The organism is Streptacidiphilus neutrinimicus, from assembly GCF_000787815.1.
Classification (GTDB): Bacteria; Actinomycetota; Actinomycetes; order Streptomycetales; family Streptomycetaceae; genus Streptacidiphilus; species Streptacidiphilus neutrinimicus.
Window position 1 is genome coordinate 66,671 of the sequence record NZ_BBPO01000007.1, and the last position, 57,060, is coordinate 123,730.

The 57,060-nt window shown below is 72.0% G+C and carries 49 protein-coding genes, 2 tRNA genes and 1 riboswitch; of the genes, 26 read left to right on the forward strand and 25 right to left on the reverse strand.

Translation table 11 applies throughout. The features are described 5' to 3' along the window. Positions 1–484: 484 nt before the first annotated feature. A complete protein-coding gene (locus tag TR48_RS07340; protein WP_052442466.1) occupies positions 485–988 on the reverse strand; it encodes an ATP-binding protein in 504 nt (167 codons plus the stop codon). Between the two features lie 127 nt (positions 989–1,115). Between TR48_RS07340 and TR48_RS40095 the strand changes: the two genes are divergently transcribed. After that, positions 1,116–1,937 (forward strand): GntR family transcriptional regulator, encoded by an 822-nt coding sequence (locus TR48_RS40095; protein ID WP_084728962.1) that lies wholly within the window; start codon positions 1,116–1,118, stop codon positions 1,935–1,937. 45 nt (positions 1,938–1,982) lie between these two features. Here the strand turns inward: TR48_RS40095 and TR48_RS07350 are convergent, their stop codons facing one another. Next, positions 1,983–2,234, reverse strand: coding sequence for a mycoredoxin (locus TR48_RS07350; RefSeq protein ID WP_042365098.1), 252 nt, complete (start codon positions 2,232–2,234; stop codon positions 1,983–1,985). A 173-nt stretch (positions 2,235–2,407) separates the two neighbouring features. Between TR48_RS07350 and TR48_RS07355 the strand changes: the two genes are divergently transcribed. The 4 genes from TR48_RS07355 (at position 2,408) to TR48_RS07370 (ending at position 6,162) form a co-directional block, all read left to right on the forward strand. Then, the gene (locus TR48_RS07355) at positions 2,408–4,753 is read left to right on the forward strand and encodes an ATP-dependent DNA helicase UvrD2 (RefSeq protein ID WP_084728964.1); all 2,346 of its coding nucleotides are present in this window, start codon (positions 2,408–2,410) and stop codon (positions 4,751–4,753) included. 202 nt (positions 4,754–4,955) lie between these two features. Then, complete coding sequence (locus tag TR48_RS07360; RefSeq protein ID WP_042365099.1) at positions 4,956–5,360, forward strand: hypothetical protein; 405 nt, start codon at positions 4,956–4,958, stop codon at positions 5,358–5,360. Between the two features lie 164 nt (positions 5,361–5,524). Beyond that, on the forward strand, positions 5,525–5,845 hold the full coding sequence (locus TR48_RS07365; RefSeq protein WP_042365194.1) for a WhiB family transcriptional regulator: 321 nt from the start codon (positions 5,525–5,527) through the stop codon (positions 5,843–5,845). 89 nt (positions 5,846–5,934) lie between these two features. After that, complete coding sequence (locus TR48_RS07370; RefSeq protein ID WP_439654452.1) at positions 5,935–6,162, forward strand: putative WhiB-interacting protein; 228 nt, start codon at positions 5,935–5,937, stop codon at positions 6,160–6,162. Between the two features lie 162 nt (positions 6,163–6,324). Here the strand turns inward: TR48_RS07370 and TR48_RS07375 are convergent, their stop codons facing one another. After that, entirely contained in the window at positions 6,325–7,668 is a 1,344-nt protein-coding gene (locus TR48_RS07375; protein ID WP_042365100.1) for an ABC1 kinase family protein, read from the reverse strand. Positions 7,669–7,755: 87 nt separating this feature from the next. Continuing rightward, positions 7,756–8,802 (reverse strand): ThiF family adenylyltransferase, encoded by a 1,047-nt coding sequence (locus tag TR48_RS07380; RefSeq protein WP_042365101.1) that lies wholly within the window; start codon positions 8,800–8,802, stop codon positions 7,756–7,758. A gap of 248 nt (positions 8,803–9,050) precedes the next feature. On the opposite strand from TR48_RS07380, the gene TR48_RS07385 reads away from it, so the two are divergent. Continuing rightward, positions 9,051–9,638, forward strand: a complete 588-nt coding sequence (locus tag TR48_RS07385; protein ID WP_042365102.1) for a M48 metallopeptidase family protein — start codon at positions 9,051–9,053, stop codon at positions 9,636–9,638. A 203-nt stretch (positions 9,639–9,841) separates the two neighbouring features. Here TR48_RS07385 and TR48_RS07390 read toward each other — a convergent pair whose 3' ends face one another. Continuing rightward, positions 9,842–10,426, reverse strand: coding sequence for an NUDIX hydrolase (locus tag TR48_RS07390; protein ID WP_236652049.1), 585 nt, complete (start codon positions 10,424–10,426; stop codon positions 9,842–9,844). Then, positions 10,423–12,156 (reverse strand): zinc-dependent metalloprotease, encoded by a 1,734-nt coding sequence (locus tag TR48_RS07395; protein ID WP_042365103.1) that lies wholly within the window; start codon positions 12,154–12,156, stop codon positions 10,423–10,425. The genes TR48_RS07390 and TR48_RS07395 overlap by 4 nt, the downstream gene beginning before the upstream one ends. A 197-nt stretch (positions 12,157–12,353) precedes the next feature. On the opposite strand from TR48_RS07395, the gene TR48_RS07400 reads away from it, so the two are divergent. The 4 genes from TR48_RS07400 to TR48_RS07415 all read left to right on the forward strand — a co-directional run bounded on the left by TR48_RS07400 (position 12,354) and on the right by TR48_RS07415 (position 15,481). Next, on the forward strand, positions 12,354–13,448 hold the full coding sequence (locus TR48_RS07400) for an NAD-dependent epimerase/dehydratase family protein (protein WP_042365104.1): 1,095 nt from the start codon (positions 12,354–12,356) through the stop codon (positions 13,446–13,448). Between the two features lie 127 nt (positions 13,449–13,575). Next, a complete protein-coding gene (locus tag TR48_RS07405; protein ID WP_236652050.1) occupies positions 13,576–14,019 on the forward strand; it encodes a molybdenum cofactor biosynthesis protein MoaE in 444 nt (147 codons plus the stop codon). Between the two features lie 142 nt (positions 14,020–14,161). Further along, entirely contained in the window at positions 14,162–14,347 is a 186-nt protein-coding gene (locus TR48_RS44250) for a hypothetical protein (RefSeq protein WP_042365106.1), read from the forward strand. A 42-nt stretch (positions 14,348–14,389) separates the two neighbouring features. Further along, on the forward strand, positions 14,390–15,481 hold the full coding sequence (locus TR48_RS07415; RefSeq protein ID WP_042365107.1) for a YlbL family protein: 1,092 nt from the start codon (positions 14,390–14,392) through the stop codon (positions 15,479–15,481). 131 nt (positions 15,482–15,612) lie between these two features. Here TR48_RS07415 and TR48_RS07420 read toward each other — a convergent pair whose 3' ends face one another. Further along, positions 15,613–16,152, reverse strand: a complete 540-nt coding sequence (locus tag TR48_RS07420) for a PPA1309 family protein (RefSeq protein WP_042365108.1) — start codon at positions 16,150–16,152, stop codon at positions 15,613–15,615. Between the two features lie 127 nt (positions 16,153–16,279). Between TR48_RS07420 and TR48_RS07425 the strand changes: the two genes are divergently transcribed. From TR48_RS07425 to TR48_RS07440, 4 genes are all read left to right on the forward strand, one after another. After that, positions 16,280–17,143 (forward strand): UPF0182 family protein, encoded by an 864-nt coding sequence (locus tag TR48_RS07425; protein ID WP_152627840.1) that lies wholly within the window; start codon positions 16,280–16,282, stop codon positions 17,141–17,143. A 40-nt stretch (positions 17,144–17,183) separates the two neighbouring features. Then, positions 17,184–17,257, forward strand: a tRNA-Met gene (locus TR48_RS07430). Between the two features lie 160 nt (positions 17,258–17,417). Further along, positions 17,418–17,491, forward strand: a tRNA-Met gene (locus TR48_RS07435). Between the two features lie 627 nt (positions 17,492–18,118). Further along, complete coding sequence (locus tag TR48_RS07440; protein ID WP_439654453.1) at positions 18,119–19,927, forward strand: tetratricopeptide repeat protein; 1,809 nt, start codon at positions 18,119–18,121, stop codon at positions 19,925–19,927. An 87-nt stretch (positions 19,928–20,014) separates the two neighbouring features. Here the strand turns inward: TR48_RS07440 and TR48_RS07445 are convergent, their stop codons facing one another. The 7 genes from TR48_RS07445 to TR48_RS07475 all read right to left on the reverse strand — a co-directional run bounded on the left by TR48_RS07445 (position 20,015) and on the right by TR48_RS07475 (position 26,174). Further along, positions 20,015–20,437 carry a Fur family transcriptional regulator gene (locus TR48_RS07445; protein ID WP_042365110.1) on the reverse strand — a complete coding sequence of 141 codons (423 nt, stop codon included), beginning with the start codon at positions 20,435–20,437 and terminating at the stop codon, positions 20,015–20,017. Positions 20,438–20,538: 101 nt separating this feature from the next. Beyond that, on the reverse strand, positions 20,539–21,240 hold the full coding sequence (locus TR48_RS07450; protein ID WP_042365111.1) for a DedA family protein: 702 nt from the start codon (positions 21,238–21,240) through the stop codon (positions 20,539–20,541). Between the two features lie 204 nt (positions 21,241–21,444). Continuing rightward, positions 21,445–22,239, reverse strand: coding sequence for a histidinol-phosphatase (hisN, locus tag TR48_RS07455; RefSeq protein WP_042365112.1), 795 nt, complete (start codon positions 22,237–22,239; stop codon positions 21,445–21,447). A gap of 214 nt (positions 22,240–22,453) precedes the next feature. Beyond that, a complete protein-coding gene (locus TR48_RS07460) occupies positions 22,454–22,777 on the reverse strand; it encodes a DMT family transporter (protein ID WP_042365113.1) in 324 nt (107 codons plus the stop codon). 168 nt (positions 22,778–22,945) lie between these two features. Further along, complete coding sequence (gene rsgA, locus TR48_RS07465) at positions 22,946–23,977, reverse strand: ribosome small subunit-dependent GTPase A (RefSeq protein WP_042365114.1); 1,032 nt, start codon at positions 23,975–23,977, stop codon at positions 22,946–22,948. A gap of 11 nt (positions 23,978–23,988) precedes the next feature. Then, positions 23,989–25,344, reverse strand: coding sequence for a 3-phosphoshikimate 1-carboxyvinyltransferase (gene aroA, locus TR48_RS07470; protein WP_042365115.1), 1,356 nt, complete (start codon positions 25,342–25,344; stop codon positions 23,989–23,991). Positions 25,345–25,463: 119 nt separating this feature from the next. Next, positions 25,464–26,174, reverse strand: a complete 711-nt coding sequence (locus TR48_RS07475; RefSeq protein ID WP_042365116.1) for a M50 family metallopeptidase — start codon at positions 26,172–26,174, stop codon at positions 25,464–25,466. Between the two features lie 182 nt (positions 26,175–26,356). On the opposite strand from TR48_RS07475, the gene TR48_RS07480 reads away from it, so the two are divergent. The 8 genes from TR48_RS07480 (at position 26,357) to def (ending at position 35,079) form a co-directional block, all read left to right on the forward strand. Continuing rightward, the gene (locus tag TR48_RS07480) at positions 26,357–27,985 is read left to right on the forward strand and encodes an FAD-binding oxidoreductase (RefSeq protein ID WP_042365117.1); all 1,629 of its coding nucleotides are present in this window, start codon (positions 26,357–26,359) and stop codon (positions 27,983–27,985) included. Positions 27,986–28,106: 121 nt separating this feature from the next. Further along, a complete protein-coding gene (locus tag TR48_RS07485; RefSeq protein WP_042365118.1) occupies positions 28,107–28,871 on the forward strand; it encodes an SOS response-associated peptidase in 765 nt (254 codons plus the stop codon). Between the two features lie 100 nt (positions 28,872–28,971). Then, entirely contained in the window at positions 28,972–29,745 is a 774-nt protein-coding gene (locus tag TR48_RS07490; RefSeq protein ID WP_439654447.1) for a sigma-70 family RNA polymerase sigma factor, read from the forward strand. Next, entirely contained in the window at positions 29,742–30,053 is a 312-nt protein-coding gene (gene rsrA, locus TR48_RS07495) for a mycothiol system anti-sigma-R factor (RefSeq protein WP_042365119.1), read from the forward strand. The genes TR48_RS07490 and rsrA overlap by 4 nt, the downstream gene beginning before the upstream one ends. Positions 30,054–30,341: 288 nt before the next feature. Continuing rightward, entirely contained in the window at positions 30,342–31,715 is a 1,374-nt protein-coding gene (locus TR48_RS07500; RefSeq protein ID WP_369405561.1) for an HD-GYP domain-containing protein, read from the forward strand. A gap of 407 nt (positions 31,716–32,122) precedes the next feature. Continuing rightward, positions 32,123–33,316 (forward strand): HD-GYP domain-containing protein, encoded by a 1,194-nt coding sequence (locus TR48_RS07505; protein ID WP_236652052.1) that lies wholly within the window; start codon positions 32,123–32,125, stop codon positions 33,314–33,316. Positions 33,317–33,465: 149 nt separating this feature from the next. After that, complete coding sequence (locus tag TR48_RS07510) at positions 33,466–34,428, forward strand: tetratricopeptide repeat protein (RefSeq protein WP_042365200.1); 963 nt, start codon at positions 33,466–33,468, stop codon at positions 34,426–34,428. Positions 34,429–34,479: 51 nt separating this feature from the next. Continuing rightward, entirely contained in the window at positions 34,480–35,079 is a 600-nt protein-coding gene (def, locus tag TR48_RS07515) for a peptide deformylase (protein WP_042365121.1), read from the forward strand. A gap of 61 nt (positions 35,080–35,140) precedes the next feature. On the opposite strand, the gene TR48_RS07520 is transcribed toward def, so the two are convergent. The 3 genes from TR48_RS07520 to TR48_RS07530 form a co-directional block, all read right to left on the reverse strand. Next, on the reverse strand, positions 35,141–36,172 hold the full coding sequence (locus TR48_RS07520; protein WP_042365122.1) for a ribonucleotide-diphosphate reductase subunit beta: 1,032 nt from the start codon (positions 36,170–36,172) through the stop codon (positions 35,141–35,143). Continuing rightward, entirely contained in the window at positions 36,172–38,538 is a 2,367-nt protein-coding gene (locus TR48_RS07525; RefSeq protein ID WP_084728968.1) for a ribonucleoside-diphosphate reductase subunit alpha, read from the reverse strand. The genes TR48_RS07520 and TR48_RS07525 overlap by 1 nt, the downstream gene beginning before the upstream one ends. Positions 38,539–38,682: 144 nt before the next feature. Next, positions 38,683–38,821: riboswitch (cobalamin riboswitch) on the reverse strand. Positions 38,822–38,913: 92 nt separating this feature from the next. Further along, positions 38,914–39,429 carry a GNAT family N-acetyltransferase gene (locus TR48_RS07530; RefSeq protein ID WP_042365123.1) on the reverse strand — a complete coding sequence of 172 codons (516 nt, stop codon included), beginning with the start codon at positions 39,427–39,429 and terminating at the stop codon, positions 38,914–38,916. A 146-nt stretch (positions 39,430–39,575) separates the two neighbouring features. Between TR48_RS07530 and TR48_RS07535 the strand changes: the two genes are divergently transcribed. Then, positions 39,576–40,178: a hypothetical protein gene (locus tag TR48_RS07535; protein ID WP_042365124.1), complete on the forward strand. Its 603-nt coding sequence runs from the start codon at positions 39,576–39,578 to the stop codon at positions 40,176–40,178. Positions 40,179–40,530: 352 nt separating this feature from the next. Here the strand turns inward: TR48_RS07535 and TR48_RS07540 are convergent, their stop codons facing one another. The 8 genes from TR48_RS07540 to TR48_RS07575 form a co-directional block, all read right to left on the reverse strand. Next, complete coding sequence (locus tag TR48_RS07540) at positions 40,531–41,298, reverse strand: histidine phosphatase family protein (RefSeq protein ID WP_201777096.1); 768 nt, start codon at positions 41,296–41,298, stop codon at positions 40,531–40,533. Positions 41,299–41,392: 94 nt separating this feature from the next. Continuing rightward, positions 41,393–43,042, reverse strand: coding sequence for a monocarboxylate uptake permease MctP (gene mctP / locus TR48_RS07545; RefSeq protein ID WP_042365125.1), 1,650 nt, complete (start codon positions 43,040–43,042; stop codon positions 41,393–41,395). Beyond that, positions 43,039–43,311 (reverse strand): DUF3311 domain-containing protein, encoded by a 273-nt coding sequence (locus TR48_RS07550; RefSeq protein ID WP_042365203.1) that lies wholly within the window; start codon positions 43,309–43,311, stop codon positions 43,039–43,041. The genes mctP and TR48_RS07550 overlap by 4 nt, the downstream gene beginning before the upstream one ends. Before the next feature lie 111 nt (positions 43,312–43,422). Next, on the reverse strand, positions 43,423–44,193 hold the full coding sequence (locus TR48_RS07555) for a GntR family transcriptional regulator (protein ID WP_042365126.1): 771 nt from the start codon (positions 44,191–44,193) through the stop codon (positions 43,423–43,425). 140 nt (positions 44,194–44,333) lie between these two features. Further along, positions 44,334–45,911 (reverse strand): glycoside hydrolase family 3 protein, encoded by a 1,578-nt coding sequence (locus TR48_RS07560; RefSeq protein ID WP_042365127.1) that lies wholly within the window; start codon positions 45,909–45,911, stop codon positions 44,334–44,336. A gap of 51 nt (positions 45,912–45,962) precedes the next feature. Continuing rightward, complete coding sequence (locus tag TR48_RS07565; protein ID WP_084728970.1) at positions 45,963–46,868, reverse strand: carbohydrate ABC transporter permease; 906 nt, start codon at positions 46,866–46,868, stop codon at positions 45,963–45,965. After that, positions 46,868–47,848, reverse strand: a complete 981-nt coding sequence (locus TR48_RS07570; RefSeq protein ID WP_042365128.1) for a carbohydrate ABC transporter permease — start codon at positions 47,846–47,848, stop codon at positions 46,868–46,870. The genes TR48_RS07565 and TR48_RS07570 overlap by 1 nt, the downstream gene beginning before the upstream one ends. 92 nt (positions 47,849–47,940) lie before the next feature. Continuing rightward, on the reverse strand, positions 47,941–49,266 hold the full coding sequence (locus TR48_RS07575) for an extracellular solute-binding protein (protein WP_042365129.1): 1,326 nt from the start codon (positions 49,264–49,266) through the stop codon (positions 47,941–47,943). Between the two features lie 434 nt (positions 49,267–49,700). Here TR48_RS07575 and TR48_RS07580 point away from each other — a divergent pair, with 434 nt between their 5' ends. The 3 genes from TR48_RS07580 (at position 49,701) to TR48_RS07590 (ending at position 56,901) form a co-directional block, all read left to right on the forward strand. Further along, entirely contained in the window at positions 49,701–50,990 is a 1,290-nt protein-coding gene (locus TR48_RS07580) for an extracellular solute-binding protein (protein ID WP_042365130.1), read from the forward strand. Positions 50,991–51,333: 343 nt separating this feature from the next. Continuing rightward, the gene (locus TR48_RS07585) at positions 51,334–52,794 is read left to right on the forward strand and encodes a sensor histidine kinase (RefSeq protein WP_042365131.1); all 1,461 of its coding nucleotides are present in this window, start codon (positions 51,334–51,336) and stop codon (positions 52,792–52,794) included. A 144-nt stretch (positions 52,795–52,938) separates the two neighbouring features. Continuing rightward, positions 52,939–56,901, forward strand: a complete 3,963-nt coding sequence (locus TR48_RS07590; protein WP_439654448.1) for a Pls/PosA family non-ribosomal peptide synthetase — start codon at positions 52,939–52,941, stop codon at positions 56,899–56,901. The last annotated feature ends 159 nt before the right edge of the window (positions 56,902–57,060 follow it).

Sequence of the window (57,060 nt, forward strand, 5' to 3'; positions counted from 1 at the left end):
GGGCCCCCCCGGGCGGGGGGGGCGCCGCCGTAACGTCGGGCCGACCCCGCAGCGTGGGTTGCCGCCGTAACGCCGGGCTGCGGCCGTCACCCGGGCTGCGGCCCTGGCGCTGGGCTGATCCCGGGGCGCCGGGCCGACCACGTGACGGCGGCCCGACGCCCAGCGCGCGCCCGATCCCGGCACGGGAGCGAGCGGTCCGGCGCGGGCGCCCTGGGCCCGCGGGCGGCGGCTCGTGCGCGCATGCCTCGGGCTGCTCGGCCCCGTGGCGCGGTCCGGCCCGCTCCCTGTGGCCGGGCCGCTGCTGACGCCGGGACAGCGTGGCGGCCGCGCTTCGGCCGCATGTTCGCGGGGCGCTGCCAGTCTGACGGTCCGGCCCGTTCCCCCAGCCCGCCCTGCATGCGGGAGCCGCCGCAGGTCGGCCCGCCCCGGGCTGCGCGGCCGCATGGGGCCGCTCTCGGTCAGAGGCGCGCGCCCGGGGCCGCGGTCACGCGCCAGCTTCGCTCGAAAGCGTGATGGCGGGGGTGACCCCTGCACTTGCACCGGTGGACGCCGCTGCGGGCTGTCCCGCGGTGTGCTCGGTCGCGGCGTCCTCCAGGCTCTTCGCGTCGAGGGCGAGCACGCAGGTGACCGTCTTGCCGGTGAGGCGGACCACCACGTCCCAGCTCTCGGCCAGCAGCCGGACGATCTGCAGGCCCCGGCCACCCAGCGCGTCCTCTCCGGCCTCGCGCGCCGACGGGAGCGTCGTGCCCTCGTCCGTCACCGAGACGCGCAGGCCCGAGTCGGTCAGAGCGAGCGTGAGGTCGACCGGGCCGCTCCCGTAGCGCATGGCATTGGTGACCAGTTCGGAGACGATCATCTCGGCGCTGTCGACGAGATCGGTCGCGCCCCATGCCGCCAATGCGGTGCGGGTGATCCGGCGGGCGTGCCGGACGTTGCGCGGGTGGGGCGGGAAGGAGGCGACAGCCGCCCAGGCTCTCCGGTCGTTCATCGTTCATGCCTCCAGGGCAGGATCATGAGGGCACGCAAGTAGTTGGGATAATCCGGATTGAGCCAGCCTTGACCGATGTTGGCTCGTTTCCCTGAGCCCGCGCAAGTGCAATGGCTACATTCTCGGGGTGAACATTTCCCGAGGGGCGGGCCAGGCCCCTAAATATCAGCGGCTGGCCGCGGACCTGCGGCGCCGGATCATGGACGGGGAGTGGCAGGGCGGCGTGCCGTTGCCGGTGGAAGGGGAGTTGGAGACCCAGTACGGGGTCGCTCGTAATACTGTCCGACTTGCTGTTGATGTTCTCGTCAATGAGGGACTTCTGGTCCGAGTCCAGGGAAAAGGGACCTATCTCAAGGACCACACCGTCGTCGATCATCACGCCTATCGTGCACCGACCGTCGCCGTTCCAGGAACCCCCCTTGGCGCTGCTTCCTCCGTATATGCGGAAGAAGCCCGGGCGGCCGGTCGGAAATTGACATCCGACTTTCAGATGCTGATCGTAAGAGCCACCACTGACATCACCGAACGCCTCCGGCTCGCCCCGGCGGAGGCCGTGGTGCTCCGGCGGGTGCTGCGCTATCTGGACGGCGAACCGTGGTCGGTCGAGGAGAGCCACTACCCCGTCCGGCTCGCCGCCGCGACCGCGCTCATGGATCCGGACCCGGTGCCCGGCGGCGACGAGGCCGCGCTCGCGGAGGCCGGTCACGCCGAGACGGGCTGTGTGGACGAGTTGTGCGCCCGAATGCCCAACCCCGACGAGGCCCGCTGGTTCCAGGCCGGGCCGGGCGTGCCGTTGCTTGTCCAGTTGCGCACCGGCCTCACGCAGTCAGGTCCGGTGCGGGTCACCGAGACCCGGTACTGCGCGGATCGGAACCGGTTGGTCTACACGCTCGGCTCCGCGGAGCCCGTCGCGTCCTCGGGTCGGGTTCCGGCGCAGACGCAGAGATGACCGGCCCCGGGCACACGCCCGGGGCCGGTCACCATGCGGTCGGGGTCAGGCCAGGGCGGCCTTGACCTGCGCGAGGGACGGGTTGGTCATCACCGTCTCCGCGCCGGTGGAGGAGAGCGCCAGCACGGTCGGCACCGTCTGGTTGCCGTTGTTGACCTTCTCGACGAAGGCGGCGGACGCCGGGTCCTGCTCGATGTTGATCTCGGTGTACTCGATGCCCTCACGGGTGAGCTGCGACTTCAGCCGCTGGCAGTACCCGCACCAGGTCGTGCTGTACATCGTGACTTTGGCGGACATCCGTATCGCTCCTCTTGGGTCGGGCCCGGCGTTTGCGTTGCCGGTAGGCCCAACGCGGCCGCACGGGGCGACATTCCCCGCGCCCCTCGTCCGGGCCGGTCCGTCGTATCAGGTGACCGGCCCTGTGGACAACGTGGCTCTGGTTGTCGCTGCGGCTTGAGAGGATGGGCGGCATGCAGGTAGAGCTCCCCGGCACGCTGCCGTCCTTCGCAGGTTCCCACGAGGCCGATCCGGGCGGGCGCCGCGACGCCGACGCCGTGCTCGCCGGGCTCGACCCGGAACAGCGCGCCGTCGCCACGGCGCTGCACGGGCCCGTCTGCGTCCTCGCGGGCGCGGGGACGGGCAAGACACGCGCCATCACCCACCGGATCGCCTACGGCGTGCGCAGCGGCGTGATGCAGCCGCAGCGGGTCCTCGCGGTGACGTTCACGGCGCGCGCGGCGGGGGAGATGCGCGGCCGGCTGCGCCAGCTCGGCGTGGAGGGCGTGCAGGCGCGCACCTTTCACGCGGCCGCGCTGCGCCAGCTCCAGTACTTCTGGCCGCGGGTGATCGGCGGCGAGCTGCCGCGTCTGCTGGAGCGCAAGGTGCAGCTGGTGGCCGAGGCCGCGGGCCGCTGCCGGATCCGCCTGGAGCGCACCGAGCTGCGCGATCTGACCGCCGAGATCGAGTGGGCCAAGGTCACCCAGACCGTGCCGGAGGACTACCCGGCGGCCGCGGCCAAGTCCGGCCGGGAGACGCCGCGGGACCCGGCCGAGATCCGGCAGGTCTACAAGGTCTACGAGGAGCTGAAGCGCGACCGGGGCGTGATCGACTTCGAGGATGTCCTGCTTCTCGCCGTCGGCGTGCTGGACGACCGGCCCGAGGTCGCCGAGCAGGTCCGGGCCCAGTACCAGCACTTCGTCGTCGACGAGTACCAGGACGTCTCGCCGCTCCAGCAGCGTCTGCTGGACCTGTGGCTCGGCCCGCGCTCGAGCCTGTGCGTGGTGGGGGACGCCAGCCAGACGATCTACTCGTTCACGGGCGCCACGCCGGAGTACCTGCTGGGCTTCCGCACGCGGCATCCCGACGCGACCGTGATCAAGCTCGTGCGGGACTACCGCTCCACCCCCCAGGTGGTGCACCTCGCCAACGGCCTGCTCGCACAGGCGCGCGGCCAGGCGGCCCAGCACCGCCTGGAGCTGGTCTCCCAGCGCGACACCGGCCCGGAGCCGGTCTACCTGGAGTACCCGGACGAGCCCGCCGAGGCCGAGGGCACGGCCAAGCGGATCCGGGCCCTGCTCGACTCGGGCGTCCGCGCCAGCGAGATCGCGGTGCTGTTCCGCGTCAACGCGCAGTCCGAGGTCTACGAGCAGGCCCTGGCCGACCAGGGCGTCCCCTACCAGCTCCGCGGCGCGGAGCGCTTCTTCGAGCGTCCCGAGGTCCGTGAGGCCGGCTTGCTGCTGCGCGGCGCCGCCCGTGCGGGCGGGGGCCCGGTCGACCCGCTGCTGGAGGAGACCCCCGAGCGGCTCGCCGACCAGGTGCGGGCCGTGCTGTCCACTCGGGGCTTCACCCCCCAGCCCCCGGCGGGGTCGGGAGCGGTGCGCGAGCGCTGGGAGTCGCTCGCCGCCTTGGTGCGCCTGTCCGAGGACTTCGAAGCGGCGCAGCACGCCGCACAGCAGCCGGCCAACCTCGCGGCCTACGTCGCCGAGCTGGACGCCCGTGCGGCGGCCCAGCACGCCCCGGCCGTCGAGGGCGTCACCCTCGCCTCGCTCCACTCGGCCAAGGGCCTTGAGTGGGACGCCGTCTTCCTGGTCGGTCTGACCGAGGGCATGATGCCGATCACCTACGCCAAAACGGACGAGCAGATCGAGGAGGAGCGGCGGCTGCTCTATGTCGGCGTCACCCGGGCTCGGGTGCACCTGGGATTGTCCTGGGCATTGGCCCGTTCCCCCGGCGGTCGCGCTTCGCGCAGCCCCTCCCGTTTTCTCGACGGCCTGCGGCCGGGCTCCGCGCTGCGCGCCACGGGCGGCGGCCGGGGCGGCGCGGGCGGTCAGGGCGGGCAGGGCGGGCGTGCCTCGCGGAGCCGCTCGCCGATCAAGTGCCGCGTCTGTGGCCGGGTGCTCACCGAGGCCGTCGAGCGGAAGCTGCGGCGCTGCGAGGACTGCCCCTCCACGCTCGACGAGGGTCTGTACGAGCGCCTGCGGGACTGGCGCGGTCGCACGGCCAAGGAGCAGGGCCTGCCGGGCTACTGCGTCTTCACCGACGCCACGCTCATCGCCATCGCCGAGCAGCAGCCGGGCTCGCTCCCGGACCTCGGCCAGATCTCCGGCGTGGGCCGGGCCAAGCTGGACAAGTACGGCGAGGCGGTGCTGTCCTTGTGCGCCGGGGCCGATCCGTCCGGGGTCGAGGCGAAGCTCGACGCGGGTGCGGGAACCCGGTCCGGGGGCGACGCCGAGCAGGGCGATCAGGGGGACATCTCGGACCTCTGGGGCGACCCGGCACCTGCGACGACGCCGGTCGAAGACTCGCCGGAAAAATAGTTTGCGCGCGCAGTGCGGACCCTACTAGCGTGCCGAGCACGGTCGAGGAAACGAGGCCGAGCCCACTCAGGCACTACCTGGAGCGGGCGTTACTGCTGTGTGCTGTACAGCCCTCGGGCTGTGCTGCAAGCTTGAAAGAAGTGACCATCTACGGGCCCGCGACGCCAGCGGACCCCGAGCGCGCCGAAGGGAGGCGGACATTGTGATCACCATGACGAAACTGGCTGGCCAGACGGTGACCGCCGCTGACTTCGGTATGCGCAGCGTTGCCCTGCCCTGTGTCAAGGCCAGTGGTCTGTCCCTCGCCGGTGCCCTTGTCGACGCCACCCGTGTGCGCGTCGCCACCGAAGGCGCTGTCGTGGATGCCACCACTGCCGCCCTGGCCGGCAATGGCTTCGGCGCGTGGGATGCCCGTCGTCTCGAGCGACCGCTGTCGGCACCCGTAGCGATCATGGCCGCCCCTGGCGGTTATGGCGACGCGGCGGGTGCCGGAAGCTCCGCGAAGCAGCAGTCCCAGCAGCACCAGCTCCACACGCAGAAGATCGCCGCAGCGGCGATGACGATCCGGGCCCTCCGCGGACCCGACCCTGGGATAGAACGAACCTGAGCCTGCATCAGGTCGGCTTTCCAGGGCCGCGGAACCCGAATCGGGATCCGCGGCCCTTCTGTTTGCCCACAGGCACGACAGAACCCAATCGAGCACACCGACTCAGACAGGAAGACGACGCGACCGTGTCACCGGTGACCACCCCGCACGCCCCGTCCGCATCCATGGCCGACCACTTCGACGACTCCCACCCTCCGGAGGTTTCTCTGATGCAGCTCACCGCGTTCGAGGAGGCCGACACGCTCGGCGTCCCGATCCCCTGCCGCTCCCTCGACCCCGAGGTCTTCTTCGCCGAGACCCCCGCGGACGTGGAGTACGCCAAGTCCCTCTGCGGCACCTGCCCTGTCAAGGACGCCTGCCTGACCGGCGCGCTCGAGCGCCGCGAGCCCTGGGGCGTCTGGGGTGGGGAGCTCTTCGTCCAGGGTGTCGTCGTGGCCCGGAAGCGGCCGCGTGGTCGCCCGCGCAAGTCCGAGGTCATGGCGTGACCGCCGAAAGCGCGCTGCGCAGCTCCATCCGCGAGATCGCCGATCCGGTGATCGATCCGAACCCTCTCGACGACAAGCAGGTCCCTCCGATGAACCGTCCCGCCGACGAACGTCCCCGCCCCGCGCTGCACACCGAGACTTCCCAGAACAGGACCCTCACCATGCAACTCATGCCCGAAGCCCTGGCCCGTGTCCACATGCAAGAGCGAATGCAGGAGGCCGAGCGCGAACGATTGCTGCGCGCCCTGCAGTTGAGGCGCCGCGCCGAGCGCGCCTCGCTGCGCGCCCGGCGCGCGCTCGCCGCCGTCGTCCTCTGAGCCGACGACACGTCAGCACGTCAGAGCCGAACAGCGGAACCGAACAGCGGAACCGAACCGGCGTCACCGTACGCAGATCCGTTTGAACAGTGATCGGGCCCGCCTCCCCTCGGGAGGCGGGCCCGAGGGCTTTCCGGCTGGCCGCAGCCGGTCCGGAGAGCCTCAGGCGAGGGCTTCCTCGTCGGCGAAGCCGGGCAGCCACGCGAGCAGCTCGTCACGGAAGGGGGCGGTGGCGTCCAACTGGCACAGCACCCCGATGGTGCTGAGCGTCACCCGGTGGATCAGCAGGTACGACGGGGGCAGGTTGAGCTGGCGCCCCAGCGCGTAGGCGGGCGAGCGGGGGTCCCCAACCCGCGCCGCCTGGGCCCGCATCCAACTGCGGGTGAACCGGAACTCGTCGACGGCCGCCGGCTCGATGATCGGCAACACGTAATCGAGCACTGCGTCCGCGTCCAGCTCGATGGTCGGCTTGACGAAGCCCTCCTGCCGCAGCATCTCCAGGACCCCGTTGGCATCGCCCTGCAGCGCCAGGCGCAGCGCCGTCCCTATCGGCAGCGGCAGCCCCTCGGGAAGTCGGTCGACGGTGCCGAAGTCGAGGACGCCCAACTGCCAGCCCTCCGCCGGGCCGTCGTCGACCAGCAGGCGGAAGTTGCCGGGGTGCGGATCCGCGTGGAGCAGCCCGGTGCGGGCCGGTCCCGCGAAGAGGAAACGGGCCAGCAGCCGGCCCGCCCGGTCCCGCTGCTCCTGTGTGCCGGAGGCGATGATCTCCGAGAGCGGGACGCCCTCCAGCCACTCGGTGACCAGGACCTGGTCGCCGTGGTGCACCACCGCCGGAACTCTGATCTCCGGGTCGTCGGCGAATTCCTCGGCGTGGATGTCCTGGGACTCGGCCTCCAGCGCGTAGTCGAGTTCCTCCGTGATGCGGTTGCGCAGCTCCGCGATCAGCGGCTTGACGTCCAGGCCCGGGATCAGCGGGCCGATCAGCCTGGCCACTCGGCTCAGCTGGGTGAGGTCCGAGAGCAGGGCGTCGCCCGCACCCGGATACTGGACCTTGACGGCCACCTCGCGTCCGTCGTGCCAGACCGCCCGGTGGACCTGGCCGATCGAAGCGGCCGCAGCCGGCTTGTCCTCGAAGGAGACGAACAGATCCGGCCAGTCGGGCCCGAGCCGCTCGGCCAGGGCGCTGTGCACGGAGGCGGCAGGCATCGGCGGCGCGGCCTCCTGGAGCTTGGTGAGGGCCGCCCGGTACGGGCCCGCCACCTCCTCCGGCAGGGCGGCCTCGAACACGGACAGCGCCTGTCCGAACTTCATGGCTCCGCCCTTGAGTTCGCCGAGCACCTTGAACAGTTGGTCGGCGGTGCGCTGCTGCAGCTCTGCCGCCACCTCGTCAGCGGGCCGGCCGCCGATGCGCTTGCCGAGGCCGAGAGTGGCGCGTCCGGCTATCCCCAGCGGCAGGGCAGCGAGTTTCGCCGTGCGGGTCACTGCCTTGCGTGGAAGATCGCTCACGGATGCCTCCCTGCTCCGTGGACGCGCTTCGGGCCGTGGGCCCGGGCGGATCCTCGTCCGGTGCGTGTGTGGTGCGTGCGGCTGAGCTCATTCTGCCCCGGGTTGCCAGCAGCAGCCGCAATCGGGGTGCGCCTCCAGCGACCGGCGGCGCATCGAGCCGTCGACCATGGAGATGTCGACCCACCCGCCCAGGCTAGGCGGTGCCGCACCGTCCAGGTAGATCAGCGCGTGCAGCGCCGCGGTGGACGCGACCGTGGCCGCCAGGGTGGCGTCGCAGGCGCCCGGCGCGGGCCGGCCGCTGCAGTGCTGAGCCAGGAGCAGCGGCCAGCTCGGGTCCTGCTCGGCGCGTCGGCAGGACAGGCAGCGCCCGCACGGGCTGTTGCCTGGCAGGACCAGCGGCCCCACCGAACCGGTCGTCTCCACCACACCCGCGTACAGGTGGGGGAGCCCGGCCTGCACCAGCGCCTGCCCGAGCTCCGGATCGGGCAGGCCGCGCGGCGCCACCACGACGAGATCGGGGAGCCCCTGGGCGGCGGCCGTCTCGTCGGGCCGCCAGGGCGCTGCGCGGCGGACGGCCGCCTTGGCCGCGTCGGTCCGCAGCCGGCCAGTGTCGTCGGGGCGCAGCCCCGCCGGCGAGGCGTCCTCGGGCCGTACTCGGCCCGCGTCGCGCACGCGGACCCTCCCCACCCCGGCTGCTGCGAGCAGCGAGGCGACCGCCGCCCCGACCCGCCCGGCCCCGCGCACCTCGACCCGGACCTCCCGGCGGGCGAGCAGAGCGGCTGGCGCCGCGCCGGGACCGGGCCGGGCGAGCGAGAGGGCGGCCAGATCCGGTGCCAGCCTCGCCCGCTCTTCGGGCGGAAGGGCCAGCAGCGGCCGGTGGGCGGCGCTGTCGTCGAGGGCGTCGCAGGCGAGCAGCTCCTCCAGCAGCTCGTCGACGCGCTCGGGGCCGATGCCCAGGCGAGCCGCCTCGCCCGGCAGCGCGGCCAGTTCCCTCGTGCCGTCCAGCAGGTCCAGGAACCGCACCTCGTCGGGCGCGGCCGCCACCGTGCCGCCGTGCCGGGAGTCGAGGCCGAACTGCAGCGTCTCCCGGTCGCGCCAGGCGCGGTGCAGAGCGGGCTTGAGACAGGGGCGCATCGACGTCTCCGTTCCGAGCGGGGGTCCTGCCGGATCTGACGCGCTCAGCATGCACCTGAGGCGGAAAACATGCGCAAAGTTATCCACAGGGCTGTGGATATGGTCTGATGATCGCTCAAATCCGCTGTGAGTTGGTCCGACTTTGGCGCGAATCCGCCCTATTCCCACCGTCGCGACGACCACCCGAAGGGAGAAATTCAGCCAATGGGTGGGGACTTTTGTCGGTCCCGGCAGGTAGCGTCTTCGACGTGGCTGCTGGACCGGAGCACCGTCCTGCTGCGCCGCGCAGGCCTGCTCTGGCAACAACCCAGAGCCGGTTGTCGGCGCAGAACGTCGAGGTGCGCAGAAGCGCCCGCCGCAGCCGCACGGTGTCCGCCTATCGCGAGGACGGGCGCACCGTCGTGCTGATCCCCGACCGCATGTCCGCGGCCGAGGAGAAGCGCTGGGTGGAGCGGATGCTGGATCGGCTCGACGCCCGGGAGAGTCGGCAGATCCGCGGTGACGACGAGCTGGCGGCGCGCGCCTGTGAGCTGTCCAGGAAGTACCTGGGTGGCCGGGCCAAGCCGCGGAGCGTCCGCTGGGTCACCAACCAGAACACCCGCTGGGGCTCCTGCACCCCGTCGGAGGGGACGATACGCCTCTCCCACCGGCTGCAGGGCATGCCCGAATACGTGGTCGACTACGTGCTGCTGCACGAGCTCGCCCACCTCCTGGAGCCGGACCACGGGAGCCGGTTCTGGGCCCTGCTGGAGGCGTATCCCCGCACCGAACGGGCGCGGGGCTACCTGGAGGGAGTCGTCGCCGCCCGGCTGCCTGCGCAGCGCGAGAGCCACTGAGGCCGCGCACATCGAGCAGTCAGGGCGCCTTCGGCGTCCCCGCCTCGTCCGCCCTCGCCCGGGCTCTGCGGGCCGGGCCTCTCAGCCCGGCCGCGTCAGGGCAGCCGGAGTCGGCACGGCCCGAGCGAGCTGCACGGCTCGAGTCAACGCGTCTCGAGTCGGGCCGGCCCACGTCACGTCAGCCCACGTCACGTCAGCCCGCATCAGCTCAGCGTGATCCTGGCCAGCTCCGTCAGCCGCCGGACGGAGGCGTCGGTGTCCGTCGGCAGCCCGTCCCACGGAAACCAGCGCAGGTCCAGGGACTCCTCGCTGATCTGGGCCACCGCGTCGGCCGGGGCGACGATCAGGTACTGGACGTCCAGGTGCGTGTTCTCGGGCTGGTCCTTGCCGGCGCAGCGCACCGCGTGGCGGTCCAGCTTGGCGGGCCCCTCCCCGACCAGGGCCAGGCCCTCGGAAATGCCGGACTCCTCCCGGGCCTCGCGCAGGGCGGCAGCGGCCAGGGTCGTGTCCTCCGGCTCGCAGTGACCGCCCAGCTGCAGCCAGCGGCCGACCTTGGGGTGCAGGGTCAGCAGCACCCGCCCATGCTCCGCGTCGACGACCAGGGCGCTCGCGGTGATGTGGGCGGGACGGCAGCTACGCCAGACCCCGTCGGCGCGGGCGTCGAGGTGGGCCAGGTAATCGTGCCGCAGGAGGTCCTGCTCGGGGTCGGGCGCCTCCCAGGAGCTCAGCGTCCTCACGGCGTCCGCGTGGAGCGCGGAGAGGGAGATCGTCTCGGTGCGCGAGATCACTGCTCGGTACCCGGCTTCCCCTCGTCCTCCTCGCCCGGCTTCCCTTCGTCGGACTCGCCGGCGGAGGTGCCTTCGGCCGAAGGCTTCTCTTCGCCGGAGTCGGCATCGGAGTCGGAGCGCGTGTCGGCCTCGGGGGCGCCGGGGCGTCGCCCGGCCGCCTCGTTGAGCATCTCGTCGAGCTTGGAGAAGTCGATCCCACCCTCGGCGAGGTCGGGGGCGGCGGCTCCATGTACGAAGCCGTCCGGGTCGTCCAGGTCTGCCGCGGTGGGGAGCATGTCCGGGTGACCCCACAGGGCGTCGCGGCCGTCGGTGCCGCGGGCGTCGGCCAGCGAGGCCCACAGGCGGGAGGCGTCACGGAGGCGGCGCGGGCGCAGCTCCAGGCCGACCAGTGTGGCGAAGGTCTGCTCGGCCGGGCCACCCGTCGCACGCCGGCGACGCAGGGTCTCGCGCAGGGCGGCGGCGTGCGGCAGGTGCGGGGAGGCGGCGGCGTGGACCACGGCGTCCACCCAGCCCTCGACGAGCGCGAGGGCCGTCTCCAGCCGGGCCAACGCGGCCTTCTGCTCAGGGGTGTCCTCGGGCTGGAACAGCCCGCCCCCGAGGGCCTCCTGCAGCGACTCGGGGTTCGTCGGGTCGACCTGACCGACCAGGTCCTCGAGGCGGGCGGTGTCGACCTTGATGCCGCGCGCGTAGGCCTCGACGGCGCCGAAGAGGTGCTGGCGCAGCCATGGCACGTGGGCGAAGAGGCGCTGGTGCGCGGCCTCGCGCAGGGCGAGGTACAGGCGGACCTCGTCGGCGGGCACGGAAAGCCCCTCGCCGAACAGCTCGATGTTCTGCGGCAGGAGCGCTGCCTTGCCGGCCGGGCCCAGCGGCAGGCCGACGTCACTGGAGCCGAGCACCTCGGCTGCCAGGGCGCCGAGCGCCTGGCCGATCTGGGTGCCGAACATGGCCCCGCCCATGCTGCGCATCACACCGAGCAGCGGGCCGGCCATGGCCTGCATCTCCTCGGGGACCACGCTGCCCATGGCGTTGCCGACCCGCTCGGCGACCGGGTCCACAAGCTGCTGCCAGGTCGGGAGGGTGGCCTCGATCCACTCCGCCCGGCTCCACGCGACCGCCGAGGCCGCGCCGGCGGGCAGCGCCGTCGCCGAGTCCAGCCAGAGCTCGGCGAGGCGCATCGACTCGGAGACGGCGGACCGCTCCGACTCCGCGACAGAGCGGTCCTTGGACCCCGCCTCCTCGCTGCCCTGCACGACCGCCTGGCGGGCGATGTTCTTGGCGAGCTCCCAGTTGACCGGCCCGCCGTCGAAGGAGAGCATCTGGCCCAGCTGCTGGAAGGCGGCGCCGAGGTCGTTGGGGTTCAAGCCGCCGAAGATGGCGGCGAAGGGGTTGTCACCGGCGTCGCCGGAGCCGCCCGTGCCGCCTGGCAGACCGGGAAAGCCGGGGAATCCGAATCCGAACGGGTTGCCGCCCTGGCCACCACCGCCTGAGCCGCCGCTTCCGGAGCCGCTGCCCCCCTGGCCGCCGCCGCTCCCCGAGCTGCCGCTGCCACCCCCGGAGCCGCTGCCGCCGCTCCCTGAGCCGCCGTCGCCGCCCTGGCCGCTGCCGCCGCCGCTGCCCTTGTCATTGTGGCTGCCTGAGCCGCCGTGGCTGCCGGAGCCGCCCTGCTTCCCCTCCATGCCCTCCTCGGGCTCCTCGGGGGGAAGGCCGAAGCCGAAGGGGATGTCGCTCACGAGTCGCCTCGATCTGATAGGCCGGCGCCGGAACACGGCGGGTGCCGGGTGCACCGCCATGCCCTGGCCTCGGGCAGGATGGACCGGTACGTGACACTTACGTACGCATCAAAACTAACCGTGGAGGATAGCCGGTGAGTTCCCCGCCTTCGGACGTTCGCTCTCGGCTGACCGGTGACCAGGTGGGTCCGGCGGGTATGGAGGAGGCCGAGGTGGGCCGACCCGAGTACACCGGACCGCCCCTGGTCGTGGCCGTCACCGGTGCGGCCTCTGGCATGGGCGAGCGCTTGGTGCGCCGCCTGGCCGAGGCCCAGGGCGTGCGGCGGGTGCTGGCGATCGACGAGCGTCGCGGCGAGGCCCGGGGCGTCCAGTGGCGGGTTCTCGACGTGCGGGACCCCGCCGTGGCCGAGCGGCTGGCCGGCGTGGACGTGGTGGTCCACCTCGCCCTCGACCTCGGGATGGAGTCGGATCCCAAGGCGCGGTCGGCGTACAACGTGCGCGGCACCCAGACCGTGATCACCGCCGCGGCGGCCGCGGGGGTGCACCGGGTGGTGCTGTGCACTTCCGCGATGGTCTACGGGGCTCTGGCCGACAACGAGGTCCCGATGGCCGAGGACGCGCCGCTGCGGGCCACCGAAGAGGCCACACTCGTGGGCGACCTGCTGGAGATCGAGCGCCTGGCCCGCAGGGCGCCGCACGTTCACCCGGGGCTCTCGGTGACGGTGCTGCGCCCGGCCGTGCTGGTCGGGCCCGGGGTGGACACCGTGCTGACCCGGCACTTCGAGGCGCCGCGCCTGCTCGTGGTGGCGGGCTCCCGGCCGTGCTGGCAGTTCTGCCACGTCGACGACCTGACCACGGCGCTGGAGTACGCGGCGCTCGGCTTCGTCGAGGGCGAGGTCACCGTGGGCTGCGACGGCTGGCTGGAGCAGGAGGAGGTCGAGCAGATCACCGGCATCCGCCGGATGGAACTGCCCGCCTCGCTCGCGCTCGGGACGGCTGCCCGGCTGCACCGGCTCGGTCTGACCCCGGCCCCGGCGGGGGACCTGGCCTACACGATGTATCCGTGGGTGGTCTCGGGGAGCCGGCTGCACGAGGCGGGATGGCGGCCGCGCCACAGCAACGAGGACGTGCTGGCGGAACTGCTGGCGCAGGTGTCCGGGAACCACGCGGTAGCCGGCCGTCGCCTCAGTGGCAAGGACGCTGCGACCAGCCTGGGTGCGGCAGGAGCGACGGTGGCCCTGGTGGGAACGGCGGCGCTGGTGCGTCGGGCCCGTAAGCGGCGACGCGTCTGAGCCCGAGGGGACGGAGTCACGGCTCGAGAAGGGGCAGCGGGCGAATAGCGGGGCCTTGGCGGAAATCAGATGTCACGATGCGGAATCGACTCTTGAGCCCCGCCTCCGATCCGTCATCATGGAGGCCATGAGCCCCAACACGACGGCCGACGACCCGATTCGCCTGCTCGCGCTCCGTGAGACCGCGCTGTCGCTCGACGAGGTCTACGCCGCGGTGCAGCACGACGCCGCCGGCGGGACCGACGTCTTCATCGGCACGGTCCGTGACCACGACGGCGGCAAGGGCGTCACCGCTCTGGAGTACAGCGCGCACCCCACCGCGGAGGCCGAACTGCGCCAGGTGGCGGAGAAGGTCTGCGCGGATTTCCCGGTTCTCGCGCTCGCCGCCGTGCACCGGGTCGGACTGCTGGAGATCAACGATGTCGCAGTGATCGTGGCGGTCTCCTGCGCCCACCGTGGCGAGGCGTTCGAGGCCTGCCGACGCCTGATCGACACGATCAAGCACGAGGTGCCGATCTGGAAGCACCAGCGTTTCGGCGACGGCACCGAGGAGTGGGTCGCCGCCTGTTGAGCGGCCGGTGAGGTCCACCTGAATCAGGGGTGCCGCGAGCCGATGTGTCTCGCCCGTCCGCCGCACGGGTATGGATCGGGTGCGTGACCGGCATGGCCCGGTGATCGTTGTGCCGATCAGCGACTAGTCTGCTGATATCACGATGATCTGGGAGAACGACATGGGTGTGCTCGCCTGGTGGATCATTCCGCTGGTGGGTGGTGTGCTCGCCGCACTCTGGGTGACCTGGTCCTCCCGAACCCGCTCGACGGGCGACCGGGATTCCGTGCAGGGCTACGAGCGCTTCCGTGAGGCCATGGAACGCACGACTGACCGGCCGGAAGCCTAGTCCGCCGGGCGTGACCGCGCGCGCGTCCCGTACTGTCGTGCCATGCCACGCCGCTCCGCGACGATGCTCGCCGCCACGTTGATGCTCATAGCGCTCTTCTGCGTCGCCCTCGTGGTGCCGGCGCCCTACGCCGAGATGAGCCCCGGGCCGACGTACAACACGCTGGGTGAGCAGAACGGCAAGCCGGTCATCGTCATCACCGGTCACCCGACCTTTCCGACCACGGGCAACCTGAACATGACCACGGTCGAGGTCAGCAGCGCGGACTACCAGCCGAGCCTGGTCTCCGCACTGATCGGCTGGGTCAAGAGCGACATGGCGATCGTGCCGCACAGCACGCTCTACCCCGACAACCAGACCGAGCAGCAGGCCCAGCAGCAGAACGCCGAGGAGTTCTCTGCCTCGCAGGACAGCGCCAAGGCGGCCGCGCTCGGCAGTCTGGGCTACCCGGTCAAGGCGGAGGTCGTGGTCGCCGCGGTCGTGGAGGGCAGCCCCTCGGTGGGCAAGTTGCACGCCGGTGACGTGATCCTCGCCGTGGACGGCACCCGCGTCACCGACCCCCAGCAGGTGTCCACCCTGGTCACCAAGCACCAGCCGGGTCAGGACGTGGTCTTCACGGTGATCCCCAAGGCGAAGACCTCGGACATCACCCAGACGCCGGCCCAGCAGGCGGCGGTCGAGCAGAGGGTGACCATCACCACCGCGAAGAACCCGGACACCGGCAAGGCCATGGTCGGCATCCAGCCGGACGTCGAGCACACGTTTCCGTTCGACGTGCAGATCAACTTGGGTGACGTGGGCGGGCCGAGCGCCGGCCTGATGTTCGCGCTCGGCATCGTGGACAAGCTCAACGGCACCAACCTGACCGGCGGAAAGTTCATCGCCGGCACCGGCACCATCGACGCGCACGGGAACGTCGGGCCGATCGGCGGCATCAGCATGAAGCTGATCGCGGCCCGCGACGCCGGTGCGCAGTACTTCTTCACCCCGGCCGACAACTGCGCCGAGGCGGCCTCCTCCACGCCGAGCGGCCTCACCCTCGTCAAGGAGACCAGCCTCAACGGCGCGCTCCAGGCGCTCGCTGACATCCGCTCGGGCAACACCGCGGCGCTGCCGTCCTGCGCGGCCAAGTAGTCCCTAACGGCCAAGTAGTCCCGAACGGCCGAGTAGATCCCGACCGGCAAAGCAGTTCCGACCGGCCAAGTAGTCTCGATCGCCCGAGCGGGCGATCGGCCGTCAGCCGATCCGGCTGACGGCCGAGCCGGTCAGCTGAAGGTGGTCAGCAGTGCGTCGGCGAGGCCGGGGACCAGATCCGGGCCGGTGAGCACCTCGCGGGCGGAGTCCTTCTCGCGCAGGCGCAGCGCGGACTCCCGGCTCCCGTCGCGCAGTACGGCGACGGTCATCCGGACCTCCTGACGCTCGGGGTGCTTGGCGACGAAGGCGGCCAGTTCGCGCTCGCCCTTGCCCTTGGGCAGCTGCGACTCGGCGGAGGGCGGGAGGATCAGCCGCTCGACGACCAGGGCGCAGCCGACGACCGCGTCCGGCCAGGCGATGGTGCCCAGGAACTCGTCGAGCTTGGCGTCCCTCGGGAGCTCCTCCTGCTCGATCGGGGTCAGCTCGCCCTCGGCGCCGGACTCCAGGCCGAGCTGACGGGCCAAGGCGGGTTCGTTCGCCAGGAGCTTGCCCGTGTCCACCAGGGCGAAGAGGCGAGCGGGCTGGTCCCAGCCGAGGCCGGCGACGTACTCGTCGATCTCGAGTGCGGCGCGGGTCAGCGGGCGGGCGGCGGGGGGTGTGGCGTCGGACATGCTCCATATCCTCACATGTAAGCGGGAACTCAAATAATCGTCGTCGGAGTTGGACTAGCGGTCCCTGGAACCGCGCCGAGCCGGGGACGACCTGCCCAGTCGATGACGAGCTCCCCGAGGACCCGCCTTGGTATTCCAGATGCCGACGCCCGGCCCGACGCGGCGCCGTCCGCGCGTGCTGCCGCTGGCCTCGGCGATCTCGGCGGGCCTGATGCTCGGCGCCCTGGCGGTGCTCGTCGCACCGACCTGGGCCCAGTTCACCCTCTTCCTGGTCTTCGGCTCCGTCATGGCGCTGCTCGTGGGCGGCAATTGCTGGCTCGCGCACCGGCTGCGCCAACCGCTGAGCGTGATGTCACCCGAGCAGGTGAGCCTGGACCCGTGCCGTCAGCTCGTCGCGGGACGCAAACCGGTCCTGCTGGCGACGGTGGCCGGAGTGCCCGGCGTGCTCGCGGGGGCGGCTGCGGCGACGCATGCGGAGCTGTGGCAGGAGACGGTGCGCGGCGCCGAGTGGGGAGTGCGGGATCCGATCCTGCACCGGCCCTCGGGGTTCTATCTGACGACGGTGCCCTGGTACCGCTTCCTGGTCGACTTCGGCTTCGCCGCGATGGTCGCCTCGCTCGCGGCGGCCGGTGCGGTGCACTACCTGTACGGCGGACTGCAGCTTCAGGACCGGCGCAGACGCAGCACCGCCGCCGCGAGGGCTCAACTGTCGGTGCTGTGCGCCGTACTGCTGGCGCTGAAGGCGGCGGCGTACTGGCTGGACCGCTTCGAGATCGTGGGCCGCGCCGGTCAGCTGGGCCCCCGCGAGCTGGGCGCCTGGCTCCAGGCGAAGTCGGTCCTGTGCTGGCTCGCGCTCATCTGCGCGCTGCTCTTCCTGACCGTTCCGATGCGCCACCGCTGGCTGCCGGCGCTGACCGGCCTCGGGCTGCTGCTGTTCTGTTCGGGCCTGGTGGGCGGGGTCTACCCGCTGCTCGTCCGCTATCTCGGTTGAAGAGCTCCTCTGAGCACGTGCTAGGGTTGAGACACAACGACGCGGGGTGGAGCAGCTCGGTAGCTCGCTGGGCTCATAACCCAGAGGTCGCAGGTTCAAATCCTGTCCCCGCTACTCAAGGACGAAGGCCCGGTGCGCACGCACCGGGCCTTCGTCGTGACCAGTCGGCGTCGGGTGGTGTTGTCGTGGTTCGCTGTCCGAGCCTTCGGTATCGCCCCTGGTTATATCGATTTGCTCTGATCGGCTGCGACGTCGTACAGTAGAGGCACAACGACGCGGGGTGGAGCAGCTCGGTAGCTCGCTGGGCTCATAACCCAGAGGTCGCAGGTTCAAATCCTGTCCCCGCTACTGAAGACAGGCCCGGTGCACACGCACCGGGCCTGTCGCATGTCGGACGTCAGGGGATGTCCCGCTCACGCTCGACGCGGCCTTCCGGTGCGCCGACACGCGCGGGACGCAGCCGAACGGGTGGGGAATCTGACGGGCGGTCTTATCGGATCTCGGCAAGGGAAGATGGGGGTCGCGGGAGGTCGGAGCCAGGCTGGGGGCGACCACTCGCACAGGTGTTGCACGGTAGATCTGTCGCGATATCGACAAAGCGCTGAAGTACCCTCACAAGCTGCGGTATACCAGGTGTACGCGGGTTGCGGATGGTGCGACGATGAGCTCCACAGGGGCGATTGCGTACCAGGGGTGCCCGCATCCCCGGCGGACGCGGGAGTCGACATGTCGGTAATGGCTGGAGGCCCGACCGGGGCCGAGCAGGCGGGGCGGCTGCCTTTGCAGCGCGGCCAGGACGCCCAGCTGACCGGCACGGCCCTGTCCGGTCAGCCGCTCGCCGACCCGACGCAGTCCGACTCCGAAGGCTCGAGACCGGACGCGGCCCTGACTGAGTCCCCACCGGCCTTCGGCGCGGTGCCGTCGCCCCCCACCTCCGTCGGAACCCCGCTTGCTGCGGCGTCGTTCGCCGGATCCATGCTCGACGGCGCGGCGATCGACGAGACGGTGATCGAGCCCGACCTGGACGGTGTCGCCAGGGGTGTCGCCAGGGTAGAGGCCCACGTCGGCGGGGAGAGCGCGGCGGGCGCGGAGAGCTTCGAGGAGGTGCTCGCGGCGCGTGAGCGGGAGGCGCTGGAGCAGCGCTACCGCGAGGCCGCGGAGGCCGGTGACGCCGCGGCGGCCAGTCTGCTGGGCGCTCTGCTGCTGCGCCGGGGCGACCTGGAGGCGGCCGAACCCTACCTGCGCCGCGCCGCCGCGGCCGGCCTGCGGGCCGGCGCCAACAACCTCGGTGTGCTGCTGCACCAGCGCGGGCACCGCGACGAGGCCGGGACATGGTGGCGCGAGGCCGCCGTCGCCGGCAGTGCGCCCGCCGCGCACGCCCTCGGGCTCCACCTGCGCGACCGCGGCGACGAGTCCGCCGCCGAGTACTGGCTGCTCCAGGCGGCCGAGCAGGGCCACACCGGTGGTGCCTACGCCCTCGGCGACCTACTGGAGCACCGGCAGGACGCGGTCCGCGCCGAGCGCTGGTTCCGCACGGCCGCCGAGGTCGGCCACCGCGAGGCCGCCTACCGGCTCGGTCGGCTGCGCGAGGGCGCAAGGGACGCTGCCGGAGCCGAGCCCTGGTACCGGCAGGCCGCGGCCCGCAGCCACACCGCGGCGTCGCTGCGCCTCGGCCACCTGCTCGAGGCGCGGGGCGAGCGCGAGGAGGCTGCGCGCTGGTACCGGCAGGCGGCGCAGGCGGGGGAGGCGCGCGCGGCCTGTGCGCTGGGCTTCCTGCTCCGCGACCAGGGCGACGCGGTCGGGGCCGCCGACTGGTGGCGTGAGGCCGCCGAGGCCGGTGACGGTGCCGCGGCCAACGCGCTCGGCGCGCTCCACGACGAGTGGGGCGAGACCGAGATGGCGCAGCAGTGGTACCGCTCCGCCCTCGACGCCGGGGACCACAACGGGGCCTTCAACCTCGGCCTCATGGCGGCGGCCCGCGGCCATGAGGCGATGGCCGAGCAGTGGTACCGGCGCGCGGCCTACGCGGGCCACCGCGAGGCGAGCAACGCGCTAGCGGTGATGCTGCTCCAGCGCGGCGACACGCCCGGCGCCGAGCCGTGGTTCTGCAAGGCCGCCGAGGCGGGTTCGGTCGACGCCGCCTACAACCTCGGCATTTTGCACGCGGAGCGCGGCGAACTGCACTCGGCCCAGGAGTGGTACGCCCGCGCGGCGGCCGGGGGCCACGCCGACGCGGCGCTGCAGTTGGGTGTCGCGAAGGAGCGGCGCGGTGATCTGGGCGCGGCGGCGGCCCGGTACCGGCTGGCTGCCGACGGCGGTTCGGTCGAGGGTGCGTTCCGCCTCGCCGTGCTGCTGGAGCGGTGCGAGGACGAGACAGGGGGCCGCGGCGAGGACCCGGAGCGCTGGTATCGCAAGGCGGCCGAGGCCGGACACGGCCGCGCCCAGGTGCGCATCGGCGTCCGTGCGGCGGAGCGCGGCGAGACCGAGGAGGCGGAGCGCTGGTATCGCGCCGCCGCTGAGGGCGGCAGCCGCAGCGGCGCGTTCAACCTCGGCCTGCTGCTGGCCCGTGAGGGCGGGGAGTCCGAGGCGCTGCGCTGGTACACCCTCGCGGCGGAGGCCGGTCACGGGCGGGCCGCGCTCCGGCTCGCGCTGGTCGCGGCACGCCGGGGTGAACTGCGCGAGGCGCGGGTCTGGTGTGTCCGCGCGGCGGAGCTCGGGCCCGCGAGCGTCACGGAACGTGCGGAGCGCCTGCTGGAGGCGCTGAGCGCTGAGCTCTCGGCGTGAGCTGTGAACCGTGAGTCGTCAACCGTGAGCTGGGAACCGTGAGCTGGGAACCGTGAGCCGTCGACAGTGAGCTGTGAACCCTGAGGCTCAGGCCCTGGCCTTGGCGCAGTCGGGGCAGAGGCCGCGGTAGGTGACCTCGACGCCGGAGATGGCGAAGCCGTAGCGCTCCGCGTCCGGAAGGGAGCCGAGCGGGTCGCCTGCCGGGTGGACGTCGCGGATCGTGCCGCAGGACTCGCAGATGAGGTGCTGGTGCGCGTGGCGGGCGTTGGGGTCGTACCGCTTGGCGCGGCCGTCCGTCGAGACCTCCAGCACCTCGCCCAGGGTGACGAGCTCACCGAGGGTGTTGTAGACCGTCGCCCGGCTGATCTCCGGAAGCAGTTCCACCGCGAGGGCATGGATCTCGTCGGCGGTGTAGTGGACGTGGTCGCCGTCCAGGACCTGTGCGACGACCCGTCGTTGCGCGGTGAGTCGCCATCCGCGATCCCGGAGCCGTTCCAGCAGGTCACTCATAGGGGAGAGGGTAGCAGGGGGCCGGAGAGCGTTCGGTTTTGGACAAGATCCAGTACTGGACGAAGGCCTCTCGGGCCGCCGAGTTTTCGGGTGGCCGAGCCTCAGACGGCGGAGCTCTCGGTCCCCGCCTCGGCCTCGGTCCCCGCCTCGGCCTCGGTCCCCGCTTCGTCGGCCGCCTCGTCCAGCCAGGCTTCGGCCTTCTTCTCCGCGCGGCGCTTGAGCAGGACCAGGCCGATGACCACGACGACCCCGGCGCCGACCGCGAGCCAGCTCGCCAGCGAGGCGTAGTGCTCGACCCGGTGCCAGCCGGCGCCGGCGAAGTAGCCGAGAAGGACGAAGCCCGTGGCCCAGATCGAGCCGCCGAGCAGGTTCCACCGGGCGAAGGTGCGGTAGGGCATCTCGGAGACGCCGCACAGGCCGGGGACGAGCGCGCGCAGCGCCGCGGCGAAGCGGCCGGCGAAGACGGCCTTGCCCCCGAGGCGTCGGATCAGCTCCTTGCTCTGGCGGATGCTGGCGGGCTTGATCAGCCGCTCCGGCAGGCGGGCTAGCAGCGTGTCGCCCCAGCGCTTGCCGACGGCGTAGCCGATCCCGTCGCCGATCACCGCTCCGAGGATCGCCATGAGCAGGACCGCCCAGAGCTGGGTGTGACCGCTGTAGGCCGTCACGCCCCCGATCACCACCGCGGTCTCACCCGGGATCAGGAACCCGAGGAAGACCGAGGACTCCAGGGCGGGGAGCAGGAAGACGGCGATCAGCACCAGCGTCCCGTTGAGCGAGAGCAGGTGGTCGCTGATCCAGGACATCGGCGGTCCTCATGACAGGAGGCGGACAGGACGGGATCTCACCGTACCGTCCATCCGGGTAAGCGCGCGGTCAGCGACGAGCGCCCCCGGCAATCAGGGGTCCGACCATGAGGAGCCCGGCCCTGGTCTCGGCCCCGGTCTCGGTCTCCGGCCATCCGGCGCGGCGGGGCCGGTTCGGGTTCGCTCCCCAGGCCGACGGGAGCATCAGCCCAAGCGGTGGAGTGCCTCGCCGTGCAGCAGGCCGTTGCTGACGAGGGCGTTGCCGCTGCGGACGCCGGGGATGCCGTCGAGGCCGGTGAAGCGGCCGCCCGCCTCCTCCACGATGACGCAGTTGGCGGCCATGTCCCACAGGCTCAGTTCCGGTTCGGCGGCGATGTCGACGGCGCCCTCGGCGACCATCATGTAGGACCAGAAATCGCCGTAGGCGCGGGTCCGCCAGCAGGCGCGGGTGAGGTCGAGGAAGGCGTCGAGCTTGCCGCGCTCCTCCCAGCCGGTGAGCGAGGAGTAGGAGAACGAGGCGTCCTCGAGGCGGGAGACCTCCGACACGCGGATGCGACTGGCGCGGGTGAGGCTGCGGCCCGTGAACGCGCCGGTACCGCGAGCCGCCCACCAGCGGCGGCCGAGCGCGGGGGCGGAGACGAGTCCGACGACGGGCTGTTCGCCGCCCGGACCGGCCTCCATCAGCGAGATCAGAGTGGCCCAGACCGGGACGCCGCGGATGAAGTTCTTGGTGCCGTCGATCGGGTCGATGACCCAGCGGCGGGGGCTCTGGCCGGTGGTGGTGCCGAACTCCTCGCCGAGGACGGTGTCGCGTGGCCGGGCGCGGGCCAGGTCGCTGCGGAGCAGATCCTCGACGGCCTTGTCCGCGTCGCTGACCGGGGTGAGGTCCGGTTTGGTCTCGACGGCGAGGTCGAGAGCGCGGAAGCGGTCGAGGGTCACCGAGTCGGCGTGGTCCGCGAGGACGTGGGCGAGGCGCAGATCGTCGGAGTAGTCGGCCATGCCCCGAACAGTAACGATCTCGACCGGTGTGGGCCAGCGTCGTCCACCCCGGGCCGCGTCGCGGTCCAACCCCGTCGCGGTTCAACCCCCTCGCGGTCCAACCCCGTCGCGGTTCAACCCCGTCGCGGTTCAACCCCGTCGCGGTTCGACCCCGTCGCGTGGGTCCGGGCCGGTCGCGTGGGCGGGACGTCGCGTCAGCGGGCGGAACGACCCGTCAGTGCGCCCCTCCGCTGAGCTGGAGGCCGATCACCCCGACGAGGATCAGGGAGATCGAGACCAGCTTGAGGACGGATACCGCCTCGCCGAGCCAGATCATTCCGACGATCGCGGTGCCGCCCGCGCCGATCCCGGTCCACACGGCATAGGCGGGGCCGACCTCGAGGGACTTCAGAGAGAGCGTCAGCAGGCCGAAGCTGCCGAGGGCGAAGGTGGCGAAGCCGACGGTGGGCCAGACCTTGGAGAAGCCGTCGCTGAGCTTCAGGCAGACGGCGAATCCCGTCTCCAGAACTCCCGCGACGATCACCAGCAGCCAGGCCACAGCGTCCTCCGGGGAAGCGGACGGTCACTTCTCACCATGATCGATGCGGGCCCGGCCTTTGGCATCTCGTGACATCGCGGCGGCTCCGCTCCACCCGTCCACCCCTCCACCTGCGGGCCCTGCGGGCCCCGCGGGCCCCGCAGGTGGAGCAGAGCCGACTGGCCGAGGTCAGTCGCCCTCGCGGGCCTCGCGGGTGGAGAGAAGACGGCGCAGGGAGTAGAGGCGGGCCGGGTCGGCGTGGCCCTCGGCGACCCAGGCGTCGAGGGCGCAGTCCGGCTCGTCGTGGGAGCAGGCACGAGGGCAGTCGGCGGTGCCCGGTTCGAGGTCGGGGAAGGCGTGGATGACGCGGGACGGTTCGATGTGGGAGAGGCCGAAGCTGCGGAAGCCCGGGGTGTCGATGACCCAGCCGGACTTCTGACCCTTCGCCGCGGGGAGGCGCAGCGCCAGCGCGGAGGTGGTGGTGTGGCGGCCGCGCCCGGTGACCGCGTTGACGTGGCCGGTCTGCCGCTGATGGTCGGGGACCAGCGCGTTCACCAGCGTGGTCTTGCCGACGCCGCTGTGGCCGATGAAGACCGTCGACAGCCCGCGCAGCAGCTCGCGGACGACTTCGGCGCCGTCGGTGGCCAGGGTGTCGCGGCTGGTGACGACGTGTTGGAGGCCGAGCGGCGCGTAGGTCTCCAGCAGCGACTCGGGTGCCGCCAGGTCGGACTTGGTCAGCACCAGCAGCGGCTCCATGCCCGCGTCATAGGCGGCGACCAGGCAGCGGTCGATGAGGCGGGGGCGCGGCTCGGGGTCGGCCAGGGCGGTGACGATGGCCAGCTGGTCCGCGTTGGCGACGACGATGCGTTCGTAGGGATCGTCGTCGTCCGCGGTGCGCCGCAACACGGAGTCGCGCTCCTCGACGCGGACGATGCGGGCGAGCGAGCCGTCCTCGCCGGTGAGGTCGCCGACGAGGGCGACGCGGTCGCCGACGACGACTCCCTTGCGGCCGAGTTCACGGGCCTTCATCGCGGCGATCTCACGCTCGCGCTTGGTGCCCTCCTCGACCAGGCAGGTGAAGCGGCCCCGGTCGACCGTGAGGACCAGGCCTTCTGCGGCGTCCTCGTGCGTCGGACGGATCCGCGTGCGCGGGCGGGAGCCGCGTCGGGAGGGGCGTTGGCGGATGTCGTCCTCGTCGGCGTCCTTGCCGTAGCGGCGCATGGCGTTACCCCCTAGCCCTTTCCGCCCGTGCTGGCGGTCGGCAGGGGGCCTTCCTTCGACCCGAGCAGCGCGGCCCACAGGTCGGGGAAGCCGGGCAGCGTCTTGGCGGTGGTGGCGATGTTCTCGACCTCGACGCCGGGGACGACCAGGCCGATCACGGCTGCGGCGGTGGCGAGGCGGTGGTCCTCGTAGGTGTGGAAGACGCCGCCGTGCAGCGGGCGCGGCGAGATGCGCAGGCCGTCCTCGGTCTCGGTGACGTCGCCGCCGAGGGCGTTGAACTCGCGGGCGAGCGCGGCGAGCCGGTCCGTCTCGTGCAGGCGGAGGTGCGCGATGCCGCGCAGCGTCGAGGGGGAGTCGGCCAGGAGCCCGACGGCGGCGACCACGGGCGTCAGCTCGCCGACGGCGTGCAGGTCGGCGTCGATGCCGTGGACCCGGCCCGTTCCGGTGAAGCGCAGCCCGTCAGCTGTGAACTCGCAGGCACCGCCCATCCGTGTGAACAGGTCCCGCAGCTCGTCACCCGGCTGACTGGTGCGCGTCGGCCAGTCGCGGACGGTGACGGCGCCGCCGGTGACGAGGGCGGCGGCCAGGAACGGCGCGGCGTTGGAGAGGTCCGGCTCGACCACCACGTCCCGGCCGAGCAGGGCGCCGGGGGCGACGCGCCACACGTCCGGCTCGCCGCCGTCCTCGGGCGCGTCGACCTGGGCGCCGGCGGCGCGGAGCATCTCCACGGTCATCCGGATGTGGGGGAGGGACGGGACCGGGTCGCCGACGTGCCGGACCTCGACGCCGTGCTGGAAGCGCGCGCCGGAGAGCAGCAGTGCGCTGACGAACTGCGAGGAACTGGAGGCGTCGACCGTGACCGTGCCGCCGACCAGGCCACCGGTGCCGTGGACGGTCATCGGCAGCGCGCCCCGGCCGCCGTCCTCGATGCGGGCGCCGAGCGAGCGCAGCGCCTCGATGACGCCGCCGAGGGGGCGTTCGTGCGAGCGCGGGTCGCCGTCGAAGTGGACGGGGCCGTCGGCGAGCGCGGCGACCGGCGGCAGGAAGCGCATCACGGTGCCGGCGTTGCCGACGTCGATGGCGGCTGGTCCGCCGAGCGGCGCGGGCAGCACCCGCCAGGCCTCACCGCCGCCGCTGACGCCGCTGCTGGAGTTGAGGGTGTCCTCGACGCCGATGCCGAGCGCGCGCAGGCCGTCGGCCATGAGCTGGCTGTCGCGGCTGCGAAGCGGGCGCCGGACGTAGCCGGGCTGGGCGGCGAGAGCGGCCAGCACCAGGGCGCGGTTGGTCGCGGACTTGGAGCCGGGCACGGTGACCACCGCGTCCACGGGATCGGTCGCGGTCGGGGCGGGCCAGTGCAGCTCGGTCATGAGCACACAGCTTAGGCCCCGAACCGATGGGGGCTCGGAACGGCGACCGCAGAACCGGCCACTGATCCGGCCTCCTGGACGGCCGCTGCCGGTGAGTCGTCACGGGAGGCGGTGAATCGTTATGGGAGGAGCCAGCGGGCGCCGAGGGCGAGGGAGCCGAGCGAGACCACGAGGAAGAAGCCGACCCAGAGGATGCCGGGGAGGCGGGTCAGTCGGGCGAGCTGGTCCGCGTCGGAGTCGCGGGCCTGGCGGCGGGCGCGCTTGGACTGGAGCTCGATCACCGGCCGGACGCCGCCGAGCAGCAGGAAGAAGACACTGAGGTAGGCGAAGGCGCCTTGCAGTTCCGCGCCGCCGAACCAGGAAACGGAGAAACAGAGCGCACCGGTGGTGAGCACGGTCAACACACCGAAGGCGTTGCGCACCTCGATCAGCACGCCGAGCAGCAGCGCCACCACGGCCCACAGCAGCGCCGTGGTGTGGCCGGCGGAGAGCAGCCACGCGCCGCCCAGCCCGAGGAGGGAGGGGGCGATGTAGCCGGCGGCTGCGGTGAACACCATGCCGGGGCCGTAGGGCTTGCCAGAGGAGACGGTCAGGCCGCTGGTGTCCGAGTGCAGCCGGATGCCGTGCAGGCGGCGGCGCATCAGCAGCGCGATCAGCGCGTGCCCGCCCTCGTGGGCGATGGTCACCACGTTGCGGGTGAACTGCCACACAATCCGCCAGCCGACCGCGAGCAGCGCGACCGCGGCCATGGCCCAGACCACGGCGGGGCTCGGCTCCGCCTGGGTGCCGGTCACCTGCTCCCAGACCTGGCTGATGCTGTGCGCCTCCATGTCGCTGTGCCTCTGCTTCCCGGTTCCTGCGGTCGTCGGACGAGGCGTGCAGCCTCGCACAGGTGGACGCCGGAGAGCCACGTCGCGGTTCGCCCGGGATCAGCGGGGCGTTGTCACGAGCGGAATAAAACTCTAGGGTAATTTACCCATGGGTAATATCTAGGCCGCTGGGAGCAGCCCTCATGCCCGAGACCGTCAGCCGTCCCCGAACCGACCCCGGCACCCCCGCTCGCGCGCGCTCCTGGTGGGGCTGGGGCTACACCGACGCACATCCCGCCGACGCGGAATGCCTCGCCATGGGCGCCCTGCTGCCGGGCACCCTCGCCGCCCCGCTCCCGATCCCGCAGGTGGCGGACCTGGCCATCGGCCGTCCCGCCCTGACGCCGCCGTCCTCCCTGGAGCGCCTGGTCACCGCCGATCCCGAGGCGCGCGCGGCACACGCCATGGGCAAGGCCTACCGCGACGTCATCCGCGCCCTGCGCGGCCGGCCGGGCCGGATCCCCGACCTCGTCGCCCACCCCGGAAGCGACCAGGACGTCGCCGACCTGCTGGACTGGGCGGGCGGACACGAGGTGGCCGTCATCCCCTTCGGCGGCGGATCGTCGGTCGTCGGCGGGGTCGAGTACCGCGGCGACGACCACCGCGCCGTGCTGTCGCTCGACCTGACCTCGATGGACCGGGTCCTGGAGATCGACACCGCGAGCCGCTCCGCCCGGATCCAGGCCGGGGCGCTCGGTCCCGTGCTGGAGGACCAGCTGCGGCCCCACGGCCTCACCCTGCGCCACTTCCCGCAGAGCTTCGAGTTCTCCACCCTGGGCGGCTGGCTCGCCACCCGGGCGGGCGGCCACTACGCCACGGTCCACACCCACATCGACGACTTCGTCCAGTCCCTGCGGGTGGTGGCGCCCGCCGCCACGGGCGCGTCCTGGCGGCTGCCAGGATCCGGGGCGGGACCCTCGCCCGACCGGCTGTTCCTCGGGTCCGAGGGCGCGCTCGGCGTCATCACCGAGGCGTGGATGCGCCTGCAGGAACGGCCGCGCCACAAGGCGTCGGCGTCCGTGGCCTTCACCGACTTCGGCCGTGCGCTCGACGCGGTGCGCGCTGTCGCCCAGTCCGACCTGGCCCCGGCCAACTGCCGTCTGCTCGACCCCGGCGAGGCCGCGCTGTCGGGCGCCTCGCGCGACGGTTCCAGCGTCCTGGTCCTGGGCTTCGAGTCCGCCACCGCCCCGGTGGGCGACCGACTCGCGACCGCGCTGGACCTGGCCCGCGCCCACGGCGGCCGTGGCGGGGCGCCGACGACGGACCGCGACGAGCCGGCCCCGGCGGGCGACGCCGCGGTGAGCGCGTGGCGCTCGGCGTTCCTGCGGATGCCCTACCTGCGCGACGGGCTGGCGCGGATGGGCGCCGTCGTCGAGACCTTCGAGACCGCCGCGACCTGGGACGTGCTGCCCGCCCTGATCGACGCCGTCCGTACCGAGGTCGGCGCGGCCGCGCTGAAGGCCACCGGCCACCCGGCCACCGTCAACTGCCGCCTCACCCACGTCTATCCGGACGGCGCGGCCCCGTACTTCACCGTCGCCGTGGCCGGCCGCCCCGGCGACGAGGTGGAGATCTGGGACGAGATCAAGGCCGTCGCCGGCGACGTCCTGCACCGTCACCGCGCCACCGTCACCCACCACCACGCGGTCGGCCGGGACCACCGTCCCGGTTACGACCGGCAACGTCCCGAACCGTTCGCGCTGGCGCTGCGCGCCGCGAAGGACGCACTGGATCCGCACCACGTCCTCAACCCCGGCGTGCTGCTCGACTGAGGCGGCGCGATCGGCTCGGACGGCAGCGGTCGGGGTTGCCGCCCGCCGGGCCCGGCGCCGGCGGACGGTCGCGCCGAGGTTCCCACCCCGGCCACGGAGGGGACCTGGCAAGGTGGAACCCATGTGCGGACGGTACGCGTCGAGTCGTAAGCCCGAGGACCTGGTCGAGCTCTTCGAGGTGAAGAGCTGGAACGCCCAGGAGGCGCTCGTGGCCGACTACAACGTCGCCCCGACCAAGGACGTGTACGCGGTGCTGGAACGCCCCCTCCGGGAGCTCGGACCGGACCCGGTGCGCCAGCTGCGGGTACTGCGCTGGGGCCTGGTCCCCTCCTGGGCGAAGGACCCGGGTGTGGGGGTGAAGATGTTCAACGCGCGCGCCGAGACGATCCACGAGAAGCCCGCCTACCGTCGGGCGTTCACGACGCGGCGCTGTCTGCTCCCGGCCGACGGCTACTTCGAGTGGCACACCCCCGAGAAGGAGCCCGGCCAGAAGAAGGCGCCGAAGAAGCAGCCGTACTTCGTGACCCCGAAGGACGGCTCGGAGATGGCCTTCGCCGGGCTCTACGAGTTCTGGCGGGACCGGAACATCCCCGAGGAGGACCCGGCCGCGTGGCTGACCACGTGCACGGTCGTCACGACCGCCGCCGAGCCGGAGCTGGCGGCGGTGCACCCGCGGATGCCGCTCGTCCTGCCGCGCGACCGGTGGGACGACTGGCTGGACCGCTCCCGCACCGATGCGGACGAGCTGCAGGCGCTGCTGGCTCCGCCCACGCCGGGCCTGATGGAGCTGCGGCCGGTGGGAGCCGCGGTCGGCAACTTCCGCAACAACGGGCCCGGGCTGCTGGAGCGGGTCGAGCCGGAGGAGATCGAGGAGACGCTCTTCTGACAACATGGACGCAGAGCGGACGGGAATGTACAGGTGAGCTCTCTGGTTGAGGCCACTGACAGGATCGAGTCAGATCGCACGCGTCAGTGGAAGGCAGCTCATGGTCCCAGCAGCATGCCCCGCCCGCCCGGAGGAGAACGCCCAGTCGTTCCTCGCCTGGGCCGACTGGCCTGTCGCGGGCGATTCCGCGCAGAGCCAGATAGTCTCCATGGCGAGCACGAACGGCATCGCTGAGGAGGTGGGTCCGGTCGCCGAGAAGGACACCGAGGAGACCGAGGCGGAGCGCGCCCAGCGCTTCGAGCGGGACGCTCTGGGCTACCTGGACCAGCTCTACTCCGCCGCCCTGCGGATGACGCGCAACCCGGCGGACGCCGAGGACCTGCTCCAGGAGACCTTCGTCAAGGCGTTCGCCTCCTTCCACCAGTTCCGTGAGGGCACCAACCTCAAGGCCTGGCTCTACCGCATCCTGACGAACACCTTCATCAACTCCTACCGGAAGAAGCAGCGCGAGCCGCAGCGCACCGGTGCGGACGAGATCGAGGACTGGCAGCTGGCGCGGGCCGAGTCGCACATGTCGACGGGCCTGCGGTCGGCCGAGGCGCAGGCGCTGGACCACCTCCCCGACAGTGACGTGAAGGAAGCCCTGCAGGCGATCCCGGAGGAGTTCCGGATCGCGGTGTATCTCGCCGACGTCGAGGGCTTCGCGTACAAGGAGATTGCCGACATCATGGGGACACCCATCGGTACGGTGATGTCCCGACTGCACCGCGGGCGCCGCCAGCTGCGGTCCCTGCTGGAGGACTACGCCCGTGAGCGCGGGCTGGTCCCGGCCGGTACTGGCACGGGGGATGACCGGAAAGGCGCGGACTCATGAGCTGCGGCAACCACCACGACACTCCGTGCGAGGACGTGCTCGACCACTTGTACGAGTACCTCGACAACGAGATGGGCGCAGCGGAGTGCGCGAAGCTGCGCGAGCACCTCGACGAGTGCAGCCCGTGCCTGGAGAAGTACGGGCTGGAGCAGGCGATCAAGGCGCTGGTGAAGCGCAGCTGCGGCTGTGACACCGCCCCTACGGACCTGCGCGGCAAGGTCATGGCCCGCATCGAGCGGATCCGCGCCGGCCTTCCGGTCGAGGGCGACGTCCTCTCGGAGCACTCGGCCGCCCCGGCGGCGGAGTAGGCGCAAGCCCGCGCATTCCGCGCGGAGGGCCGACGCAGGCGAGCCGTTGACCTGCTCGGTTGTGCTTTTTCGGCGCCATCTGGCTTGCCGTTTCCAAGATTTGACGCGCCGGACGTTTGAAACCGCGCCATGTGAAGAAATGGTGCTGTCCTGGCCGCATCAAGACCGCGGGCCTGGGTAAGCAGTCACCCGATCGTGGAGTTTTTCGTGGAACGACCGCTGCTGTGCGGCCGCTGTGCGATGAACTGAGGCTGGGCCGGGGACCATGGCGAAAGCGGAGCGGAGTCGGTGGCGGAGGCGGGCGGGCAGCCCCTGGCGCGTGGGGGGCGGGCCTACGCGGGGGCGGTGATCGTCGGGGCGTTGGTGTGCGTGGTGGCCTGCGGGGTCGGTGCGGGGCCCTGGAGTCGGGTCGCGGTGTTGGCCGCGCTGCACGGCGCGTGCGAGTGGCTGGTGCGGCGTCAGGCGCGGGTGGGGGCGGTCGCGGGGGCCGTGTCCAGAGAGGCGACCGCACGCTGGGCGGCGTTCTTTCCGGTGCTGCTCGCGGCGGCGGCCCTGCTGCGGCCGGGGCCGGCCGCGCTCGTGCCGGTGCTGGGCGCGCTGCTCGCGCCCGCCGCGCCGCCGCGCGCGCTCCGGCGGCTGTGGAACGCGGCGCAGTTGGCGCTCGCGACATGTGCGGCAGCCGGGGCCTTCCGTGGGCTCGGCGGGCCCGAGCAGCTGGCGCGGCATCAGTTCCCCGCCGTGCTGGGGCCGACGGTGGCGGCGGCGCTGGCCTTCTGTGTGGTCTCCGGGGTGCTCGCGGCGGGGATCAGGATCACTGCGGAGCGGGCCGATCCGCGCACGGTGTGGGGCGGGGTGCTGCTGCGCTCGCTCGTGCCGTGCCTCGGCTACGGCCTGATCGGGCTGATGATGGCGGTCCTGTGGCAGGGCCGGTACGGCGTCTTCTCGGCCGTGCTGGTGCTGCTGCCGCTGACGGTGTCCTCGTGGGTCTTCGCCCAGTTCCAGCAGGAGGAGGCCGCGCATCAGGCGACGGTCAGCGCGCTGGTGCAGGCGGTGGAGATCAAGGACGAGTACACCCGCGGGCACAGTGAGCGGGTCAGCCGGGCGTCGGTGCTGATCGCGCGGGAGCTGCGGATGGCGGAGGAGCGGGTCGCCTCGCTGCGGATCGCCGGAGTGCTCCACGACATCGGCAAGCTCGGCGTGCCGACGCGGGTGCTGCGCAAGAACGGCCCGCTCACGGACGACGAGCACGAGGCAGTGCAACTGCACCCGACGTTCGGGCACGAGATGGTGCGCGGCATCGGGTTCCTCGGGGAGGCCCGGGAGGGCATCCTGCACCACCACGAGCGGATGGACGGGCGCGGTTACCCGTCCGGACTGGCGGGCGATCAGATCCCCGAGTTCGCCCGGGTCATCGCGGTCGCGGACGCCTTCGACTCGATGACCTCCACTCGTTCCTACCGGCGGGCGCGGCCGGTGGACGAGGCGGTGACGGAGCTGGAACGGTGCTCGGGCACCCAGTTCGACCCGACGATGGTGGGCGCGCTGATCCGGGCGGTGCGACGGCACGGCTGGAGCCCGGCGCAGCCGAGGCCGGGCGACGAGGACGCGCCGGATGTGCCGCTCGGCATTCGGGAGCCGAGCCGAGCGGGCGTCGTCGGATGACGCCCGGCGACTCAGCCGACCGGCGGAGCCCCACTCCGCAGGCGGCGCAACCGCCTGCTGTGCCGTCACAGCAGCCGCAGCCGTCACAGCCGCACCCCCAGTTGCCTCAGCCGCACCTACAGCCACCCCAGCCGCACCTACGGCCGCCACACCTTCAGCCGCCAAAGCCGCCGCCACCGCAGCAGGGCCCGCGCCAGCGCGAGGCCCCTCAGTCACAACAGTCCCGCCAGTCCCAACCGCCACAACAGCGGCGGCAGAAGCCCCCCACGCTGGCCCCCACGCCGGCCCCCACGCCGACCGGCCCGCAGGCCGGGACCACCCGGTCCGCCGGCCCGAGGGAAGCGGACCAGGCCACGTCGTCCTGGCGGTGGCGGCGGGCAACAGTGCACGCCGCGGCCGTTCTGCTGGTGCTGGCGTCACTCGGCTGGGTCAGCGCGTACGGGTTCGTGGAGCCGTGGACCGCGGTGGTCTTCGGGGTCCTCGTCGCCGTAGGCGAGCTGGCCCGGACGGCGCTGCCGGGGGAACGGGACCACGCGCCGCTGGGGGCGGCGGGCGCGCTCGGCTACGCGCTGCTCGGCAGTCTCGACGGGGCGCGCACCCACCACGGCGTGGCGCAGGTCGTCCTGGTCTGCACGGCGGGGGCGCTCATCGGGACCGTGCCCCGCCTGCTGCGGCGCCGACGACCCAAATGGGGCGCGGTCTCCCGACGGGTGCTGAGCGTCGGCTTCGCGGCACTGCTGTTCCAGCCGTTCTACAACCGGGGGGCGCTGCTGCGGCACGGTCTCGAACACGGGCCGGGCTACGCCGCCTACGCGGCGGTGTGCGCCGCGCTCTCCGCGGGGGTCGACGTGTCGCTGGCGGCGGTGCTCTCCGGGGCGCCGTTGCCGCGGGCGTTGCGGGACGAGGCGTCGGCGGTGCTGCGGATCGGCTCGGCGGTCGCGGCCACGGGCGTGGTGATCGCCATCGCGGCGGGCGAGATCGGCCTGTGGGCGTTGCCGCTCTTCTCGGTGCCGCTGCTGCTGACGCTGGCCGGATTCCGCCGCTACGCGGCGATCCGGGCGACGCAGCGTCAGACCATCGCGAGCCTGGCGCGGGCGACGGAGGTGGCCGGATACACGCTGCCGGGCCACGCCTGCCGGGTCTCCGACCTGGCCTGCCGCGTCGGCCGGGAACTCGCGCTGTCCGACCAGGAGTTGCTGCTGCTCGAGTACGCGGCGCTGATGCACGACATCGGCCAGCTCTCGCTCGTCGACCCGATCCCAGGCGGCGCGACGGCGCTGCTGGACGACGAGGAGCAGCGTCGGATCGGGCGGCTCGGCAGCGAGGTGATCCGCAGGACCGGGGTGCCGCCGCAGGTCGCCGAGATCGTGGCCCGCGCGGCGGAGCCGTACCGCCGTGCGGACGGGAGTCTCGACGAGGCGGTGCCGCTCGCCGCCCGGATCATCCGGGTGGCGAACGCCTACGACGACCTCGCATGCGACGACCCGGGCCCGGCCCGCCGCGAGGAGGTCTTGGCCCAGTTGCGAGCGGGAACCGAGCGTGACTACGAACCTCGTGTGGTGGAGGCCCTGGTCCGTGTCTTTCCACGGATCGCCGGGTAGGCAGCGGGCAAGGGGGTGCACGTGGTTGGATGCAGAGGCAGGGCCTTGCGGGTCCATGTGTCGACCTGTGGATGTGGCAACGCAACGTGTGCACGCCCTCGGCGTAGTGGTTACGCCAGGTGCTGGGGACCGACAAGCGGCAGGCTGAGGTGAAGATCTTCAATCGAGCACGGCAGAGGCCGTCCGCCAGCTGGCGGCAGACCACCGACCGCGCCTTCACGCTCATCGGGGACGGTCGGCTGGACGACGCCGGCGCATTGCTGGTCCGGGCGACGGACCTGGAGCCCTGGCTCTCGGACTCGTGGTTCAACCTGGCGTTGCTGCACAAGTTCCGCCGGGACTGGGACCAGGCGCGCGCGGCGGGGCTGCGCGCGGTCGCCCTGCTGGACCGCGGTAGCGGCGTGGGCGCACCCGACTGGTGGAACCTCGGCATCGCGGCGACCGCCCTGCAGGACTGGGCGCTGGCCCGGCGCGCGTGGCAGGCCTACGGGCTGCGCGTCCCCGCCGGGGACGGGCCCGTCGGCCTGGACCTCGGCACCACGCCGGTCCGGCTCTCCCCGGAGGGGGAGTCCGAGGTCGTGTGGGGCCGAAGACTGGACCCGGCCAGAGTCGAGGTGCTGAGCATCCCGCTGCCGTCCTCCGGGCGGCGCTGGGGCGAGGTCGTCCTCCACGACGGCTCCGCGCACGGGGAGCGGGTCGCGGACGGCGTGCCGTACCCCGTCTTCGACGAGATCGAGCTGTGGGCGCCGTCGCCCGTCCCGACGCACGTCGTGCTGTTGCAGGCGACGACGGAGGGTGACCGGGACGAGCTGGAGCGGCTGGTCTCCGAGGCCGGCTACGCGGCGGAGGACTGGACCTCGTCCGTGCGGCTGCTCTGCCGGGCCTGCAGTGAGAGCCGGATGGCCGCCGATGACGGCCACAGCGGGGCGCACGACCCGCACGACGACGGTCCGCTGGGTCGGCTGAGCCACCACGCCCAGGGGGAGCTGTGGGTCCCCGAACGGGAGTGCGGCCTCGCCGCGCCCGCGGGGCTGGTGGGGGAGCTGCTGGACCGCTGGGTTTCCGCGGCCCCCACCCGGAGGGCGTACCGGGATCTTGAGGAAGTCTGCTGAGGTGCCACGTACCCTTTGACGGAAGAGCTGAGCACAGTCGAAGGCGAGAGCATGTCGGAAGAGCAGTTGGAAGCGCCGCAGCAGGTGATCGGTGAGGAGCCGGACACCTCGCGCGGCACCGTGCGGCCCATCACCGTGGTCGGAAACCCGGTGCTGCACCACCCGTGCGCCACGGTGACCGAGTTCGGCCCCGAGCTGCACGCGCTGATCGACGACATGTTCGTCAGCATGTACGCCGCCGAGGGCGTGGGCCTGGCCGCCAACCAGATCGGGGTCGGGCAGCGGGTCTTCGTGTACGACTGCCCGGACGACGACAACGTCCGCCACATCGGCGTCGTGGTGAACCCGGTGCTGGACGAGCTGGAGCCGTCCCAGCGGAACCTGGACGACGGCAACGAGGGCTGCCTGTCCGTGCCGGGCGCCTACGCCGAGCTGCCGCGGCCGGACTTCGCCGTGGTGCGCGGGCAGGACAGGGACGGCAAGGACATCGTCGTCGAGGGCACTGGCTTCTTCGCCCGCTGCCTGCAGCACGAGACGGACCACCTGAACGGGTACCTGTACATCGACCGGCTCTCCAAGCGAGACCGCAAGGACGCCCTGCGGCAGATGGAGGAGAAGTCGCCGCGGTACGAGGTCGTTCCGAACGAGTGAGTCAACGCAAGGGGCGCGTCCACCCGCACGGGTGAACGCGCCCCTTGGGCGTTTCCTGGGTCTAGAAGTCGTCGTCGAAGGAGACGGAGCCCTCGACGGCGATCTGGTACGCGGAGACCCGGCGCTCGAAGAAGTTCGTCAGCTCCTGGACGTTCTGCAGCTCCATGAAGGCGAACGGGTTCTCCGAGCCGTAGCGGATCGGCAGGCCCAGACGGGCGAGGCGCTGGTCGGCCACGCACTCGAGGTACTGCCGCATGGACTCGGTGTTCATGCCCGGCAGGCCCTCGCCGCACAGGTCCTGGGCGAACTGGAGCTCCGCCTCGACAGCCTCCTCCAGCATCGCGGTGACCCGCTTGCCCATCTCCTCGTCCCACAGCTCGGGCTCCTCGGCCCGCACGGTGTCGACGACGCGGAAGGCGAAGTCCATGTGCATGGACTCGTCGCGGAAGACCCAGTTGGTGCCCGTCGCCAGGCCGTGCAGCAGCCCGCGCGAGCGGAACCAGTAGACGTACGCGAAGGCGCCGTAGAAGAACAGGCCCTCGATGCACGCCGCGAAGCAGATCAGGTTGAGCAGGAAGCGACGGCGGTCTTCCTTCGTCTCCAGCCGGTCCAGCTTCTCGACACTGTCCATCCAGCGGAAGCAGAACTGGGCCTTCTCGCGGATGGAGGCGATGTTCTCCACCGCCGCGAAGGCGGCCGTGCGGTCCTCCGGGTCGGGCAGGTAGGTGTCCAGCAGGGTCAGGTAGAACTGGACGTGCACGGCCTCCTCGAAGAGCTGGCGCGACAGGTACAGGCGCGCCTCCGGGGAGTTGATGTGCTTGTAGAGGGTCAGCACCAGGTTGTTGGAGACGATCGAGTCGCCGGTCGCGAAGAACGCGACCAGCCGGCCGATCATGTGACGTTCGCCCCCGCTGAGCTTGGCCAGGTCCGCGACGTCGGAGTGGAGGTCGACCTCCTCCACGGTCCAGGTGTTCTTGATGGCGTTGCGGTAGTGCTCGTAGAAGTCCGGGTACCGCATCGGGCGGAGCGTCAGCTCGAAGCCCGGGTCCAGGATGTTCTTCTTCTGGGCGCCGTTCGGCTCGGTGGTCGTCATTACTGGCAGGCCTCGCAGGACTCGGGGTTCTCCAGGGAGCAGGCGACGGCTTCCGCCTCCGCCACGACCTGGGTGGTGGCCGCGCGGGCGATCCGGGTCGCCGGGCGCGAGCGCAGGTAGTAGGTGGTCTTCAGGCCGACCTTCCAGGCGTACGCGTACATCGAGCTGAGCTTGCCGATGGTGGGCGCGGCCATGAAGAGGTTCAGCGACTGGCTCTGGTCCAGGTAGGGCATGCGGGCGGCGGCCAGGTCGATCAGCGCGCGCTGCGGCAGCTCCCAGGCCGTGCGGTAGAGGCGCTTGTACTCCTCCGGCAGGTCGGTGATCTCCTGGGCGGAGCCGTTGCCCTCGCGCAGCTCCTCACGCGTGATCGCGTTCCACAGGCCGAGCTTCTTCAGGTCGGCCACCAGGTACGGGTTGACCTGGAGGAACTCGCCGGAGAGGGTCTCGCGCTTGAAGAGGTTGGAGACCTGCGGCTCGATGCACTCGTAGACGCCCGCGATGGACGCGATCGTCGCGGTCGGAGCGACGGCCAGCAGCAGCGCGTTGCGCAGACCGGTGTCGGCGACGCGGGCGCGCAGCGCGTCCCAGCGCTCCGGCCACTCGGTCGTCACCGCGAAGTGGTCGATGTGGAGCTGACCGCGGGCGGCGCGGGTCTCGTCGTAGGCCTCGTGGCGGCCCAGGCGCTCGGCCAGCTCACAGCTGGTCTCGTACGCGGCCAGCATGATCCGCTCGGAGAGCTTCGTCGACAGGGCCTTGGCCTCGGCGGAGTCGAAGTCCAGGCGGAGCTTGAAGAAGACGTCCTGCAGGCCCATCATGCCCAGGCCCACCGGGCGCCAGCGGGAGTTGGACGCGCCTGCCTCGGGGGTCGGGTAGAAGTTGATGTCGATGACCCGGTCGAGGAAGGTCACGGCGGTGCGGACGGTCGCGTCGAGGCGCTCCCAGTCGATCGAGCCGTCCTCGTTCACGTGCGCGCCGAGGTTGACGGAGCCGAGGTTGCAGACGGCCGTCTCGGAGTCGTCGGTGACCTCGAGGATCTCGGTGCACAGGTTGGAGGAGTGGACCGTGCGGCCCGGCAGCGCGGTCTGGTTGGCGGCCCGGTTGGAGGCGTCCTTGAAGGTCATCCACCCGTTGCCGGTCTGCGCGAGGGTGCGCATCATCCGGGCGTAGAGGGTGCGGGCCGCGATGGTGCGGACGGCCTTGCCGGACCGCTCGGCCTCGACGTAGGCGGCGTCGAACTCGGCGCCCCACAGGTCGACCAGCTCGGGCACGTCGCCGGGGGAGAAGAGCGACCAGTCGCCGTCCGTCTCGACGCGGCGCATGAACTCGTCCGGGATCCAGTGCGCCAGGTTGAGGTTGTGGGTGCGCCGGGCCTCCTCACCGGTGTTGTCGCGCAGCTCGAGGAACTCCTCGATGTCCGCGTGCCAGGTCTCCAGGTAGACGCAGGCCGCGCCCTTGCGGCGGCCGCCCTGGTTGACCGCGGCGACGGAGGCGTCGAGGGTGCGCAGGAACGGGACGATGCCGTTGGACTGGCCGTTGGTGCCGCGGATCAGCGAACCGCGGGAGCGGACGCGGGAGTAGGACAGGCCGATGCCGCCGGCGTGCTTGGACAGGCGGGCGATCTGCGCGTAGCGGTTGTAGATCGAGTCCAGCTCGTCGAGCGGCGAGTCCAGCAGGTAGCAGGAGGACATCTGCGGGTGCCGGGTGCCGGAGTTGAACAGCGTGGGGGAGCTCGGCAGGTAGTCCAGCCGGCTCATCAGCCCGTAGAGCTCGGCGACCTCGGCGACCGACGCGGCGTCGCCGCCGACCTCCAGGCCGCAGGCGACGCGGAGCATGAACTGCTGCGGGGTCTCCACGACCTGGCGGGTGATCGGGTGGCGCAGCAGGTAGCGGGAGTACAGCGTGCGCAGGCCGAAGTACTCGAAGCGGTCGTCGCCGTGCGGGTCGACGACGGCGTCGAGGGCTTCGGCGTGGGCGGCGACGAAGGCGGCCGTGGCGTCGCCGATCAGGCCCTCGCGGTGGCCGACGGCCACGGACGCGGCGAAGCAGGTCGCGCCCTGGCCGGCGGCCTCCTCGCGGATCTCCTCGGCCAGCAGGCGCGCGGCGAGGCGCGAGTACTGCGGGTCCTCGGCGATGAGCGCGGCGGCGGCCTCCATGGCGAGCCCGCGGAGCTCTGCGTAGTCGGCCTTGGCGCTGCGGCCGCGCAGCGCGGCGGCGGCGACGCGGCCCGGGTCGACGGCGGTGAGGTCGGTGGAGCGCTCGGTCAGGGTGACCAGCAGGGCGGTGCCGGGGGCGTCCGCGCCCGCGCCGGGTCCGTGGTCGGACTCCTGTGCGGGCTGGGGCAGGATGGCAACGGCGGTGTCCGTCATGTACGCGCTCGCTCCTCGTTGGCGGCCGGTGTCTGAGAGGTGCTCAGTCGGACCGCGTGAGAAGGCAGGCGGGAACAGGGCAGCGCGAAGCCGACCCGGCGGCCCACCCACGAGGCCCGGCGTTGCGGCGCCCGCGGCCGGGCAGGCCGGGGCGTGCTGGCGGCAGGTCCTCGGACTCGCGGCAGGCCCGTTGTCGTGCGGGCGTGGCAGCCGCTCACCGTTGCGGGGCAGCCCCGGATTCTCACCGGGTTCCCCTGCGTCGACAGCGAGCATGAGCATACATCTAGGGGCGAGCGCGTCGCGCAGCACCAGATGTTGTGTCGCCGGTTGGTTCGTTCGAGTAATCGTTCGATCACCCGGGTGGGTCGGCGGTGGTTACGCAGACGAGCCGCTCAGCTCCAGGGCGTAGGTGAAGAGGTCCAAGCCCGGGAAGGGCGACCAGTCCCGCTCGGGGGTGCGGACGAAGCCGAGCCGCTCGTAGATCCGGTGGGCGTGGGCCATGCCCTGCTGCGAGGACATGACGATCCGGGGCAGCTCCAACTCGACCGCGCGGGCGATGACCGCGCGCACCATCAGTTCCCCGACGCCGCGTCCGCGTGCCGACGGCTCCGGCGCGACGGCGAGCATCCGGAACTCGCCCTCGCGGCCCTCGGCGAGGTCGGCGTAGGGGGAACCGGGCGGCGCGAAGGTGACCGAGCCGAGCACGACGCCGGTGTCCTCCTCGACGGCGACGAGCAGTTCCGCCTTCTCGGCCCGGTCCCGGGGGTCGCGCAGCAGTTTGGCGTAGTCGGCGTCGCGCGGGATGTGACCGTCGGTGATGAAGGCCTCGGCGACGAGGTGACCTGCGGCGTCGTATTCGGAAGGGAGGGCGGGACGGACGATGATGCTCATCCCTGAAGTGTGCCCGACGCCCCGGCGGCCTCCGAGAGCGCGGTCGCCGAAAGGCGCGACGGACCGTCACATGCCATCGTCGATGCGTGATGAACTGGCGGCGGAGCGAACGAGACAGCGGACGAGACAGCGGACGACGCGGGGCCGTGGGACTGGCGGCCGGGGCGCTCTGCGCGGCGATCGGCCTGGCCGGATCGGTCGCGCTGCCGGCGACGGCGGCGCGCGCGGCGAGCCATGCCACCGCCACGAGGGCCGAAGCCTGCGCGGGGTCCAAGCGGTCCAACCCCGTGGCGGTGACGCTGCGCGGCGTACGGTCCGCGTACTCGGCCGGCGGCCGCTGGTCGACGCTGCGGCTGACCCTCCACAACGGGACCCGGACCGGCTGCGGGCAGCTCAAGCCGGTCCTCGTCTACGGCGCGCGCGACAGGACGCTCCGCGTGGACGCGGTGCGGCTGGAGACCCGGCTCGACGGGCACTGGCGGGCGGTCCCGCTCAGCGCCGCGCTGGGCGAGCTGGCGGCCGCGGTCGGCCCCGCGGGCGGCCTGTGGCTGCGCGCGGGCCAGACCACGACCCTCACCGTCCGCATGCGCGTGGCACGCAGCGCTCCCCACGGCGAGTGGCTCTCCCTCGCCGTCGCCTACGCACCCCTGCGGCGCAGGGGCACCACGGTCTCCTGGCCGGTGGGCGTGACCAACCCGTCCTACTTCCGCGTGGTCGCGAGCCACGCCTCCACGACCCGGCCCGCCTAGCCCCACCCCAAGGCCTCCCTGCCCGCCCGCCGAGCGGCCGAGGCCGGGGCGCGGCCGACGCGATGCCGCGGACCGCCCACGACGACCACGTTCACCGGGTCGACCGGGCGCCCCGTGCACCCGTGCCGAGGCGTCACCGGGCGGCCGGCCGCCGGGCCGCTGCGGGCAGTCGTGCCAAGGGGCCGCCCGACGACCGCGTTCACCGGGTCGGCCCGGTGCCGCGTGCGGCCGTGCCGAGGCGTCGCGAGCCGCCGGTCACCGGCTGCCGTTCAGCGCGTTCACCGGGTCGGCGGGGTTGCCGAGCTGACGCTCGGTTCGACGGCCGGAGGCCCGAGACCGAGGTGCGTGGGGCTCAGGCCACCGGGAGGTGGGGGAGGATGTTCCAGCAGTCGAGGGTGAGGGCGCCCTTGGCGTCGCGGAGCCAGCGGGTGACGGAGGTGTTGGCGACGGCGCCGGTGCGGGTGAGGTCGGTGAGTTCGCCCTCCTGGAGGTCGTCGATGACGTGGCGGAGCAGCAGCACCACCGCGTCGTGGGCGACGATCAGGACACGCCGGTCGGGTTCCGTCTCGTACAGGTCGCGCAGGGCGCTGCGCAGGCGCAGCGCCACGTCGGAGTAGGACTCGCCGCCCGGGGGACGCCAGCGGAGCTCGCCGAGGAGGCGTCTGCGCGCGGCCTCCTCGGGGTGGCGCAGCTCGATCGCCGCCGAGGTGAGCATCTCCAGCAGGCCCAGCTCGCGGTCGCGCAGCCGCTCGTCCGTGCAGAGCTCCGGCAGCGGCAGGCCCGCGCGGTCGAGCTCCTCGACGATGAGCTCCGCGGTCTCCTGGGTGCGCAGGTAGGGGGAGACCCAGAGGCTGTGCGGCAGGCCCTCGCCGCTGCGGGAGGCGATCCAGCGGCCGAGCGCGCGTGCCTCCTCGCGGCCGTGCGTGGTGAGAGAGAGGTCGGCGTCGCGGCAGCTGATGCCCACGTCGAGCGCGCCCACGGCCTCCGCCGCGTGGAAGGCGGCGTTGGCGGTGCTCTGGCCGTGCCGGACGGCGGTCAGCGACAGCGGGCCCGGCAGCGCGGGAAAGAGCCGCCGGGGCGCCGTGCGCAGCGCCCTCGGGTTCGGGTCGGTCAGTGCCACGGGTCGCCCCCTGGGGATCGACTGGCCCGCCGCCGGAGTGCGAACGGGCCGCCGTTCCAGTGTGCGGGAGCGGGCGGCCCGTTCTAAGGGCGCATCAGGTGGTGACGGGGGCGATCACGTCCCTGCCGTGCTCCGGTCCCTCCGTGTCGCTGCCGGCCGGCGTGTCCGCCACGTCGGCGACGTAGTCGGCGGCGACGGTCTCGTCGACGCCCTCGGGGGCCTTCACGGCCTTCAGGACCAGGGTGAGCACGACCGCGACGGCGATGTTGAGCACCAGCGCGGTGACGCCGATGTAGCCGATCTGGCCGATCACCGGGATGTTCGCCGAGCTGCCGCCGAAGTGCGTGCCGGGCTTGCCGGCCGCGGCGACACCGTAGGCCTTCCAGGTTCCGTACGTCATGCCGGCCGCCCAGCCGGCCAGCAGCGCCCAGCGGTGGAACCACCGCACGAACAGGCCGCCGACGATCGCCGGGAAGGTCTGCAGGATCCAGATCCCGCCGAGCAGCTGGAGGTTGATCGAGAACTGCTTGTCGATGCCGAGCACGAAGCCGAGCGCCCCGAGCTTGACCACCAGGGAGACCAGCTTGGCCACCTTGGTCTCCTCGGCCGGGGTGGCGTCCGGCTTCAGCAGGTCCTTGTAGATGTTCCGGGTGAACAGGTTGGCCGCGGCGATCGACATGATCGCGGCGGGGACCAGCGCGCCGATGCCGATCGCGGCGAAGGCGACGCCCGCGAACCAGCTCGGGAACATCTGCTGGAACAGCTGCGGGATGGCCAGCTGCGAGTTGTAGCCCTTGACGCCCTTGCCGACGCCGGCCGAGATCGCCATGAAGCCCAGCAGCGAGAGCAGTCCCAGCATCAGCGAGTAGGCCGGCATGACCGCGAGGTTGCGCCGCACGGTGAGCCGGTCCTTGGCCGCCATCACGCCGGTCGCCGAGTGCGGGTACATGAACAGCGCCATCGCCGAGCCGAGCGCGAGGGTGGCGTAGGCCCACTGCGCCTGCGCGCCGGGGATCATCGAGCCCCGCGGCTTGCCGGTGGCGGGGTTGGTCCTGGCCATGGCCGTGGCCGCGTCGTGGAAGATGTGGCCGTAGCCGCCGAGCCGGATCGGGATGTAGATGATCGCGACCAGGACGACGACGTAGACCAGCGTGTCCTTGACGAAGGCGATCAGCGCGGGCGCGCGGAGGCCGGAGCTGTAGGTGTAGGCCGCGAGCACCGCGAAGGCGATCAGCAGCGGCAGGTCCTTGCCGAAGCTGCTGCTGCCGCCGACGTGGAGGGTGTCCAGCACCGCCTGGATGCCCACGAGTTGCAGCGCGATGTAGGGCATGGTCGCGAGGATGCCGGTCAGCGCGACAGCCACCGCGACGCTCTTGCTGCCGTAGCGGCCGCGGGCGAAGTCGGCGAGGGTGACGTAGCCCTTGCGGCGGGCCACGGACCAGAGCCGGGGCAGGAAGAGGAAGACGAGCGGCCAGGCGATGATCGTGTAGGGCACCGCGTAGAAGCCCTGCGCGCCCACGCCGTAGATCAGCGCCGGGACGGCGATGAAGGTGTAGGCGGTGTACAGGTCGCCGCCGAGCAGGAACCAGCTGATCACGGTGCCGAAGGAGCGGCCGCCGAGGCCCCACTCGTCCAGGTGCTGCGCGTCGGTCGCCCGGCGCCAGCGGGCGGCGACGAAGCCGATCACGGTGACCAGCAGGAAGAAGAGGATGAAGACGGACAGCGCCGTCCAGTCGGTCTTCACGCCTGCTCACCCCCACGGGCGAGGCGCCGCGCCCTGCGCTGCCGCTCCTCGCGGGTGAACAGGACGTAGGCGAGCCCCGTCATCAGCGCGGAAAGGATCACCCAGAGCAGCTGGTACCAGTAGAAGAACGGGATCCCGACGAAGGCGGGCTTGTCGGTCGCATAGGAGTCGACCCACAGCAGGGCGACGAAGGGCGCGACCAGGAGTACCGCGCAGACCACGCGTACGGGCGTGACCAGCGGGAGCTTGGCTTCCGTTGGCTGGGACATGAACGACGGCTCCCCCATGAGTCGTTGACGGTTAGTTGATCAACTGTCACAGGGGAATCTAGACCCTCGTCGCGCTCACGTCACGGGGTCGCGCGGAGACGACCCGCGGACTCACGCCTCCGGGCGGCGCAGGCGGGTGGTGAACTTGTAGCGGTCGCCGCGGTAGACGGAGCGGACCCACTCGACGGGCTCGCCGCCCTCGTCGAAGGAGTGGCGCGAGAGCAGCAGCATGGGCAGGCCGACGTCGGTGCCGAGCACGCCGGCCTCGCGCGGGGTGGCCAGCGAGGTCTCGATGGTCTCCTCGGCCTCGGCCACGTGCACGCTGTAGACCTCGGAGAGCGCGGTGTACAGCGAGTTGTACTTGACCAGGTTGCGGCGCAGCGCCGGGAAGCGCTTGGCGCTCAGGTGCGCGGTCTCGATGGCCATCGGGTCGCCGTTGGCCAGGCGCAGACGCTCCACCCGCAGCACCCGGCCGCCGGGGCGGATGTCCAGCAGTTCGGCGAGCCGGTCGTCGGCGGTGATGTAGCCCACCTCCAGCAGGCGGGAGGTGGGCTCCAGGCCCTGGGCGCGCATGTCCTCGGTGTAGGAGGTGAGCTGGAGCGCCTGGGAGACCTTGGGCTTGGCGACGAAGGTGCCCTTGCCCTGGATCCGCTCCAGCCGCCCCTCGACCACCAGCTCCTGCAGGGCCTGCCGCACGGTGGTGCGGGAGGTCTCGAACTCGAGCGCGAGTGTGCGCTCCGGCGGGACCGGCGTGCCGGGCGCCTGCGTCTGGGTGATCTGCAGCAGATGGCGCTTGAGGCGGTAGTACTTCGGGACGCGGGCCGTGCCGCCGTTCTCCTGCGTCTGGGGCGCTTCCACGCCCACGCCCCCATCCGTCGTCATGCGGGTTCTCGTTCCTTTCGGTGGGGTCCTCGCCTGGTCGCCAGGGCCGTCGTCGGCACGCTGCTGCGGGACCAATGGTGGCACGTCGGCGCTGACCGGCAAGCACCGCCGAGACTACTGGCAGGCCGGACGCCGACCGGTCAGGCGATCCGGGCGACCTGCGCCCCCGGGCCCGCCAGCGCCTCTGCCGCCGCGACGCCGCAGACGCGGGCGCCGCCGAAGGTGGTCAGGGTGGTGACGCCGCGGTCGGCCAGCACCGAGTCCACCCCGTAGGCGGTGCCGATCTCGACGACGACGGCGTCCGGCCGGGCGGCCGTCAGCTCCAGCGTCGCCCGCTGCATCCACGGGTGACGGTGCAGGTCGCGCACGACGATCACGAGCGGACGCCCGACGGCCGCGCCCAGCAGCGGATCGGTGTCGACCCGCCCCTCGGCCGCGTCGACCGCGGTGCGGATCAGCCCGGCGGTCTCCAGCCGGGCGGCCGGAGCGCCGACGCGCGCGGTGGTGGTGCCGGGCAGGAATTCGCCCAGCGGTCCGGCCAGGCCCCAGGGGGTCTCCGAGCCGACGGCGAAGTTGGCGGCGGGGGAGAACTCGACCACGTGCGGCACACCGTGCAGCGGGGTGAGCGCCCCGTGCACGCGCAGCGCACGCCGTGCCGCCGTGAGGCCGATGCCGGGCACCGCCGCCTCCTTCGTCTCGCTGCGCAGCCGCGCCGACCAGCGGGCGACGGCGCGGTTGCGCTCGGCGGCCTGGTGCAGCCGCTCCTCCGGCAGCCGGCCCTCGCGGACCGCCCAGAGCAGCGCGTCGCGCAGGTAGAGGAAGGTGGCCTCGTCCTCCAGTCCGCCGCCGACGCAGATGGTGTCCGCGCCGACCGCGATGGCCTTGACGGTTCCCTCGGCGATGCCGTGCGTGCCGGAGATGGCGCCCATCTCGATGCCGTCGGTGACGATCAGCCCCTGGTAGCCGAGCTCGTCGCGGAGCAGGTCGTGCAGGATGGCCCGGGACATGGTGGCCGGCAGGTCGGGGTCGTAGGCCGGGAAGAGGATGTGCGCGGTCATGATCCCCTTCACGCCCGCGGCGACCGCGGCCTTGAACGGGACCAGGTGCTCGTCGAAGCCGTCGGCGGTCAGGTCGATCCGGGGCAGACCCAGGTGCGAGTCGGCGGCGGTGTCGCCGTGGCCGGGGAAGTGCTTGGCGCAGGCGGCCACCCCGGCCGACTGGACGCCGCGCACGTACGCGGCGGTGTGCCGGGCGGCCAACTCGCCGTCGCCGCCGAAGGAGCGGACGCCGATGACGGGGTTGTCCGGGTTGGTGTTGACGTCCGCGTCCGGCGCGTAGTTGAGGTTGATGCCGGCGGCCGCGAGGTCGAAGCCGATGGAGCGGGCGACCTCCTCGGTGAGCGTGACGTCGTCCACGGCGCCGAGCGCCAGGTTGCCGGGGTAGGAGGAGCCGGTGACGGCCTCCAGCCGGGTGACGTCGCCGCCCTCCTCGTCCGTCGCGATCAGCACGTCGGGGTTGAGCGCGTAGAGCGAGGAGGTGAGCGCGGCGACCTGGGCCGGGTCGGCGATGTTGCGTCCGAAGAGCGCCACGCCGCCCAGCTCGCCCGAGTCGAGGTGCCGGCGCACCCACTCGGGAGCTGTCAGACCGGAGAAGCCTGGCTGGAGCACCGCGCCGGCGTCTGCGAGCAGTTGGACGGTGTCCGGGCCGGGGTTGGTCATGGTTCCTTCCCTCACGGGGTCTTGAAGCGTCCCTGGCGGGTTCTCGAAGCGTCAGCCCTTGACCGCGCCGGCGGTCAGGCCGGAGGCGACGCGACGCTGGAAGATGACGAACAGGATGATCACCGGCAGGGAGACCATCAGCGCGCCGGCCATCTGCGAGCCGTAGTCGGCGCCGTGGGTCGGTGTGGAGGAGAATCCGGTCAGCCACACCATCGCGGTCTGCTGGTCGTTGCTGGACAGCAGGATGTTGGCGATGACGAACTCGTTCCACGCCTGGATCCAGCAGAAGACGCCGGTGGTGATCAGGCCGGGGACGGTCAGCGGCAGGATGACCCGGACGAAGGCGCCCCAGCGGGTGCAGCCGTCGACCAGGGCGGCCTCGTCGAGCTCCTTCGGGATGTTGACGATGAAGGAACGCAGCGTCCACACCACGTAGGGGATGGTGAAGACCAGGTAGGCCAGGATGACGCCGAAGCCCTGGTCGTACAGGCCGATGTTCTTCAGGATGAAGAACATCGGGATGACCAGCGAGAGCAGCGGGACCATCTGCACCACCAGCATGGCCGCGATGAAGAAGTTGCGCCCGGTGAACCGGAACCGGGCGACCGCGACCGCGCCGAGGAAGCCCACCGCCAGGCCCATGACGACCGCGCCGACGGTGATGATCGCGACGTTGCGCATGTCGGGCAGGAAGTTCGGGTCGGTGAAGACCGTCTTGAAGCTGGCGGTGCTGAAGCCGGTGGGCCAGAACGTCGGGTCGACGCTGAGCAGGTCCTTGCCGGTCTTGATCGGAGTGATGATCATCCAGTAGATCGGGAAGAACATCACCACGGCGAAGACGACGGCGACGGTGTTCCAGATCGGCGTCGCCCAGCGCCTGCGGCCGACGACCTCGTTCTCGTGGCTGCGCCGGACGCCGGAGGGCCGGACGCGGCCGGGCTTGATGCTGAGTGCCATCAGTCCTGCTCTCCGATCTTGATGACCTGGCGGATGTAGAAGACCAGGACCGCCAGCATGAGCAGGATCATCAGGATCGAGATCACGGCGCTGGTGCTGTAGTGCGAACTGCCCAGGCCCTCCTGGTAGAGGTAGATGCCGAGGACGCGGTAGCCCTCCTCCGGCGAGTTCTGGCGCAGCGACCAGATCTGCGCGAAGACCTGGAAGTCCCAGATGAAGCTGAGGGCGGTGCACAGCACCAGGAAGGGCTTGATCACCGGCAGCACCACGTGCCGGAAGGTCTGCCAGCCGTTGGCCCCGTCGAGCTTGGACGCCTCGACGAGCTCCTTGGGCACCTGCGTCAGCGCCGCGTTGATGCCGATGACCAGGAACGGCAGCGCGCCCCAGAGCACCGCCAGCGCGACGACGACGTAGAGGCCCTGGTTCGAGTCGGCGAACCAGTCGTGCGTCCGCCAGCCCTTGTCTCCGGTCACCCGGTACAGGACGTAGTCGGCGACGCCGCCGGTGTTGGCGAACAACCAGCGGAAGACGGTGCCGGTGACGATCTGCGGGATGGCCCAGACGAACATCAGCGCGGTGACGACGGTGACCTTGGCCCAGCTGGAGACCCGCTGCAGCAGCAGACCGAAGAGGAGGGCGAGCACGACGGAGGCGGTGACGACCTCCAGCGTGAACAGCACGGTCCGCTCGGTCGACTGCCAGAACTCGGTGCTGGAGAGCACCTTGGTGAAGCCGTCGAAGCCGATGAACCTCACCAGCGAGGGTGCCGACAGGTGGAGGTAGTCGTTCACGTTCTGGAAGGCCAGAAGGAACAGGTCCACCAGCGGGTAGGCCAGCACGCCGACCAGGACCACCACGGCGGGGGCGATCAGCACATAGGGGAGGTAGTTCCCACGGATGCGCACGCCCCTGCGTACCGCAGGCGGCGCCTTCGGCTCGTTCGCGGCCGTCGGCACACGGTCGCTTTCCATCACACTCATCTTGAGGTCCTTCCTCACCCGCCCCGGCGGAGCGGGCAACCGGCGAAAGCGCACCGGTTGCCCGCTCCGTGCGAGATCCGTGATCCGGTCGATCAGCCCGCGTTCAGGTCGGCGAGGATGGTCGTCTGCGCGGTGGTGAGCTCGCTGGTCGCGTCCTTGCCGGTGGCGATGTCGCTCAGCGCGTTCTGCAGCGCGACCTCGTCGGAGGCCTGGCTCCAGTAGGGGCTGTTCGGGATGAACCAGGTCTTGCCCATGGCGGCCTCACCGGTCGCCTTGTTGGCGGGGGACGCGGCCTCGTAGGCCGGGACCAGGGTCTTGTTGTTCGGGATGGCGAACTTGGCCAGCGCCGTCTGCTGCGCGGTGTCGGTGAAGATGCGCAGGAACTCCGCGCCCAGGCCCGGGTTGGCGGCGTGGGTCGGGACGGCCAGGTCGGAGCCGCCGAGGAAGGCCGGGGTCGGGGTGCCCGCGGTGTCGCCCGGGAGCGGGACCTCGCCGAGGACGTTGGCCAGGGCCGGGTTGCCGCCCTGCGCGGCCGGGGCGGCCACGGAGCCGGCCTCCCAGCCGTTGCCCACGATGGCGGCGATGTTGCCCTTGGCCATCAGCGCGTCCTGGTTGTTCTCGTCGGTGGTGGCGCCGCCGACCGAGTAGTTCTTCTGCAGGTCGGCCCAGGTCTGGATGCCCTTGACGAAGTTCGGGTCGGTCAGCGTGCCGGTCCACTTGCCGCCGGAGCTCTTGGCGATGACGCCGGCGGTGCCGTACTGGGCCGCGCCGAAGGAGACCGCGGTGTACCAGTCCTTGCCCGGCAGGTAGAGCGCGGAGAAGTTCGGGTTGGAGGCGTTCTTGGCCTTCACCTTGTCCAGGTCGGCCTTGAGCTCGTCCAGCGTGGTGGGCGCCGTGGTGACGCCGGCCGCGGCGAACAGGTCCTTGCGGTAGATCAGCACGCGGGAGCCGGCGTAGTACGGGACGGCGTAGGTCTTGGTGCCGTCGCCGCTCTCGCCGGAGGCGGCCAGGGAGTCCAGCCAGGACGAGGAGTTGTCGAACTTGTCCTTGACCGAGGTCAGGTCGACGAAGGAGCCGGCCGCGATGTACTTGGCGGTCTGGGTGTTGCCGAGCTCCAGCGCGTCGGGCGCGTTGCCGGAGAGCAGGGCCGTGTCCAGCTTGGTGCTGTAGTTCGGCCAGTTCTGCCACTCTATGTTGACCTTGGCGCCGGTCTCGTCCTGGAACTGCTTGACCGCCGCGTTGACCACGTCCGGCCAGCCCTTCTGGGCGTCCTGCATGATCCAGACGGTGATCGTCTTGCCCTTGCCGTCCGTGGAGAGGGCGCCCTGGGAGGAGCCGGTGGTCGACGACGAAGAGGAACAGGCGGCCACGGAGAGGACGGTCGCCAGTGCGGCGGCTGCAGCGATCTTGCGCTTCAAAACTTCCTCCTGAGGGAGAAGCGAGAGTGGCACCGGCTGATCTCGGAGGAGTTCCGATGCGTGACCGTGCCGGAAGTGGGGGTGCGGGTGGAGGCGCTAGCGCCCAACGCTCCGACGCAGCTACCCGATTGGTGTAGACCAGTGAACGGAGATTGGCATGGACCAATGAGGACCGTCAAGGCCTCTCGGTGGAGCACTTCCAAGCCGTTATCAATGCTTGACATGGGGTGGGTCCGGCCGTGCGCGGCCATGTCAGGACTGGACCATTCCCTTCCGGGAAATCAGCTCAATCCGGACTTTCATGGACGAGCTGACCGCCGGGTGACGGTCTGATAACGGGTCAGGTCAGATCTATGCGCCGCCCTTGACGGCCGCTTCCGGGCACCGTGAGACTCCCGCAATTGGTCGAGACCATTGGGGAGAGTGGTGCGAACATGAGACGTCGTGGCGTCGTTGCCGGGATCTTTTCGAGCCTTGCTGCGTGCGGCCTGAGCGCCTGCGGCCTCGTCGGCGCGGGGCCCGGCGGGCACGGCAGCCCCTCGCCCACCAGCTGGAACGGCAGGACCCTGGTGGTCTGGCTGATGCAGGGGGACGACCAGCAGGCCTGGATGACCTCCGTCCGGCGCGAGTTCGGGCGCAGCTACCCCGGTGCGAAGATCGACTTCGAGGTGCAGGACTGGGCCGGCGTCCAGCAGAAGGTGACCGACGCGCTCGCCCAGGTGAACCCGCCGGACGTGATCGACATCGGCAACACGCAGACCCCCTACTACGCCGCCAACGGCGGGTTGCTCCAGCTCACGCCCTATCTCACCGAGCTCGGCGGCCAGGGCTGGACGAAGTCGATGAACGCCTCGACCCTGTTCCGGGGCAAGCAGTACGCCGCGCCGTGGTACGCGGGCAACCGCGTGGTGATGTACAACAAGCTGCTCTGGAAGAAGGCCGGCCTCGGCGCCCCTCCGCAGACCATGCAGGAGTGGCAGGACGACCTCGCCCGGCTGCGGGACACCAGCGGCGTCTCCTCCGCCCTGTGGCTGCCGGGTCAGAACTGGTACGCCTTCGACGGATTCCTGCAGGACGAGGGCGCGCAGATCGTCAAGGAGTCCGACGGCGCCTGGCAGGGCGACCTGGACAGCCCGGCGGCCCTGAGGGCCGCGGCGCTCTTCAAGAAGCTGCAGGCCTTCGGGAGCGCCCCGATGGACGGCAACGAGGCGAACCAGGCGAAGGACTTCGCCAAGGGCGACGTCGGCTGCATGATCGCCATGGGCTACGAGGGCGCGCAGGTCGTCGCGGCCAACCCCGCGCTGAACGGCCAGATCGGCTGGTTCCCCGTCCCCGGTGCTACCGCGGGCCAGCCGGCCAAGACCTTTCTCGGCGGCTCGAACCTGACGGTCTCGCAGAACAGCGCGAACAAGGATCTCGCGGTCGGCTTCCTGAGGATCGCCCTGGACGACGCGAACGAGGCGCTGATGGCCAAGGACTCCGGCTTCCTGCCGAACCGCGCCAGTCTGTACGGCGCACTGACGGGCAACCCCTACGCCCAGGCGGCGGCGAAGTCCGTCCCGTACGCGGGCTACACGCCGCTGCTGCCCACCTGGGGCAACGTGGAGACGGCCCCGAACCCGGTGACCACCCTCTTCCTCACCCCGTTCCTCGAGGGCAAGGATCCGGACGCCGCCGCCCAGGCCGCCGACCGCGAGATGACCGACCGGCTCAGCTGGAACTGACCGCGCAGCGGCGGCGGGGAGCGGCGAAAGGCCGCGAGCGCCGGAGGCGGGACCCTCAACCCGCGCCGACACCGCGGCCTTCGGCCTCGTCGGAGGAGGAGTTCGCCGGTGGCGCTCACGGGTGTGCGGGCCCGGGGTGCGGCGGCGGATCGACCGACGGTGAGGAGCGGTGGCCGCGCGGTCAGGGCAGATGCGCGAGGCGGTCGCTCCTTGGTGCTGCCTCGATTGTGGACTAGACCATTCTTGGTTGTCCAGACCAGTGGGTGCGCCAATCCCGGGAATCCGGGAGCGCCCGAAAACGCCCGATCCCGTCCGGCGGGCGCCGGACGGTTACCCTCGGGCCATGCCTTCCCTGAACGAGCTGGTGCGCCACCACACCTCGCTGGAACCCGCCGACGTGGAGTGGATCCACCTGCTCATCTCCGAATGGCAGCTGCTGTCGGACCTGTCCTTCGCCGACCTCGTGCTCTGGGTCCCGACCCGGGACGGCACCCGCTACGTCTCCCTCGCCCAGATGCGACCCAACACCGGCCCGACCTCCTACCAGGACGACATGGTCGGCCACCTCGTGCCGCGCGGCCGCAGACCGCTGCTGGACATGGCGCTCGACGAGGGCAGGATCGTCCGGGAGGGTGACCCCGAGTGGCGCGAGGACGTACCCGTTCGGGTGGAGTCGATCCCGGTGCGCCGGGAGGGACGCATCCTCGGAGTGATCGCCCGCAACACCAACCTGCTGACCGTGCGCACCCCCAGCCGGCTGGAGCTCACCTACCTGCAGAGCGCCTCCGACCTGGCCCAGATGATCGCCAACGGCACCTTCCCCTTCCCGGGGGAGCAGGTGGACATGGACGCCTCGCCGCGCGCCGGCGACGGCCTGATCCGGCTCGACGCCGACGGCGTCGTCACCTACGCCAGCCCCAACGCGCTCTCCGCCTACCATCGGCTCGGCCTCAACTCCGACCTGGTCGGACTGAACCTCGGCAAGACCACCGCCGACCTGATCCCGCCCACCCGCGGCCCGGTCGACGAGGCGCTGGTCAAACTGGCCAGCGGCTGGGCGCCGCGGCAGACCGAGATCGAGCACCCCGAGGCCGTGGTCCAGCTGCGCACCATCCCGCTCAAGCCCAAGGGCGAGACCATCGGCTCGCTGGTGCTGCTGCGCGACGTCACCGAGCTGCGCCGCCGCGAGCGCGAGCTGATGACCAAGGACGCCACGATCCGCGAGATCCACCACCGGGTCAAGAACAACCTGCAGACCGTCGCCGCGCTGCTGCGCCTCCAGTCCCGCCGGATGGACTCGGACCCCGCGCGCGCCGCCCTCGACGAGGCGGTGCGCCGCGTCGGCTCGATCGCGATCGTGCACGAGACGCTGTCGATGGCCCTGGACGAGCGGGTCGCCTTCGACGAGATCGCCGACCGGGTGCTGGCCATGGTGATGGAGCTCTCACCGGACGGCCGGGTGACCGCGCGCCGCGACGGCAGCTTCGGGATCCTCTCCGCGGAGGTGGCGACGCCGCTGTCCATGATCCTCACGGAGATCCTGCAGAACGCGCTCGAGCACGCCTACGGCCCGAAGAGCGGCGGGGTGGTCCGGGTGGCGGCCCGCAGGGAGGACGGTGTGCTGCACATCACGGTCACCGACGACGGCTCCGGACTGCCCGAGGGCTTCGACCCGCAGACCGCGGGAAACCTGGGCCTCCAGATCGTCCGTACCCTGGCCGCAGGGGAGTTGGGCGGGAGCTTCGACATGAGGCCCGCGCCGCACGGCGGAACCGAGGTCGTCCTCGAAATCCCGTTTGGCTGACTGTAGGTCTGTTTTTACCAGTTACACACCCGAAGGGCGACAACCCCAAGGGATGCTGGCTCGTCTTCAGTCCCGGACGCCACAAGCGCAGCTCATGGCGCCGAGCAGGACCACCCCTACCCGACGCCCGGCGAGAAAACCCAAGTGGATCAAGAGAACTTCATCGCGCCCACCCACCCCACCGTCTCAGGCGGGGGAGTCATTACGGCTCCGGCGTGGCAGCAGCCCGGCGCGACCCGGACCGCCGGACCGGACTGGTCCGGCGGAGCGGTCTGGCCGACGGCCGACCCGGCTCCGGCCCGCACGCTGCTGGACATCCTCGACGAGACCGCCTGGCGTCACCCCGACGCCCCGGCCCTCGACACCGGTACCGCCGTCCTCTCCTACCGGCAGTTGCTCCACGCCGTGGGCAACCTCGCGGCCGAGCTGGCGGACTACGGCATCGGACCCGGCGACCGCGTCGGCGTCCGCGTGCCCAGCGGCACCCCCGAGCTCTACCTCGGCATCCTCGGTGTGCTGCGCGCCGGCGCGGCCTACGTCCCCGTGGACGTGGACGACCCGGACGAGCGCGCCGAGATGATCTGGACCGACGCCGGGGTCTGCGCCATCGTCGGCGCAGGTCTGTCCGTCGTCGCCGGACCCAGCCCCACCGGCGGGGAGCCCGGCGCGGCACGCGTCACCGACGACGCCTGGATCATCTTCACCTCCGGCACCACCGGCCGGCCCAAGGGCGTGGCCGTCACCCACCGCAGCGCCGCCGCCTTCGTCGACGCCGAGGCCCGGCTGTTCCTGCGCCAGGCGCCGCTCGGCCCCGGCGACCGGGTGCTGGCCGGCCTCTCTGTGGCCTTCGACGCCTCCTGCGAAGAGATGTGGCTGGCCTGGCGCCACGGCGCGTGCCTGGTGCCCGCGCCGCGCTCGCTGGTCAAGGCCGGCACCGACCTCGGCCCTTGGCTGGTCGAGCGCGGTATCACCGTCGTCTCCACCGTGCCCACCCTGGTCGCGCTCTGGCCCGAGGAGGCGCTGGACCAGGTCCGGCTGCTGATCGTCGGCGGCGAGGCCTGCCCGCCCGAGCTCGTCGAGCGCCTGGCCGTCTCCGGCCGCGAGTTCTGGAACACCTACGGACCCACCGAGGCCACCGTCGTCGCCTGCGCCTCGCTGATGCGCGCGGGCGAGCCGGTGCGCATCGGCGCGCCGCTCGACGGCTGGGAGCTGGCCGTCGTCGGAGCCGACAACCGGCCTGTCGCCTGGGGCGAGGTCGGCGAGCTCGTCATCGGCGGCGTCGGCACCGCCCGCTACCTCGACCCCGCCAAGGACGCCGAGAAGTTCGGCGCCCAGCCCTGGCACGGGCGCCGCGAGCGCGTCTACCGCAGCGGCGACCTGGTCCGCGCCGACCCGCAGGGCCTGGTCTTCATGGGCCGCGCCGACGAGCAGGTCAAGCTCGGCGGCCGCCGGATCGAGCTCGGCGAGGTCGACGCCGCGCTGCAGGCGCTGCCGGGCGTCCGCGCCGCGGCCGCCGCGGTCAAGGAGACCCCGGCGGGCGGCCAGGTGCTGGTCGGCTACCTCGTCCCCGACGGCGGCCAGGAGCCCGAGCTGGCGGCGCTGCGCACCCTGCTGCTCGACCGGCTGCCGCAGGCCCTGGTGCCGGTGCTGGCCGTCGTGGCGGAGCTGCCGACGCGCACCTCCGGCAAGGTCGACCGCAAGGCGCTGCCCTGGCCGCTCCCGGGCGTCGGCGCGGACGCCGGGACGGACGCCGGCGGACCGCTGCACGGCACCGCCGCGTGGCTGGGCGAGCAGTGGCAGGCCGTGCTCGGCGTGCCGGTGGGACCGGAGAGCGACTTCTTCGCCCTCGGCGGCACCAGCCTCGCCGCCGCCAAGCTCGTCTCGCTGCTGCGGCAGCGCTTCCCCGGCGCCTCGGTGGCCGACCTCTACCAGCAGCCCCGGCTGCAGTCGCTCGCCGACCACCTCGACGGCGGGGCGGTCGAGGAGGAAAAGGTCCGCGAGGTCCGGCCGGTGCCGCGCTACGTGGGCCTGTACCAGGCGCTGGTGCTCGCCGTCCTCTACACCCTGACCGGCCTGCGCTGGGTGCTGGCGCTCGCCGCGGTCGACAACGTCATCGGGCCGCTGCCGTGGGCCCCGCACACCTCCTGGACCCTGATCGCGGGCGGCTGGGTGCTGCTGTCCAGCGCCTTCGGCCGCAGCCTCATCGGCGCGCTCGGCGCCCGCCTGCTGACGGCGGGTCTGAAGCCGGGCAGCTACCGCCGCGGCGGCTGGGCCCACCTGCGGCTGTGGACCGCCGAGCGGCTCGTCGGCATGTTCAACGTAGCCGCCGTCATCGGCACCCCGCTCGCCCGCCGCTACGCGCGCCTGCTCGGCTGCCGCGTCGGCCGCGACGTCGAGCTCCACAGCATGCCGCCGGTCACCGGCATGGCCGTCTACGGCGACGGCTGCGCGGTGGAGACCGAGGTCGACACGGCCGGCTGGTGGCTCGACGGCGACCTGCTGCACCTGGGCACGATCCGGATCGGCAAGGGCGCCCGCGTCGGCACCCGGACCATGCTGATGCCCGGCGCCGAGATCGGCTACGACGCCGAGGTGCTGCCCGGCAGCTGCGTGCTCGGCCGTGTCCCGGCCCGCGCCCGCGTCCACGGCAGTCCGGCCGTCGCGGACGAGCGGCCGGTGCCGGAGCAGGAGGTGTGGCCCGAGCCCGCGCACCGCCGCTCCCGCCTGTGGGACCTCGCGTTCGCGGTCGCGCTGCCTGGCTTCCAGCTGCTGCCGTTGCTCTCGGCCCTGCCGGCCGGCGTGGCGCTCTGGCTGATGATCGGCAAGGACCCCTCCTATCTCGGCGTCTTCGACCGGATAGTCGTGGCCTCGGTCCCGCTGGCCCTGGTGACCACGGTCCTCTACGCGCTGGCCGTCGTGGTGACGGTCCGGCTGTTCTCCGTCCCGATCAAGCCCGGGCTGCACCCCGCCCACGGCAAGGTCGGCTTCTGCGTCTGGGCCGTCCACAACCTGATGGGCTCGGCCCGGGTCACCCTCTTCCCCTTCTACGCCAGCCTGATGACGCCGCTGTGGCTGCGGCTGCTGGGCGCGAAGCTCGGCCGCCGGGTCGAGGCGTCGACCGTGATCGGCCTGCCCGGCCTGATGCGGGTCGACGACCACGCGTTCCTCGCCGACGACACGATGGTCGGCTCCTTCGCCGTCCGCGGCGGCTGGATGCGGCTCGGCGTCTCGTCGGTCGGCAAGCGCTCCTTCGTGGGCAACTCCGGCATCGTCGGCCCCGGCCGCGCGCTGCCGGACGACTCGCTGGTCGGCGTCCTCTCCGACGCGCCCCCAGCCTCCGAGCCGGGCAGCTCGTGGCTGGGCCGGCCCGGCATGCGCGTGCAGCGCGTCGTCGAGGGCGGCGACGACACCGCCCGCACCTACGACCCGCCGCGCCGACTCGTCTGGGCCCGCGCCCTGGTGGAGCTGTGCCGCATCCTGCCGGTGCTGATCACCGTGCTGCTCGGCGACCTGGCCGCCACCGCCCTGCAGGCGCTCTTCGACTGGGACGGGCTGACGGTCTCCGCCGTCCTGGCGGGCGTGCTGCTGCTGGTGCTCGGAGTGACGGCATGTCTGATCACCACGCTGGCAAAGTGGTTGCTGGTGGGGCGCTTCCGCGAGGGGCAGAAGCCGCTGTGGAGTTCGTTCGTGTGGCGCAACGAGCTCTTCGACACCTTCGTCGAGGAGCTGGCGATGCCGTGGCTGGGCGGAACGCTCGTCGGCACGCCCTTCTTCACCCTGTGGCTGCGTAGCCTCGGCACCCGGATCGGCCGCGGCGTGTGGTGCGAGTCGCACTGGTTCCCGGAGACGGACCTGATCGCCATCGGTGACGGAGCCACCGTCAACCGCGGTGTGGTGGTGCAGACCCACCTGTTCCACGACCGGCTGATGCGCATGGACGCCATCGAGGTGGGGGCCGGGGCGACCATCGGCCCGCACTCGATCGTGCTGCTGGGCTCGACGCTGGGGGAGGGGGCCGTGGTCGGCCCGTCCTCGCTGGTGATGCGCGGAGAGTCGGTGCCGGCGGGCAGCCGCTGGCTGGGCAACCCGGTGCGCCGCTGGGCGTAGCGACACGGAAGCCCCCGACCGCTGCGGCGGTCGGGGGCTTCCTCGTGCTCGGCCCGTCCCCGGACTCGGCTGCGCCCGGAGACGAAGCCTTGGGACGAAGCTTTGGAGACGAAGCGAGGCCCTGCCGAACGGGGGGGAGGTTCGGCAGGGCCTCTGGCC

Coding starts and splice junctions, on each gene's coding strand:
- TR48_RS07340 (WP_052442466.1), bottom strand. CDS start 988: ATGAACGACCGGAGAGCCTGGGCGGCTGTCGCCTCCTTCCCGCCCCAC.
- TR48_RS07350 (WP_042365098.1), bottom strand. CDS start 2,234: ATGTCCGCCAAAGTCACGATGTACAGCACGACCTGGTGCGGGTACTGC.
- TR48_RS07355 (WP_084728964.1), top strand. CDS start 2,408: ATGCAGGTAGAGCTCCCCGGCACGCTGCCGTCCTTCGCAGGTTCCCAC.
- TR48_RS07365 (WP_042365194.1), top strand. CDS start 5,525: ATGGCCGACCACTTCGACGACTCCCACCCTCCGGAGGTTTCTCTGATG.
- TR48_RS07370 (WP_439654452.1), top strand. CDS start 5,935: ATGAACCGTCCCGCCGACGAACGTCCCCGCCCCGCGCTGCACACCGAG.
- TR48_RS07380 (WP_042365101.1), bottom strand. CDS start 8,802: ATGCGCCCCTGTCTCAAGCCCGCTCTGCACCGCGCCTGGCGCGACCGG.
- TR48_RS07400 (WP_042365104.1), top strand. CDS start 12,354: ATGGAGGAGGCCGAGGTGGGCCGACCCGAGTACACCGGACCGCCCCTG.
- TR48_RS07405 (WP_236652050.1), top strand. CDS start 13,576: ATGAGCCCCAACACGACGGCCGACGACCCGATTCGCCTGCTCGCGCTC.
- TR48_RS44250 (WP_042365106.1), top strand. CDS start 14,162: ATGATCTGGGAGAACGACATGGGTGTGCTCGCCTGGTGGATCATTCCG.
- TR48_RS07415 (WP_042365107.1), top strand. CDS start 14,390: ATGCCACGCCGCTCCGCGACGATGCTCGCCGCCACGTTGATGCTCATA.
- TR48_RS07420 (WP_042365108.1), bottom strand. CDS start 16,152: ATGTCCGACGCCACACCCCCCGCCGCCCGCCCGCTGACCCGCGCCGCA.
- TR48_RS07440 (WP_439654453.1), top strand. CDS start 18,119: ATGCTCGACGGCGCGGCGATCGACGAGACGGTGATCGAGCCCGACCTG.
- TR48_RS07445 (WP_042365110.1), bottom strand. CDS start 20,437: ATGAGTGACCTGCTGGAACGGCTCCGGGATCGCGGATGGCGACTCACC.
- TR48_RS07450 (WP_042365111.1), bottom strand. CDS start 21,240: ATGTCCTGGATCAGCGACCACCTGCTCTCGCTCAACGGGACGCTGGTG.
- hisN (WP_042365112.1), bottom strand. CDS start 22,239: ATGGCCGACTACTCCGACGATCTGCGCCTCGCCCACGTCCTCGCGGAC.
- rsgA (WP_042365114.1), bottom strand. CDS start 23,977: ATGCGCCGCTACGGCAAGGACGCCGACGAGGACGACATCCGCCAACGC.
- aroA (WP_042365115.1), bottom strand. CDS start 25,344: ATGACCGAGCTGCACTGGCCCGCCCCGACCGCGACCGATCCCGTGGAC.
- TR48_RS07475 (WP_042365116.1), bottom strand. CDS start 26,174: ATGGAGGCGCACAGCATCAGCCAGGTCTGGGAGCAGGTGACCGGCACC.
- TR48_RS07480 (WP_042365117.1), top strand. CDS start 26,357: ATGCCCGAGACCGTCAGCCGTCCCCGAACCGACCCCGGCACCCCCGCT.
- TR48_RS07485 (WP_042365118.1), top strand. CDS start 28,107: ATGTGCGGACGGTACGCGTCGAGTCGTAAGCCCGAGGACCTGGTCGAG.
- TR48_RS07490 (WP_439654447.1), top strand. CDS start 28,972: ATGGTCCCAGCAGCATGCCCCGCCCGCCCGGAGGAGAACGCCCAGTCG.
- rsrA (WP_042365119.1), top strand. CDS start 29,742: ATGAGCTGCGGCAACCACCACGACACTCCGTGCGAGGACGTGCTCGAC.
- def (WP_042365121.1), top strand. CDS start 34,480: ATGTCGGAAGAGCAGTTGGAAGCGCCGCAGCAGGTGATCGGTGAGGAG.
- TR48_RS07520 (WP_042365122.1), bottom strand. CDS start 36,172: ATGACGACCACCGAGCCGAACGGCGCCCAGAAGAAGAACATCCTGGAC.
- TR48_RS07525 (WP_084728968.1), bottom strand. CDS start 38,538: ATGACGGACACCGCCGTTGCCATCCTGCCCCAGCCCGCACAGGAGTCC.
- TR48_RS07530 (WP_042365123.1), bottom strand. CDS start 39,429: ATGAGCATCATCGTCCGTCCCGCCCTCCCTTCCGAATACGACGCCGCA.
- TR48_RS07550 (WP_042365203.1), bottom strand. CDS start 43,311: ATGTCCCAGCCAACGGAAGCCAAGCTCCCGCTGGTCACGCCCGTACGC.
- TR48_RS07555 (WP_042365126.1), bottom strand. CDS start 44,193: ATGACGACGGATGGGGGCGTGGGCGTGGAAGCGCCCCAGACGCAGGAG.
- TR48_RS07560 (WP_042365127.1), bottom strand. CDS start 45,911: ATGACCAACCCCGGCCCGGACACCGTCCAACTGCTCGCAGACGCCGGC.
- TR48_RS07565 (WP_084728970.1), bottom strand. CDS start 46,868: ATGGCACTCAGCATCAAGCCCGGCCGCGTCCGGCCCTCCGGCGTCCGG.
- TR48_RS07570 (WP_042365128.1), bottom strand. CDS start 47,848: ATGAGTGTGATGGAAAGCGACCGTGTGCCGACGGCCGCGAACGAGCCG.
- TR48_RS07580 (WP_042365130.1), top strand. CDS start 49,701: ATGAGACGTCGTGGCGTCGTTGCCGGGATCTTTTCGAGCCTTGCTGCG.
- TR48_RS07585 (WP_042365131.1), top strand. CDS start 51,334: ATGCCTTCCCTGAACGAGCTGGTGCGCCACCACACCTCGCTGGAACCC.